This window comes from Streptomyces sp. NPDC059248 (assembly GCF_042753905.1).
Taxonomy (GTDB): Bacteria; Actinomycetota; Actinomycetes; order Streptomycetales; family Streptomycetaceae; genus Streptomyces.
The window spans coordinates 1-55,151 of the sequence record NZ_JBHYZV010000043.1 but is presented as its reverse complement, the minus strand read 5'-3'; the positions used below and the strand labels follow the sequence as shown (position 1 = coordinate 55,151).

53 protein-coding genes and 2 pseudogenes are annotated in these 55,151 nt (G+C 71.5%); 24 read left to right on the top strand and 31 right to left on the bottom strand.

What is annotated here, in order from left to right; translation table 11 throughout:
* Nucleotides 1-226: 226 nt before the first annotated feature.
* The gene (locus tag ACFXG1_RS19835; RefSeq protein ID WP_358823248.1) at nt 227-535 is read right to left on the bottom strand and encodes a hypothetical protein; all 309 of its coding nucleotides are present in this window, start codon (nt 533-535) and stop codon (nt 227-229) included.
* Between the two features lie 506 nt (nt 536-1,041).
* Between ACFXG1_RS19835 and ACFXG1_RS19830 the strand changes: the two genes are divergently transcribed.
* The 3 genes from ACFXG1_RS19830 (at nt 1,042) to ACFXG1_RS19820 (ending at nt 3,292) form a co-directional block, all read left to right on the top strand.
* Nucleotides 1,042-2,055, top strand: a complete 1,014-nt coding sequence (locus tag ACFXG1_RS19830) for an NlpC/P60 family protein (protein ID WP_384715832.1) — start codon at nt 1,042-1,044, stop codon at nt 2,053-2,055.
* A 227-nt stretch (nt 2,056-2,282) separates the two neighbouring features.
* Nucleotides 2,283-2,477, top strand: coding sequence for a hypothetical protein (locus ACFXG1_RS19825; RefSeq protein WP_384715829.1), 195 nt, complete (start codon nt 2,283-2,285; stop codon nt 2,475-2,477).
* Between the two features lie 41 nt (nt 2,478-2,518).
* Nucleotides 2,519-3,292 (top strand): phosphatase PAP2 family protein, encoded by a 774-nt coding sequence (locus ACFXG1_RS19820; RefSeq protein WP_384743819.1) that lies wholly within the window; start codon nt 2,519-2,521, stop codon nt 3,290-3,292.
* Between the two features lie 168 nt (nt 3,293-3,460).
* Here the strand turns inward: ACFXG1_RS19820 and ACFXG1_RS19815 are convergent, their stop codons facing one another.
* The 3 genes from ACFXG1_RS19815 to ACFXG1_RS19805 form a co-directional block, all read right to left on the bottom strand.
* Entirely contained in the window at nt 3,461-3,718 is a 258-nt protein-coding gene (locus ACFXG1_RS19815; RefSeq protein ID WP_384715823.1) for a hypothetical protein, read from the bottom strand.
* A gap of 211 nt (nt 3,719-3,929) precedes the next feature.
* The gene (locus ACFXG1_RS19810) at nt 3,930-5,537 is read right to left on the bottom strand and encodes an FAD-binding oxidoreductase (protein WP_384743817.1); all 1,608 of its coding nucleotides are present in this window, start codon (nt 5,535-5,537) and stop codon (nt 3,930-3,932) included.
* A 129-nt stretch (nt 5,538-5,666) separates the two neighbouring features.
* Nucleotides 5,667-5,921 carry a hypothetical protein gene (locus ACFXG1_RS19805; protein ID WP_384743815.1) on the bottom strand — a complete coding sequence of 85 codons (255 nt, stop codon included), beginning with the start codon at nt 5,919-5,921 and terminating at the stop codon, nt 5,667-5,669.
* 319 nt (nt 5,922-6,240) lie between these two features.
* Between ACFXG1_RS19805 and ACFXG1_RS19800 the strand changes: the two genes are divergently transcribed.
* Both ACFXG1_RS19800 and ACFXG1_RS19795 read left to right on the top strand, forming a co-directional pair.
* On the top strand, nt 6,241-7,089 hold the full coding sequence (locus tag ACFXG1_RS19800; protein ID WP_384723715.1) for a hypothetical protein: 849 nt from the start codon (nt 6,241-6,243) through the stop codon (nt 7,087-7,089).
* An 80-nt stretch (nt 7,090-7,169) separates the two neighbouring features.
* The gene (locus tag ACFXG1_RS19795) at nt 7,170-7,346 is read left to right on the top strand and encodes a hypothetical protein (RefSeq protein WP_358823217.1); all 177 of its coding nucleotides are present in this window, start codon (nt 7,170-7,172) and stop codon (nt 7,344-7,346) included.
* A 204-nt stretch (nt 7,347-7,550) separates the two neighbouring features.
* Here the strand turns inward: ACFXG1_RS19795 and ACFXG1_RS19790 are convergent, their stop codons facing one another.
* On the bottom strand, nt 7,551-7,913 hold the full coding sequence (locus tag ACFXG1_RS19790) for a metal-sensitive transcriptional regulator (RefSeq protein ID WP_384718232.1): 363 nt from the start codon (nt 7,911-7,913) through the stop codon (nt 7,551-7,553).
* 443 nt (nt 7,914-8,356) lie between these two features.
* Here ACFXG1_RS19790 and ACFXG1_RS19785 point away from each other — a divergent pair, with 443 nt between their 5' ends.
* The 3 genes from ACFXG1_RS19785 (at nt 8,357) to ACFXG1_RS19775 (ending at nt 10,483) form a co-directional block, all read left to right on the top strand.
* Nucleotides 8,357-8,977, top strand: coding sequence for a DUF47 domain-containing protein (locus ACFXG1_RS19785; protein ID WP_384718230.1), 621 nt, complete (start codon nt 8,357-8,359; stop codon nt 8,975-8,977).
* Nucleotides 8,978-8,983: 6 nt separating this feature from the next.
* Nucleotides 8,984-9,982, top strand: a complete 999-nt coding sequence (locus ACFXG1_RS19780) for an anion permease (RefSeq protein ID WP_384718228.1) — start codon at nt 8,984-8,986, stop codon at nt 9,980-9,982.
* 102 nt (nt 9,983-10,084) lie between these two features.
* Entirely contained in the window at nt 10,085-10,483 is a 399-nt protein-coding gene (locus ACFXG1_RS19775; RefSeq protein ID WP_384718226.1) for a hypothetical protein, read from the top strand.
* A 194-nt stretch (nt 10,484-10,677) separates the two neighbouring features.
* Here the strand turns inward: ACFXG1_RS19775 and pstB are convergent, their stop codons facing one another.
* From pstB to mshD, 8 genes are all read right to left on the bottom strand, one after another.
* Nucleotides 10,678-11,454 carry a phosphate ABC transporter ATP-binding protein PstB gene (gene pstB, locus ACFXG1_RS19770; RefSeq protein WP_384718224.1) on the bottom strand — a complete coding sequence of 259 codons (777 nt, stop codon included), beginning with the start codon at nt 11,452-11,454 and terminating at the stop codon, nt 10,678-10,680.
* Nucleotides 11,455-11,483: 29 nt separating this feature from the next.
* Nucleotides 11,484-12,563 (bottom strand): phosphate ABC transporter permease PstA, encoded by a 1,080-nt coding sequence (gene pstA, locus ACFXG1_RS19765; protein WP_384718222.1) that lies wholly within the window; start codon nt 12,561-12,563, stop codon nt 11,484-11,486.
* Nucleotides 12,560-13,570, bottom strand: coding sequence for a phosphate ABC transporter permease subunit PstC (pstC, locus tag ACFXG1_RS19760; RefSeq protein WP_384743811.1), 1,011 nt, complete (start codon nt 13,568-13,570; stop codon nt 12,560-12,562). Before pstC ends, pstA begins: the two co-directional genes overlap by 4 nt.
* Nucleotides 13,571-13,797: 227 nt before the next feature.
* Nucleotides 13,798-14,928 (bottom strand): phosphate ABC transporter substrate-binding protein PstS, encoded by a 1,131-nt coding sequence (gene pstS / locus ACFXG1_RS19755; RefSeq protein ID WP_384721386.1) that lies wholly within the window; start codon nt 14,926-14,928, stop codon nt 13,798-13,800.
* 511 nt (nt 14,929-15,439) lie between these two features.
* Nucleotides 15,440-15,883, bottom strand: coding sequence for an NUDIX hydrolase (locus ACFXG1_RS19750; protein ID WP_384721383.1), 444 nt, complete (start codon nt 15,881-15,883; stop codon nt 15,440-15,442).
* The gene (locus ACFXG1_RS19745) at nt 15,880-17,133 is read right to left on the bottom strand and encodes a CHAD domain-containing protein (protein WP_384743808.1); all 1,254 of its coding nucleotides are present in this window, start codon (nt 17,131-17,133) and stop codon (nt 15,880-15,882) included. The genes ACFXG1_RS19750 and ACFXG1_RS19745 overlap by 4 nt, the downstream gene beginning before the upstream one ends.
* 52 nt (nt 17,134-17,185) lie before the next feature.
* Entirely contained in the window at nt 17,186-19,414 is a 2,229-nt protein-coding gene (locus tag ACFXG1_RS19740) for an RNA degradosome polyphosphate kinase (RefSeq protein WP_384708715.1), read from the bottom strand.
* Nucleotides 19,415-19,682: 268 nt separating this feature from the next.
* Nucleotides 19,683-20,630: a mycothiol synthase gene (gene mshD, locus ACFXG1_RS19735; RefSeq protein ID WP_384708718.1), complete on the bottom strand. Its 948-nt coding sequence runs from the start codon at nt 20,628-20,630 to the stop codon at nt 19,683-19,685.
* Between the two features lie 161 nt (nt 20,631-20,791).
* Between mshD and ACFXG1_RS19730 the strand changes: the two genes are divergently transcribed.
* The gene (locus tag ACFXG1_RS19730; protein ID WP_384708721.1) at nt 20,792-23,107 is read left to right on the top strand and encodes a DPP IV N-terminal domain-containing protein; all 2,316 of its coding nucleotides are present in this window, start codon (nt 20,792-20,794) and stop codon (nt 23,105-23,107) included.
* A 63-nt stretch (nt 23,108-23,170) separates the two neighbouring features.
* On the opposite strand, the pseudogene ACFXG1_RS19725 reads toward ACFXG1_RS19730, so the two are convergent.
* A pseudogene (locus tag ACFXG1_RS19725) lies at nt 23,171-24,454 on the bottom strand (ElyC/SanA/YdcF family protein); the annotation flags it as partial.
* A gap of 154 nt (nt 24,455-24,608) precedes the next feature.
* On the opposite strand from ACFXG1_RS19725, the gene ACFXG1_RS19720 reads away from it, so the two are divergent.
* Nucleotides 24,609-24,986: a hypothetical protein gene (locus ACFXG1_RS19720; RefSeq protein ID WP_384708724.1), complete on the top strand. Its 378-nt coding sequence runs from the start codon at nt 24,609-24,611 to the stop codon at nt 24,984-24,986.
* Between the two features lie 123 nt (nt 24,987-25,109).
* Here the strand turns inward: ACFXG1_RS19720 and ACFXG1_RS19715 are convergent, their stop codons facing one another.
* Both ACFXG1_RS19715 and ACFXG1_RS19710 read right to left on the bottom strand, forming a co-directional pair.
* Nucleotides 25,110-26,450 (bottom strand): endonuclease/exonuclease/phosphatase family protein, encoded by a 1,341-nt coding sequence (locus ACFXG1_RS19715; protein ID WP_384708727.1) that lies wholly within the window; start codon nt 26,448-26,450, stop codon nt 25,110-25,112.
* Between the two features lie 15 nt (nt 26,451-26,465).
* Nucleotides 26,466-27,536 carry a LysR family transcriptional regulator gene (locus tag ACFXG1_RS19710; RefSeq protein ID WP_384708730.1) on the bottom strand — a complete coding sequence of 357 codons (1,071 nt, stop codon included), beginning with the start codon at nt 27,534-27,536 and terminating at the stop codon, nt 26,466-26,468.
* Between the two features lie 207 nt (nt 27,537-27,743).
* Between ACFXG1_RS19710 and ACFXG1_RS19705 the strand changes: the two genes are divergently transcribed.
* From ACFXG1_RS19705 to ACFXG1_RS19690, 4 genes are read left to right on the top strand one after another with little or no spacing between them, the layout of a single operon-like run.
* Nucleotides 27,744-28,301, top strand: coding sequence for a hypothetical protein (locus ACFXG1_RS19705; RefSeq protein ID WP_384708733.1), 558 nt, complete (start codon nt 27,744-27,746; stop codon nt 28,299-28,301).
* 5 nt (nt 28,302-28,306) lie between these two features.
* Nucleotides 28,307-28,927 carry a hypothetical protein gene (locus ACFXG1_RS19700; protein ID WP_384708737.1) on the top strand — a complete coding sequence of 207 codons (621 nt, stop codon included), beginning with the start codon at nt 28,307-28,309 and terminating at the stop codon, nt 28,925-28,927.
* A 25-nt stretch (nt 28,928-28,952) separates the two neighbouring features.
* Nucleotides 28,953-29,897 (top strand): hypothetical protein, encoded by a 945-nt coding sequence (locus ACFXG1_RS19695; RefSeq protein ID WP_384708740.1) that lies wholly within the window; start codon nt 28,953-28,955, stop codon nt 29,895-29,897.
* Nucleotides 29,894-31,057, top strand: a complete 1,164-nt coding sequence (locus ACFXG1_RS19690; protein ID WP_384708743.1) for a cysteine desulfurase family protein — start codon at nt 29,894-29,896, stop codon at nt 31,055-31,057. Before ACFXG1_RS19695 ends, ACFXG1_RS19690 begins: the two co-directional genes overlap by 4 nt.
* A gap of 986 nt (nt 31,058-32,043) precedes the next feature.
* On the opposite strand, the gene ACFXG1_RS19685 is transcribed toward ACFXG1_RS19690, so the two are convergent.
* The 4 genes from ACFXG1_RS19685 to ACFXG1_RS19670 form a co-directional block, all read right to left on the bottom strand.
* On the bottom strand, nt 32,044-32,739 hold the full coding sequence (locus tag ACFXG1_RS19685) for a YdcF family protein (RefSeq protein ID WP_384743803.1): 696 nt from the start codon (nt 32,737-32,739) through the stop codon (nt 32,044-32,046).
* A gap of 36 nt (nt 32,740-32,775) precedes the next feature.
* A complete protein-coding gene (locus ACFXG1_RS19680) occupies nt 32,776-33,528 on the bottom strand; it encodes a GntR family transcriptional regulator (RefSeq protein ID WP_384708749.1) in 753 nt (250 codons plus the stop codon).
* A 128-nt stretch (nt 33,529-33,656) separates the two neighbouring features.
* Nucleotides 33,657-33,893: a DUF397 domain-containing protein gene (locus ACFXG1_RS19675; protein ID WP_384708752.1), complete on the bottom strand. Its 237-nt coding sequence runs from the start codon at nt 33,891-33,893 to the stop codon at nt 33,657-33,659.
* Nucleotides 33,884-34,792 (bottom strand): helix-turn-helix domain-containing protein, encoded by a 909-nt coding sequence (locus tag ACFXG1_RS19670; RefSeq protein WP_384708755.1) that lies wholly within the window; start codon nt 34,790-34,792, stop codon nt 33,884-33,886. Before ACFXG1_RS19670 ends, ACFXG1_RS19675 begins: the two co-directional genes overlap by 10 nt.
* Before the next feature lie 268 nt (nt 34,793-35,060).
* Here ACFXG1_RS19670 and ACFXG1_RS19665 point away from each other — a divergent pair, with 268 nt between their 5' ends.
* The 4 genes from ACFXG1_RS19665 to ACFXG1_RS19650 all read left to right on the top strand — a co-directional run bounded on the left by ACFXG1_RS19665 (nt 35,061) and on the right by ACFXG1_RS19650 (nt 37,074).
* On the top strand, nt 35,061-35,516 hold the full coding sequence (locus ACFXG1_RS19665) for an ATP-binding protein (RefSeq protein ID WP_384708758.1): 456 nt from the start codon (nt 35,061-35,063) through the stop codon (nt 35,514-35,516).
* Nucleotides 35,513-35,692, top strand: a complete 180-nt coding sequence (locus ACFXG1_RS19660; RefSeq protein ID WP_384708761.1) for a hypothetical protein — start codon at nt 35,513-35,515, stop codon at nt 35,690-35,692. The genes ACFXG1_RS19665 and ACFXG1_RS19660 overlap by 4 nt, the downstream gene beginning before the upstream one ends.
* A complete protein-coding gene (locus ACFXG1_RS19655) occupies nt 35,689-36,318 on the top strand; it encodes a hypothetical protein (protein WP_384708765.1) in 630 nt (209 codons plus the stop codon). The genes ACFXG1_RS19660 and ACFXG1_RS19655 overlap by 4 nt, the downstream gene beginning before the upstream one ends.
* Before the next feature lie 93 nt (nt 36,319-36,411).
* Nucleotides 36,412-37,074, top strand: a complete 663-nt coding sequence (locus tag ACFXG1_RS19650) for a hypothetical protein (RefSeq protein WP_384708768.1) — start codon at nt 36,412-36,414, stop codon at nt 37,072-37,074.
* A gap of 36 nt (nt 37,075-37,110) precedes the next feature.
* Here the strand turns inward: ACFXG1_RS19650 and ACFXG1_RS19645 are convergent, their stop codons facing one another.
* Genes ACFXG1_RS19645 through ACFXG1_RS19635 form a run of 3 tightly spaced genes read right to left on the bottom strand, consistent with a single transcriptional unit; the run spans nt 37,111 to nt 40,897 of the window.
* A complete protein-coding gene (locus ACFXG1_RS19645; RefSeq protein ID WP_384708771.1) occupies nt 37,111-38,352 on the bottom strand; it encodes a serine hydrolase domain-containing protein in 1,242 nt (413 codons plus the stop codon).
* Nucleotides 38,349-39,611: a serine hydrolase domain-containing protein gene (locus ACFXG1_RS19640; RefSeq protein WP_384708774.1), complete on the bottom strand. Its 1,263-nt coding sequence runs from the start codon at nt 39,609-39,611 to the stop codon at nt 38,349-38,351. The genes ACFXG1_RS19645 and ACFXG1_RS19640 overlap by 4 nt, the downstream gene beginning before the upstream one ends.
* 5 nt (nt 39,612-39,616) lie before the next feature.
* On the bottom strand, nt 39,617-40,897 hold the full coding sequence (locus tag ACFXG1_RS19635) for a serine hydrolase domain-containing protein (protein WP_384743799.1): 1,281 nt from the start codon (nt 40,895-40,897) through the stop codon (nt 39,617-39,619).
* Nucleotides 40,898-41,095: 198 nt separating this feature from the next.
* Here ACFXG1_RS19635 and ACFXG1_RS19630 point away from each other — a divergent pair, with 198 nt between their 5' ends.
* On the top strand, nt 41,096-42,973 hold the full coding sequence (locus ACFXG1_RS19630) for a bifunctional metallophosphatase/5'-nucleotidase (protein ID WP_384743797.1): 1,878 nt from the start codon (nt 41,096-41,098) through the stop codon (nt 42,971-42,973).
* Nucleotides 42,974-43,043: 70 nt separating this feature from the next.
* Here the strand turns inward: ACFXG1_RS19630 and ACFXG1_RS19625 are convergent, their stop codons facing one another.
* The 5 genes from ACFXG1_RS19625 to ACFXG1_RS19605 form a co-directional block, all read right to left on the bottom strand.
* Nucleotides 43,044-43,772, bottom strand: a complete 729-nt coding sequence (locus ACFXG1_RS19625) for a hypothetical protein (protein WP_384743795.1) — start codon at nt 43,770-43,772, stop codon at nt 43,044-43,046.
* Between the two features lie 63 nt (nt 43,773-43,835).
* Nucleotides 43,836-45,245, bottom strand: a complete 1,410-nt coding sequence (locus ACFXG1_RS19620) for a sensor histidine kinase (protein WP_384743830.1) — start codon at nt 45,243-45,245, stop codon at nt 43,836-43,838.
* Nucleotides 45,246-45,361: 116 nt separating this feature from the next.
* A complete protein-coding gene (locus ACFXG1_RS19615; RefSeq protein ID WP_384710912.1) occupies nt 45,362-46,135 on the bottom strand; it encodes a response regulator transcription factor in 774 nt (257 codons plus the stop codon).
* Nucleotides 46,136-46,256: 121 nt separating this feature from the next.
* Complete coding sequence (locus tag ACFXG1_RS19610; RefSeq protein WP_384710917.1) at nt 46,257-47,216, bottom strand: S1C family serine protease; 960 nt, start codon at nt 47,214-47,216, stop codon at nt 46,257-46,259.
* 123 nt (nt 47,217-47,339) lie between these two features.
* Nucleotides 47,340-48,368 carry an AraC family transcriptional regulator gene (locus ACFXG1_RS19605; protein ID WP_384710920.1) on the bottom strand — a complete coding sequence of 343 codons (1,029 nt, stop codon included), beginning with the start codon at nt 48,366-48,368 and terminating at the stop codon, nt 47,340-47,342.
* 350 nt (nt 48,369-48,718) lie between these two features.
* Here ACFXG1_RS19605 and ACFXG1_RS19600 point away from each other — a divergent pair, with 350 nt between their 5' ends.
* Both ACFXG1_RS19600 and ACFXG1_RS19595 read left to right on the top strand, forming a co-directional pair.
* Nucleotides 48,719-49,378: an NmrA-like protein gene (locus tag ACFXG1_RS19600; RefSeq protein ID WP_384710923.1), complete on the top strand. Its 660-nt coding sequence runs from the start codon at nt 48,719-48,721 to the stop codon at nt 49,376-49,378.
* Nucleotides 49,379-49,462: 84 nt separating this feature from the next.
* Nucleotides 49,463-49,894, top strand: coding sequence for an SgcJ/EcaC family oxidoreductase (locus ACFXG1_RS19595; protein WP_384710926.1), 432 nt, complete (start codon nt 49,463-49,465; stop codon nt 49,892-49,894).
* Here the strand turns inward: ACFXG1_RS19595 and ACFXG1_RS19590 are convergent.
* From ACFXG1_RS19590 to ACFXG1_RS19580, 3 genes are all read right to left on the bottom strand, one after another.
* A complete protein-coding gene (locus ACFXG1_RS19590) occupies nt 49,821-50,414 on the bottom strand; it encodes a hypothetical protein (protein ID WP_384710929.1) in 594 nt (197 codons plus the stop codon). The genes ACFXG1_RS19595 and ACFXG1_RS19590 overlap by 74 nt on opposite strands.
* Before the next feature lie 250 nt (nt 50,415-50,664).
* The gene (locus ACFXG1_RS19585) at nt 50,665-51,687 is read right to left on the bottom strand and encodes a LacI family DNA-binding transcriptional regulator (protein WP_384710932.1); all 1,023 of its coding nucleotides are present in this window, start codon (nt 51,685-51,687) and stop codon (nt 50,665-50,667) included.
* A 214-nt stretch (nt 51,688-51,901) separates the two neighbouring features.
* Nucleotides 51,902-52,672, bottom strand: coding sequence for a winged-helix domain-containing protein (locus ACFXG1_RS19580; protein WP_384710935.1), 771 nt, complete (start codon nt 52,670-52,672; stop codon nt 51,902-51,904).
* A 215-nt stretch (nt 52,673-52,887) separates the two neighbouring features.
* Here ACFXG1_RS19580 and ACFXG1_RS19575 point away from each other — a divergent pair, with 215 nt between their 5' ends.
* The 3 genes and pseudogenes from ACFXG1_RS19575 to ACFXG1_RS19565 all read left to right on the top strand — a co-directional run.
* Nucleotides 52,888-53,805 (top strand): alpha/beta hydrolase, encoded by a 918-nt coding sequence (locus tag ACFXG1_RS19575; RefSeq protein ID WP_384710938.1) that lies wholly within the window; start codon nt 52,888-52,890, stop codon nt 53,803-53,805.
* A 65-nt stretch (nt 53,806-53,870) separates the two neighbouring features.
* On the top strand, nt 53,871-54,125 hold the full coding sequence (locus ACFXG1_RS19570) for a MoaD/ThiS family protein (RefSeq protein ID WP_384710941.1): 255 nt from the start codon (nt 53,871-53,873) through the stop codon (nt 54,123-54,125).
* Nucleotides 54,126-54,135: 10 nt separating this feature from the next.
* Nucleotides 54,136-55,151 (top strand): annotated as a pseudogene (locus tag ACFXG1_RS19565) (hypothetical protein); the annotation flags it as partial.

Genomic DNA, 55,151 nt, shown 5'->3' with positions numbered 1-55,151 from the left:
GGTGAGTGTCCGTCAGCGGGGTCAGAGTCGGGGACGCCGCGGAGGGCGAGGGCGACGGGGTCATCGGGGGCATCGGGGTCATCGGGGGGTCGCAACCTCTGAGGGTGGTCCGGACTCTCGGGTCGGGGGCAGGGCCGTGGACAAAGGGGACGGAGGGCTCAAAGGATAGGGAGAGGAGCGCTTCGGGGGAGGAAGCGGGGGTGGCCTCCGGTGCGGTGATGTCGGGTCAGACGGCCATCCCGTACACGATGGTGAACACGGTTCCCAGTGACCCGATGATGAAGACACCGGTCAGCCCGGCCACGATCAGGCCCTTGCCCTGTTCGGCGCTGAAGGTGTCCCGGAGCGCCGTCGCTCCGATACGCTGCTTGGCCGCGCCCCAGATCGCGATGCCCAGGCAGATGAGAATGGCGATCGCCATCACCACTTCGATCATCACCCGGGCCTCGTTCCCCAGGCTCCCGAACGGGCCCCAGTTCGGTGCGATGCCGCCGATGATGGTGTTGATGTCGCCCTTTTCGGCTGCCAGGATCATGTGTAACTCACCGCCCCTGTCGGGTTGTTCATTGCCCTTGCCCCTCGGCATGGGCCATCGCTCTATCTTCGCTGATGAAACCGCCCGCGGAAGCCGACTTGGCGGGTCTCTTTACCCGATCTCCGCACGTATGACCGATCATTGCCCCTCTGACCTGCGGCGGAGGGATTCGCGATCACCGAGTGGAGCCCGTATCGTCACTCTGTGTATCACGGTGCGTGACTCCGGGCAATGACTGTCGTTGGTCCACCTTTGGGGCGCTCCTCACGTTTCGGGGCCATGGTCGCCCCCGTACCGCCGCCGGGACAGGGCGCACGGGGAGCGCAGGGGAGGAGGGGGCCGGGCGGCGCGGGCCACCGGGGTGACGGGGGTACGGACCCCGGCCGGCGGGGCGCGGGGGCGCGAACCGTCGTGCGAAGGCGCGCGCCTTCGTCCACCTCCTGTACCGGGCGTCACCCGCCTACACTGGCGCCCGTGGACTCCGTTCGCGTGAAAGGTGGTTGACGGTGCGTAAGGCGTGGCTGGTCGCGGGCGTCTCCGTCGGGGGCTGCCTGGCCTTTCTCGCCCTGCTCGTCGTGGGTACGTACTCACTCGCCGCCGGAACGGCCGGAGCGGGTGGTTCCGGTGGAGCCGTCGCCCTCGCCAAGGGTGCCGTGCCCGCCCGCTACCAGTCGCTCGTCCAGCGCTGGGGCAACCTCTGCCCCTCGATCAACCCGGCCCTGCTCGCCGCCCAGCTCTACCAGGAGTCCGGCTGGAACCCGCGGGCCCAGAGCCACGCGGCGGCCCAGGGCATCGCCCAGTTCATCCCCGGCACCTGGGCCGCGCACGGCGTCGACGGCGACGGCGACGGCGACCGGGACGTCTGGGACCCGGCCGACGCGATCCCGTCCGCCGCGACCTACGACTGCAAGATCGCCGGATATGTGAAGAAGGTCCCCGGGGATCCGACGAACAACATGCTCGCCGCGTACAACGCGGGCGCCTACGCGGTCATCCGCTACGGCGGCGTTCCGCCGTACAAGGAGACCCAGAACTACGTACGGATCATCCGCACCCTGGAGAAGAGCTTCGCCCGGCCGGTCGGGCGGGTGGATCCGTCCCGGCAGGCCGCCGGCGCGATCAATTTCGCCCAGCAGCAGCTCGGGACGAAGTATCTGTGGGGCGGCAACGGCACACCCGAGCACGGCGGGCGGTTCGACTGCTCGGGGCTGAGCCAGGCCGCGTACCGGACCGTGGACATCGAGCTGCCACGAGTGGCGAACGACCAGTACAACGCCGGTCCGCACCCCCCGAGGGACGAGTTGCTCCCCGGTGATCTCGTCTTCTTCTCGGACGATCTCACCAACTCACGGGCCATCCGGCACGTGGGGATCTACGTCGGAGGCGGGTACATGATCAACGCCCCCAGACCGGGTGCCGTGATCCGGTTCGACAAGATCGACACCCCGGATTACTTCGGTGCGACCAGGGTCACCGAGGATGGCGCGAAATCGTTGCCGAAGCATCCACCGTCCGCTTGACGACCGGGCCGGATGCCATCGGCCCGCGCCGGGCCGGGCCCCGGCCGCCGCTGGCCGAAAGTCATGGGGCGGGCTCGCGACCGGGGTCCGCGGCACCCCACTGAGCTGCGATGACGAGTATCTCTTCGATAACGTCATGGTGATCGTTCGGTGGAGAGTGGAACGTACACCTTCGGTGGGCCGTTCCCTTGACGGAGCGGTCGTGATGATCGAGCGCTGATCGAACGGTGATCGAGGCGACGATCGAGCGGCGGCCGCCGGAACCGGCGACGGGCCGTTCGGCGTCGGTTGTCGAACGGGCACGGATCACGGAGATCATCGTGTTCCGGCCGGTCCCGGAAGCACACAGCACGGGGGTGCTGACGGTGGGCGCCGTGCGCGGGCGCGCCGCCGTCGACGACAGGGCAATCAAGGGCCGTTAACGCCGTTAACAGGGCCGATGGAAGGCAAGGGGCAGCAGCAGATGGCTGGACTCGCCACAGGGGTATCCCCGGCGGAGTCGGAGACGGGTTCGACGGGGACGTTCACCCTGGCGGAGTCGGGAGGGGCCGCGGGTCCCGATGTCGGCCTGCTCCACGACATCAACGGTCTGGCGAAGGCCGCGCCGCCGTGGTTCGACCGGATCATGGGCTTCATCGGCGAGTACGGCATCATGCTCGGGCTCGTCGTGGTGGGCCTGTGGGCCTGGTGGTCGGTCCGCGGCCGCCCCGGCACCATGGAGGACTCCGTCGCCGGATTCACGGCGCTGGTCTGGGCGCCGCTGTCGGCCGCCGTCGCCCTGGTGATCAACATCCCGATCCGCGGCTTCGTCGAACGCCCGCGGCCGTTCGTCAACGACAAGTCCCTTGAAGTCCTCGTCGCAGGAAAGACGGACTACTCGTTCGTCAGCGACCACTCCACGATGGCCATGGCGATCGCCGTCGGTATCTTCCTCGCCCACCGCAAGCTGGGCTGGGCGGCGCTCGGCCTCGCCTTCGCCGAGGGCTTCCTCCGGATCTACATGGGCGTGCACTACCCCACCGACGTGATCGGCGGCTTCGCCCTCGGCACGGCCGTGACCCTGCTGCTCGCGCCTCTCGCCCAGCTGCTGCTCACCCCGGTGACGCGGGCGATCGCCGGTTCGTCGAAGGGCGCGTGGATGGTGCGCTCCAAGAACGCGGGCACGGGCCGCGCCGCGCCCCTGGGCATTCCCGAGCCGCGCGGCGACGCCGCGGGCGAGAAGGGCCTGGCGGCCTGACCCCACGGGCAACGGCAACGACGGCAACGACAACGAAAACGATGACGACGGTACGGCTCCGGACCCGCGGTGGGTTCGGGGCCGTACGGCTTCCCGGGCCCGGCGCGGCGCGGCCCGGCGCGACACAGCACGGGTCGGTTCGGCACGGGTCGGTTCGGGCGTCCGGGGTCAGCGGCGGCCCCGCTGGCGGCGCTGGTGGCGGCGGACGATGAAGACCGTCCCGGCCGCCACGGCTATCCCCGTCGCGCCGACCGACAGACTGCTCTCGATCGGGCCGTCCGGCTTGGCGGCCAAGGTCGAGGCCGGTGATGTGGTGGGAGCGGCGGCGGCGGACACGGGCAGCGCCACGGCGAGCGCCGCGAAGGCGACCACCCCGGCTATTCGGGCGGCTGCGGCGTACTTCGGCTGAGCCGGTGTTCCGGGCATGGCGGAGTCCTTCGGTCGCGTCGGTCCGGACGGGGGCGGGTGTACGGCCCCGTACGCGATGGGGCCACCGGCGCCGGGGCCTCCACGAGGACGTTCCGTACGGCTTCCAGCTCACCCGCCCGGGCCGCGCCCTGCCATCGGGGTGCGTCCATTCGGGCGACCCGACCCCGAGCCCGCCCCCGTCCCCGCTCCCGCCCCTCTCACATCGAGTTCACAGCGCCTGTGGGAAGTCGAAGACGCGATCGGGGTCGTACCGCGCCTTCAGCCGGCTCAGACCGCCGGCCGCCGGACCGTAGTAGGCGCGCCGCCAGCCCGTCAGCTCCGCGTCCGCGTAGTTCTGGTACGCCGCCCCGGACGCCGGGCCCCGCAGCGCCTTGTGCGTCCGGCGCAGCCACGCCCGTTCGGCCCCGCCCGCCGTGCCCGCCGCCCAGGCCGCCGTGTACTGGGCCAGCACCCGGGACCGCCGGTGGACGAACGCGGTCGCGCGCGGGTCCACCCGGTTCACCGCCCCGCCCAGCGCCGTCAGCTGGATCGCGGCCTCGCCCCGGCCCGGCGGCAGCCGCGTGAATGCCTCGGCCGCGGCGGTCAGCGCCCGGATCCCGGCCCCGGGCAGCGCCCGGTCGAAGAAGTCGGACGCGGCGGCGTACGTCTCCCGGCGCAGCGCCCCCGACCGGCTGCGGCCCGGGGTCGCGCCGGGCAGGGCGCACCGCGCTTCGTCGAAGGTCGCGCAGCCCGCGTAGCCGAGCATGGCGTCGAGGTGGGTACGGGGCCGGAGGGAGACGGAGGTCGCCGAGGCGCCCGCCGCGTCGGCCAGCCGGTCGACGGCGTTCCGCAGATCGCCCTCCGTACCGAGGGAGAGGACGGCGACGGAGAGTGTCGGATCGGCGCCGCCGGGGCCCGCGCCCAGATGGCAGCCGGACCAGATCTCGTCCGGCTGGTCCGGCGCCCAGCGCTGCCAGGCCGCCAGGACGGCGGCCGCCCGCGCCCACGGCCAGGAGAGATAGCCGACGATCACCTCGGGCGCCGGATGCGTACGGAACCGCAGTTCGGTGACGACGCCGAAGTTGCCGTTGCCCGCGCCGCGCAGCGCCCGGAAGAGTTCGGGTTCCCGGCGCGCGTTCACCTCCAGGACCCGCCCATCGGCGGTGACGATCGTGGCGTCGGTGAGGTTGTCGCAGGTCAGCCCGTAGGCGCGGGAGGTGACTCCGTGTCCGCCGCCGAGGGTGAGCCCGGCGACCCCGACGGAGGCGCAGGATCCGGCGGGCACGGTCCTGCCCGACCGGTCGAGGGTGCGGTAGAGGGCGCCGAGCCGGGTGCCCGCGCCGACGACGGCGGCGTCCCGGCCGTCCGGGGCGACGGTGTCCATCGGGGAGACGTCGACGACGAGCCGGCCGTCGCCGGACGACCAGCCCGCGTAGGAGTGGCCGCCGCCCCGGACGGCGACGGGGAGGCCGTGGGCGCGGGCGAACCGCAGACACTCCCGGACGTCGTCGACGCCGTTCGCGTAGGCGACGGCGGCGGGCCGCAGCCCGTCGAAGCGGGTGTTGTACAGCTGGCGGGCGGTGGCGTAGTCGGCGTCGCCGGGGAGGACGAGCCGCCCGTCGAGCCCGGCGCCGAGTGCGCGCCACGCGGGCGCGCGGGTGGGCCGCCCGCCGTGGGCCGGTGCGGACCGGCCGGGGGACGCCGCCCCGCCCGTGCCACCGCGGGGCGGCGGTACGGAGGGGGGCGCGGATCCTTCGCCGCCGTCTGCCGGGGTGCACCCGGCGCTCGCGGCGATGGCGGTGGCCACCGCCGATACGAGGAGCGCGCGCCGGTCCATGGGGCCTCCCGCCCTCGGGTGCCGCCGGACGCGCGGGGGCGGCGCGCGGCGGATCGTCCGGGGATACGTACCCGGAGGCGGTACGTCTCACGACCGGCGACGCGCCGCGCCGCGAGGGCGTTGAGGGCGTTACCGGGGCGCGGCCTCCGGCGCGGGCGCGGCCGCGCCCGCGGCTGTGTGGTCGGTGGCGGCCGTGTGGTCGTCGGCGGCTGTGTGGTCGGTGGCGTCCGTACGGGCCCGGTCGCGTGATCGCCGGGCCGGTCCCGACCAGCCGCAGACGCAGCGGGCGACGGCGAACGAGCCGCGTTCGACCGTGGTGGTGTCGTGGTGGGGGTGGTGGTGCGCGGGCGCGGGACTCTCGTCCGTGGGGGCATGCGGGGGCACAACACCACGGTACTGGCCGCTTCCCGCGGCGGCACCGCCGCCCGGGGCGGGACCGGGAGCCGACCGGGGGCGTACGGGCGTACGGGCGTACGAACGCGCGAAGGGGGTCGTCGAGCGGCACCGCCACCCCGCGCGCGGGCCCGTGCGCCCGGCGCGTGAACGGCTTCCGCGCAGTGCGTATGTGCTCCCGGGGCGCCCCCGGACCCGGGCGCGGCGGGCGGCCGGGCGCGTGACGGAGGGTTCCCGCCGTCGTTATGCGGGACGGGTGGAGGTCTCTCGTGGCCGGACGGCGGGTCCGGTGTTGGGGGTTGAGCGGAGCATGGTGGCGCAGCGGCACGGACGCAGGGGCGGGGCGCTCGCCGTCTCCGCCGTCGTACTGGGGGCGATCACGGTCACCGGCTGTACGGGCGCCGGCGGCGCGGTCGGTCCCCAGGTGCAGCCCGTCGCGGACGAGCGGCCCGGGACCGGCGATCCGGTGCTCATGGCCGCCGCCGACGGTCTGGTCGAATCGGGCAGCGCCAGGGCCCGTACGGCGATGGAGACGGCCACGGGCGGGACCCGGGTGACCATCAGGGGCGAGGGCGGCTACGACTTCCGGCGCCGGATGGGGCGGCTGACGGTGGTCCTGCCCCGGGACCCCGCCGGTACGGAGGAACACCTTCCGGTGATCGAGCTGCTGACCCCGGGGGCGCTGTATATGAAGAACCGGGGTGCCGGGGTGCCCGCGGACAAGTGGGTGCGCGTCGACACCACGACCCTGGAGGACGGCAATCTGGTCACCGGCGGCGCGACGGACCCCCTGGCGGCCGCCGAGCTGCTGCGGGGGGCGCGCGAGGTCGTGTTCGTGGGGCGCGAGCGGTTCGACGGTGCTTCGGTACGCCACTTCCGGGGGACGGCCGACATCCGGTGGGCGGCCGGGCGCGCGCGTCCGCACGCCCGCGGGGCGCTGGCGGCGGCGGCGAAAGGGTTCACCACGGTGATCGTGCCGTTCGACGCGTATGTGGACGCGGCGGGGCGGCTGCGGAAGGTCCGGCACCGCTTCAACTTCAGCAACGGCACCACCACGGTGGCCGTGATCTCGACCACGACGCTCTTCGACTTCGGCGCGCCGGTGACGGTACGGCTGCCCGATCCGGGCGATATCTACACCGGAAGGATCAGGGGCTAAATGGTCCGGACGTGCCATGCGCGGTCCGTGGAGCACTCCCTACGCTAGGAAGCCGACACCGGAGGAAGAGGTGAACGCACGTGGCTCCGCCCAGTACGACGTTGGTCCAGGACCACGTGGCCCTCGCCGAGATCGAACTGTGTGGTGAGTTGATCATCGCGGCGTCCGCCGCGGACGGGGAGCGGCTGAGCCCGGCCCGGATCGACGAGGTGCTGAAGGTCGCGGCGGAGCGTTCGGCGCTCGCGCGGCAGGACTGACACCCGGCCGGCGGCGACGAGGCCGTCCGGCGGGGGCCCGGACCGAAGGACCGACGGAGACGACAGCGGCGCGCACGGCGATCGGTACGGCGATCGGTACGGTGCGCGGAACGCGGCGAACAGCGCGGGGATACGCCGGTGGGCAGGAGCGCGCGCTCCTGCCCACCGGCGTATCCGCTCATGACCACGGACGACGGACGACGATCAGGTACGCATCATCCGGGCGATGGCCTTGGTGGCCTCCTCGACCTTCGCGTCGATCTCCGAGCCGCCCTTGACGGCCGCGTCCGCGACACAGTGCCGCAGATGCTCCTCCAGCAGCTGGAGCGCGAAGGACTGGAGGGCCTTCGTCGACGCGGAGACCTGGGTGAGTATGTCGATGCAGTAGACGTCCTCGTCGACCATGCGCTGAAGGCCGCGGACCTGGCCCTCGATCCGGCGCAGTCGCTTGAGGTGCTCGTCCTTGTCCTTGTGGTAGCCGTGGATGCCGCGGTCGTGGTCGGTGACCGGCACATCGACGGCAGGGGGCGCGGTGACCGGGAGTCCGGCCGTGTCGGTGGTCGTCATCGGGACCTCCCGTTGTCGTGGATACGCGGAGTGATGCCGCGTGTACTGGCGTGTACTGGCGTGTGCGGATACGTCATTCAGTGCGGGGTTCGTATACCCCTGATGGGTATATGATACCGGCCGGGCCGTGATCACGGGGCGTATCGCGGGACCGCCGGCCCCGCACCCCGTCGTAGTGCCTGCCGAAGCACTTGTCGAGACGCCCGGTGGGACGTCCTTCGAGGCGCCTGGTGAGGCGCCTGGTGAGGCGTCCTTCGTGACGCCCGTCGTGACGTCCGTCGAACGTGCCGATGGGGCCCCCGCGGGCATCGTTGCGAAACCGGCGCCGGGCCCGTGCTCATCGAGGCGCCCCATCGGCGACACTGAGGAATGCCGGTTGGCCGTGGCCGGATGAATGCGCCTAGCATCAGCCTGTCCGAATCCAAGCACCCCAGGGACCTCACGTGCGATTTCGTCTGACCCCCAGGGAGACGAGCTTCTACGACATGTTCGCGGCCTCCGCGGACAATATCGTCACGGGCTCCAAGCTCCTGATGGAACTGCTCGGGGCCGACGCTTCCTCGCGGAGCGAGATCGCGGAGCGGATGCGGGCCGCGGAGCACGCCGGTGACGACGCCACCCATGCCATCTTCCACCAGCTCAACTCCTCGTTCATCACACCGTTCGACCGACAGGACATCTACTCCCTCGCGTCGTCCCTCGACGACATCATGGACTTCATGGAAGAGGCCGTCGACCTCGTCGTCCTCTATCAGATCGAGGAATTGCCGAAGGGTGTCGAGCAGCAGATCGAGGTGCTGGCCCGGGCGGCCGAGCTGACCGCGGAGGCGATGCCGCATCTGCGGACCCTGGACAATCTGACCGAGTACTGGATCGAGGTCAACCGGCTGGAGAACCAGGCCGACCAGATCCATCGCAAACTGCTGGCCACCCTCTTCAACGGCAAGTACGACGCCATCGAGGTGCTCAAGCTCAAGCAGATCGTGGATGTGCTGGAGGAGGCGGCCGACGCCTTCGAGCACGTCGCCAATACCGTGGAGACCATCGCGGTCAAGGAGTCCTGAGCCTCAGTGGACACCTTTGCCCTGGTCGTGACCATCGGGGTCGCGCTCGGCTTCACCTATACCAACGGCTTTCACGATTCCGCGAACGCGATCGCGACCTCCGTCTCCACCCGGGCCCTGACCCCGCGCGTCGCGCTGGTGATGGCGGCGCTGATGAATCTGGCCGGCGCGTTCCTCGGCCAGAGCGTCGCCAAAACGGTCAGTGAGGGGATCATCGAGACCCCGGCCGGCAACAGGGGCATGGGCATTCTCTTCGCGGCCCTGCTCGGCGCGATCGTCTGGAACCTGGTCACCTGGTATTTCGGGCTGCCGTCGTCGTCCTCGCACGCCCTGTTCGGCGGCATGGTCGGCGCGGCGCTGGCGGGCGGTACGGAGGTGATCTGGTCCGGGGTCCTGGAGAAGATCATCATTCCGATGTTCGTCTCCCCATTCGTCGGACTGATCGCGGGCTATCTGGTGATGGTCGCGATCCTGTGGATGTTCCGCCGCGCCAGCCCCAGCAAGGCGCGGCGCGGCTTCCGGATAGCGCAGACCGTCTCCGCCGCGGCGATGGCGCTCGGCCACGGCCTCCAGGACGCCCAGAAGACGATGGGCATCGTGGTGATGGCCCTGGTCATCGCGGACGTCCAGCAGTCCGGCGACGAGATCCCGGTCTGGGTGCGGATCGCCTGCGCCGTGATGCTGTCGCTGGGTACGTACGCGGGCGGCTGGCGCATCATGCGCACCCTCGGCCGCAAGATCATCGAACTGGACCCGCCGCAGGGCTTCGCCGCGGAGACCACCGGCGCGTCCATCATGTTCGGCTCGGCGTTCCTCTTCCACGCACCGATCTCCACGACCCATGTCATCACCTCCGCGATCATGGGTGTGGGCGCGACGAAGCGGGTGAACGCGGTCCGCTGGGGCGTCGCCAAGAACATCGTCCTCGGCTGGTTCATCACCATGCCGGCCGCGGCTGCGGTCGCGGCGGGCAGCTACGCGGTGATCTGGCTGGCCTTCGGCTGACCCTTTCGGGGGTGGTTTCCACAAGGCCGGTTGCGGGGGTGGCGGGGCCGCTATCGTTGAAGTGCGATGACCGCTTTATTCCATGATCGTGCAGGAGGGCGAATGCCCGAGAACTCTGTCTCCCCGGGTGAAGTCGAGGCGCTGACGCGCCGCGTCGAGGCCGTCGAGGACCGTGTCGAGACGCTTCAGATCCAGACCAGTGGCAACTTCGCGGCCGTGATCGAAGGCCAGTCGGCGCTCCGCCGCGAGATGCGCGAAGGCTTCGCCAAGGTCAACACCAGACTGGACGTGCTGGAGACCCGGTTCGACGAGTTCGGGAATCGCTTGGACGAGTTCGGGAACCGCTTGGACAGGGTCGACACCCGGCTCGACGAGTTCGGAAACCGCTTGGACGAGTTCGGGAACCGTCTGGGGGGCATCGAGCAGAAGCTCGACCGCAACCAGGCGCAGATCGTCGAGCTGCTGAGCCATCTCGTCGGCCGCGACCCCGACGGTCGCTGACCGCCCCGGGGCCATAACACCGCCCCACCCCGAAAGACGCCGAAGGCAAAGAAGTGGGCCCGCCCCCGGGAAGTAGGAGGGGCGGGCCCTTCGTCGTGCGGTGGCACCGCCATGCAGCACCGCAGGACGGCTGGTGGCGCCGAAGCCGGGTAAGGCAACCGGCCCTTCGCCGGCCGGTTCCGGAGCCGTACGGCTCAGCCGAAGCGGCCGGAGATGTAGTCCTCCGTCGCCTGCACGGACGGGTTGGAGAAGATCCGCTCGGTGTCGTCGATCTCCACCAGCTTCCCGGGCTGGCCCACGGCCGCCAGGTTGAAGAAGGCGGTACGGTCCGACACCCGGGCCGCCTGCTGCATGTTGTGGGTGACGATGACGATCGTGAACCGTTCCTTCAGTTCGCCGATCAGGTCCTCGATCGCGAGCGTCGAGATCGGGTCCAGTGCCGAGCAGGGCTCGTCCATCAGCAGGACGTCCGGTGCCACGGCGATCGCGCGGGCGATGCACAGCCGCTGCTGCTGACCGCCGGAGAGGCCCGAGCCGGGCTTGTTCAGCCGGTCCTTGACCTCGTTCCAGAGGTTGGCGCCGCGCAGCGACTTCTCCACCACGTCGGCCAGCTCGTTCTTCTTGTACGAGCCGTTGAGCCGCAGGCCCGCCGCGACATTGTCGAAGATCGACATCGTCGGGAAGGGGTTGGGGCGCTGGAAGACCATACCGACGGTACGGCGGACGGCGACGGGGTCGACGGAGGACCCGTACAGGTTCTCGTCGTCGAGCATCACCTTGCCCTCGACCCGGCCGCCGGGGGTGACCTCGTGCATCCGGTTGAGGGTGCGCAGGAAGGTGGACTTGCCGCAGCCGGAGGGGCCGATGAAGGCCGTCACCGAGCGGGGCTCCACGGTCATCGAGATGTCCTCGATCGCCTTGTGGGAGCCGTAGTAGGCGGTCAGACCGCTGACGTCGATTCGCTTGGCCATGAGTTCAGATCACTTCCCAGTCGCCGCGCTCAGCGGCCGGTTTTCGGGGCCTTCCAGCGGGCGATGCCGCGGGCCACCAGGTTGAGGAGCATGACGAAGACGATCAGGACCAGTGCGGCGGCCCAGGCGCGGTCGTACGACGCCTGACTGCCGACCCGGTACTGCTCCCAGATGTAGAAGGGGAGCGACGACTGGGCGCCTTCGAAGGGGTTGGTGTTGATCAGCTGGCTGCCGAAGACCAGCAGCATGATCGGGGCGGTCTCGCCGGCGATCCGGGCGACGGCCAGCATCACACCGGTGGTGATACCGCCGAGCGCCGTCGGGACGACCACCTTGATGATGGTGCGCCACTTCGGCACGCCGAGCGCCAGTGACGCCTCCCGCAGCTCGTTGGGGACGAGCTTCAGCATCTCCTCGGTGGACCGGACCACGACCGGGAGCATCAGGATCGCCAGCGCCAGCGCGCCCATCAGACCGGACGGGCTCAGCTCGAACATCAGCATGATGGAGAGCAGGAAGAGGCCCGCGACGATCGACGGGATGCCGGTCATGACGTCGACGAAGAACGTCACGGCCTTGGCGAGCGCGCCCTTGCCGTACTCGACCAGGTAGATCGCGGTGAGCAGCCCGATCGGCACCGAGACCAGGGCGGCGAGGCCGACCTGCTGGAGGGTGCCGACGATGGCGTGGTAGACGCCGCCACCGGCTTCGAAGCCGGGCACCCCGGCCATGGAGTGGGTGAGGAAGTAGCCGTCGAGCACCTTCGCGCCCCGGCTCACCGTCACCCAGATCAGGGAGAACAGCGGGACCATGGCGAGGATGAAGCAGACCCAGACGATGCTGGTGGCCAGCTTGTCGCGGGCCTGGCGCCGGTTCTCGACCGCCGAGGTGGCGGCGTACGAGATCGCCATGAAGAAGATCGCCGACAGCAGGCCCCACTGGACCTTGCTGTGCCAGCCGGCGACCGCGCCGAGGCCGCAGCCGAGTGCGGTGCCGGCGACGGCGAAGCCGGCGGGGGCCCAGCGGGGGAGGGAGCGGCCGGTGAGGCCGCTCGGTCCGGCCGCGCGGGCGGGCGCCGGGACGCTGTCCTTGATCGCTGTCTGGCTCATGCGTTGGCCCCCGAGTACTCCTTGCGGCGGGCGATGATCATTCGGGCGCCGCCGTTGACCAGCAGGGTGAGGATGAAGAGCACCAGGCCGGAGGCGATCAGCGCGTCCCGGCCCAGCTCGTTGGCCTCGTCGAACTTGGCGGCGATGTTCTGGGCGAAGGTGCCGCCGCCGGGGTTGAGCAGATGTCCGGAGATCAGGAAGCTCGGCGACAGTACGGTCGCCACGGCCATCGTCTCGCCCAGTGCCCGGCCCAGGCCCAGCATCGACGCGGAGATGACGCCGGAGCGGCCGAACGGCAGCACCGACATCCGGATGACCTCCCAGCGGGTGGCGCCCAGGGCCAGCGCGGCCTCCTCGTGCATCTTCGGGACCTGGAGGAAGACCTCCCGGCTGACGCTGGTCACGATCGGCAGGATCATGATCGCCAGCAGGATGCCCACGGTGAAGAGCGAGCGGGCGACGCCGATCTCGGTCTTCTCGAAGACGTACGTCCAGCCGAAGAACTGGTCCAGCCAGAGGTTGAGCCCCTCCAGGTAGGGGACCAGGAAGAGCGCGCCCCAGATGCCGTAGATGATCGACGGCACGGCGGCCAGCAGATCGACCACGTACGCGATCGGCGCGGCGAGCCTGCGCGGCGCGTAGTGGGAGATGAAGAGCGCGATGCCGACCGCGATCGGGACCGCGATCAGCATCGCGACGACGGAGCTGACGATCGTGCCGAAGAGCAGGACGGCGATGCCGAAGGCCGGCGGGTTGCCCGCCGGGTTCCAGTCGAAGGTGGTGAGGAAGTTCCCCTCGTTCTCCGAGAGGGCGATCGCCGCGCGGTAGGTGAGGAAGGCGGCGATCGACGCCATGATCACCAGCAGAAGGATGCCGGAGCCGCGCGACAGGGCGAGGAACACCTTGTCGCCCGCGCGGCCCGTCGACCCGCCGCGTGCGGCGAGGGTGCCGGTGGCCGCCCCGGGAGGCGGGGAGTCCAGTGGTTCTATGGGTGTCGTGGAAGCCATGGTCTTTCCGGTCTGTGTGGGGGAGGAAGGGCTCCCCTGGCGGCGGTGCACCGGATGGGCGGACGGGTGCGGGGGCGGGGCGGTCGGCCGGTGACCGCCCCGCCGTACGGGTGCCCGGGCGGAGGATTCCCTACCGTTTCGCATGGAATCGGATTCTCCACGCGATGTCGTACGGATCAGGCGTTCCGTGCGATGCCGTACGGAACAGCCGCCGGGCGGTCCCGGCCTCAGCTCAGTCCGGCGACCGTCTCGCGGACCTTCGCGTTGATCTCGGCCGGGATCGGGGCGAAGCCGGCGTCGGAGAGCACCTTCTGGCCCTCGTCGCTCGCCGTGTAGCCGAGGAACGACTTCACCGTGTCGAGGGTGTCGGACTTGTTGCCGGTGTCGCAGACGACCTCGTACGTGACCAGGACGATCGGGTAGGCGCCGTCGGCCTTGGTGGTGTAGTCGAGTTCGAGGGCGAGGTCCTTGCCGGTGCCCTTGACCTTGGCGGCGGCGATGGCCTTGGAGGCGTTCTCGGAGGTCGCCTTCACCGGGGCGGCGGCACCGGTGGCGATGTCGACCGTGGGGATGGACTGCGAGGTGGCGTACGACAGCTCGAAGTAGCCGATCGAGCCCTCGACCTGCTTGACCTGGGCCGCGACACCGGAGGAGCCGGAGGCCGCCTGGCCGCCGGGGGCGGGCCACTTCTTCTCGGCCTCGTACGGCCAGTCGGCCTCGGCGGTGGCGCCCAGGTACTTGCCCAGGTTCTGGGTGGTGCCCGAGTCCTCGGAGCGGTGGAAGGCCTGGATGGCCTTGTCCGGGAGGGACTTGCCCTTGTTCAGCTCGACGATCGCCGGGTCGTTCCACTTGCTGATCTTGTTGTTGAAGATCTTGGCGATGGTGGCGGCGTCCAGCGTCAGACCGTCCACGCCGGGGAGGTTGTAGCCGATCGCGACCGGGCCGCCGACCATGGGCAGGTTGATGCCCTGGCCGGTCTTGCAGACCTTCTTCGACTCGGCGACCTCGTCGGGCTTCAGTGCCGAGTCCGAGCCCGCGAAGCCGACCGTGCCCTGGGTGAAGGCGACGATGCCCTCACCGGAGGAGGAGGACTTGTAGTTGATCTCCACGCCCGAGCAGGCGGCCATGTAGTTCTTGACCCACAGGTCCATGGCGTTCTTCTGCGCGCTGGAACCGGACGCCAGCAGCTTGCCCTTGGCACCGTCGCACTTGATGTTCGACGCGGCGTTGGTCTTGCCGCCGGCGTTGCTCCCGCCGGTGTTGTCGTCCGAACCGCACGCCGTGAGGACCAGGGCCCCGGTGACGGCGAGGGCGCCGAGTGCGGTGGCGCGAAGCCCGTTCTTGCGCTGAAGCTTCACTTTCGGGTGTTCCTTCCAGAAGCCGCCGGGTTCCGGGTGGCCGGGACGGTGGGCGGCGTGGGTCGGGGGTGGGGTGAGCCGGTGCCGGTCACCTCGTAGGGCCGAAATTAGGCAGAACAGGTGAAGTGCCCCGAGGGGGTGGGTGAACGGCAGGTGAACCGTGTCGGGCGGCTGGGTGGCAGCGGTCGCGGGGGGACCGGTGGCCGGCGGAAGGGGGGGGCGAAAACGGGTCGAAAGGGCGGTGCGTGGGGGTGGGCGAGGCTTTCGCGGCGTGGCTGACGAAGGAGTCGGGGAACGGTTTTGCGAGCGGACGAACAGATGAACGGGCTGGTGGGCGCGGTGATACCGGGGGTACGGCCGGTTTCCGTGCCGTCGTCCGCAACCTAGCGCGCGGGAGCGGGTGCTGTGGGGGCCGTTACCCGTACGGGTGGCACGCGTTCGGGCCATCGGGGCGCGTTCTCGCCCCCGGCCGCGCCCCGGATCGGAGCGTTGTGGTGCCGGTCCGTCCGGCTCAGCGGCCCAGCGCCGTCAGCAGGGCCGTGACCAGTTCCCGGTCCCGTTCCTGGCTGAGCCGGGCCCGTGCGGCGGGGGGCGCCAGCCAGACCACCCGGTCCACCTCGTCACTTGGCGCGAACACGCCCCCGACGGCCTCGGCGGCCCAGTAGCGGACCTCTTTCGGGCGTCCCTCCACGGGATAGCGGACGGTCGGCAGCGGCGCCCCCAGCTCGCACTCCGCGCCGGTCTCCTCCAGGGTCTCCCGCAGCGCGCCCGCGTGCGCCGGTTCGCCCCGTTTCAGCTTGCCTTTGGGGTGTGACCAATCATCGTATTTCGGCCGGTGTACGAGGCAGATCTCCAGGCCGTCGGCGGTGCCGGGGGCCGCCCGCCACAGGACGCAGCCCGCGGCCAGGACCGGTTGTACGGTGCCGTCGGCCGCCTCGGGCGGGGGCGCGCTCATGAGAGGCGGGTCCCGACCGCGAGGGAGCCGGGCCAGACCTGCTGGAAGGCGAGCCGGACGGCCTCGACCTCATGGCGCTGGTCGGCGTGGAGGATCCCCAGGGCGTAGGCGGTGGCCGGGGCGATCCGGGGGGTTCCGGCGGCGTCGGCGGCGGCGTCCGCGGCCTCGGCGGCGTCGCGGTGGCGGTCGAGGAGGAGGCCCGCGCGGGCGAGGGCGGCCGGAGTGGTGCCGGGGCGGAGCGTCTCCAGCACCTCCAGGGCGTAGCGGTGCAGCCGGAGCAGTCTGCGGACCTGGTTCCAGGTCGCGTCCTGGGCCGCTTCGGCGGGCAGCCCGTTCATCAGGGCGTCGGCGGTGGTTTCGACGGAGTGCGGGTGTCCGGCCCGGCCCAGCGGCAGAACGGCGGCGGCCTCCACCAGGCGTCGCTCGGCGTCGGCGGCCACGGGCAGCAGGACGTCCCCGGCGCGGGTCGCGGCCGGCGGGCGCAGGGGGAGGTCGGAGACGAGGACGGCGACGGCGTCGGCGACGGCGTGGAAGCGGGCCGAGCCGAGGGCGTCGAGGGTCGCGGAGTGGGCCCGGGTCCTGGCGAGGGTGAGCCGCCGTTCCAGCAGGGCGGCGGCGCGGGTGGCACCCGTGGCGAGGGCGCCGGGGCCGCCCACCGGATGGCGCGGTACGGGCAGGGCGCCGGGCCCGGGCGCGGGGAGCGCGCCGGAGAGCCGGGTGAGGGCGTCGAGGAGGCGGCCGAGCCGGGACGAGCAGGCGTGCTCCCGGGTGAGGGTCTCGGCGAGCCAGGCGAGTTCGGTGCGGAGCCCGTCCGCCCAGACGGGGTCCAGCAGCGGCCGGAAGGTGTGGAGGGTGCCGCCGATCCGGCGCGACGCCATGCGCAGCGCGCGGGCGGCCAAGTCGGCGGAGGCGGCGTCGGCGCCGGTCGCGCCGCCCGCCCGGCTCTCCTCGTAGCGGCGCAGGCTGCGGAGGAAGTCCGCCGCCCGCGCGTTCAGATACGCGCCGAGTACGTCACCGGCGGGGGCGTCGGCAAGATCCCCGGGCCCGGGACCCTCGACGACGCCCGCGCCCGCCGCCTCGACGAGGCCCGCGCCCGGTCCCGCGACGCCACCCGCGCCCGCGCCCGGGGCCCGTACCTCCCGCACCTTCCGCACCTCCCGTACCGCGACCGTCGCCCGCCCCGGCGGTCCGCCCGCCGGAGGCAGGCCCGCCGGGGGCAGGTCCGGCGGCGGGCTCGGGGCCACGTCCACGGCCGTCCGCCCCCTCGCGGCGGCGGAGGAGGAGGGACCGGACGGGATCGGGTCAGGATTGTGCACGCCGGCGCCTCCGCGCGTCGATGAGCATCTCCTGCACATTCCGCAGCGGCGCCCCGTCGGCGTCCGTCGCGTGCCGGGTCCAGGAGCCGTCCGGGCCGAGGTGCCAGGACGAGATGGTGTCGGACATACCCGTCTCCAGGAGGCGGGTGAGGGCCGCGCGGTGGGCCGGGTCCGTGACCCGTACCAGCGCCTCGATCCGGCGGTCGAGGTTGCGGTGCATCATGTCGGCGCTGCCGAACCAGACTTCGGGCTCGCCGCCGTTGCCGAAGGCGAAGACCCGGGAGTGTTCGAGGAAGCGGCCGAGTACGGAGCGGACCCGGACGTTCTCGGAGAGCCCGGCGACGCCGGGGCGGATGGCGCAGATGCCCCGTACCCAGATGTCGACGGGGACCCCGGCCATCGCCGCCCGGTAGCAGGCGTCGATGATCGCCTCGTCGACCATGGAGTTGACCTTGATCCGGACGTAGGCGGGCCGCCCGGCGCGGTGGTGCGCGGCCTCCTTGTTGATCCGCGCCACCAGTCCGTCGCGGAGCGATTTGGGGGCGACGAGCAGCCTGCGGTAGGTCTCCCGGCGGGAGTAGCCGGAGAGCCGGTTGAACAGGTCGGAGAGGTCGGCGCCGACCTGCGGGTCGGCGGTGAGCAGCCCGAGGTCCTCGTAGAGCCGGGCCGTCTTGGGGTGGTAGTTGCCGGTGCCGACGTGCGAGTAGCGGCGCAGGGTCTCGCCCTCCTGCCGCACCACGAGGGACAGTTTGCAGTGGGTCTTGAGGCCGACGAGGCCGTAGACGACATGGCAGCCGGCCTCCTCCAGCTTCCGGGCCCATTTGATGTTGGCCTGTTCGTCGAAACGGGCCTTGATCTCGACCAGGACGAGGACCTGCTTGCCGGATTCGGCCGCGTCGATCAGCGCGTCCACTATCGGCGAGTCGCCGGAGGTGCGGTACAGCGTCTGCTTGATGGCGAGTACGTCGGGGTCGCCCGCGGCCTGCTCCAGGAACGCCTGGACGGAGGTGGAGAAGCTGTCGTACGGGTGGTGGAGGAGGACGTCGCGTTCCCGCAGCGCCATGAAGATGTCGGGCGCGGACGCCGACTCGACCTCGGACAGGTCGCGGTGGGTGCCCGCGATGAACTTGGGGTACTTCAGCTCGGGCCGGTCCAGTGCCGCTATCCCGAACAGACCGGTGAGGTCGAGCGGGCCGGGCAGCGGGTAGACCTCGGCGTCGGTGATCTTCAGCTCGCGGACCAGGAGATCGAGGACGTACGGGTCGATGGACTCCTCGACCTCCAGCCGTACGGGCGGCCCGAAGCGCCGCCGCATCAGCTCCTTCTCCAGCGCCTTGAGGAGGTTCTCGGCGTCGTCCTCCTCGACCTCCAGGTCCTCGTTGCGGGTGACCCGGAACATGTGGTGCGCCAGCACCTCCATGCCGGGGAACAGCTCCTCCAGATGGGCCGCTATCACGTCCTCCAGGGGCACGTACCGCTGCGGCGACGCCTCCAGGAAGCGGTTGAGCAGCGGCGGCACCTTGACCCGGGCGAAGTGGCGGTGGCCGCTGACCGGGTTGCGGACGACGACGGCCAGGTTGAGGGAGAGACCGGAGATGTACGGGAAGGGGTGCGCCGGATCGACGGCGAGCGGGGTCAGTACGGGGAAGATCCGCTGCCGGAACAGGGTGAAGAGCCCGGCCTGCTCCTTCTCGGTCAGATCCGGCCAGCGGATCAGATGGACGCTCTCCTCGGCGAGCGCCGGGGAGACGTCCTGCTGGAAGCAGGCGGCGTGCCGGGCCATCAGCTCGCGCGACCTGGTCCAGATCAGATCGAGCACCTCGCGCGGCTGGAGGCCGGAGGCGGAGCGGGTGGCGACGCCGGTCGCGATCCGGCGCTTGAGTCCGGCGACCCGGACCATGAAGAACTCGTCCAGGTTGGAGGCGAAGATGGCGAGGAAGTTCGCCCGTTCGAGGAGCGGGGTCGCCGGGTCCTCGGCCAGCTCCAGGACGCGCTCGTTGAAGGCGAGCCAGCTGCGCTCCCGGTCGAGGAAGCGGCCCGCGGGCAGCTCGGCGCCGTTGCCGTGGTGCTCTTCCTCGTAGGTGTCGAGGTCCGCGTCGAGATCGGGTTCCAGATCGGAGACCGTGGCGGCCACGGTGTGGGGCCGGTGCGCGGCGATGGAGCCGACGGACGGCTGGGGGTGCTGGACCGATGCCTCGGCAGGCTGCTGACTCATGAACCCATTCTTCCGCGTCAGGTGCGTGATGGGCGCGTCGGACCGGGGTGCGGGCATTCGTACGGCTTCCGGGTCGGGACCGGTGGCGGGGCCGCGTACGGATGACTGCATGGGGTGAGGGTGCCAGGGCCGTCTGAATGGCCGGTGAAGACCACATGACGTCCGGGAATCGGGCCGGACGTGCGCGGGGGGCGGTGGCTGGGCCGTTCGGGTGTACGGGACGGGACCCCCGGCCCCGTCCCGTACACCCGAACGCTGGTTGACGGTTCTACGACTCCGTGCGGTACATCAGGTCGACCTCGTGGGTGCGGAACCCGAGGCGCTCGTACACCCGCACCGCGGCGGTGTTGTCGGCGTCCACGTACAGCATCGCGGTCGGCAGCCCCTCGGCGGCGAGGTGGCGCAGCCCGACCGCGGTGAGGATCCTGCCGAGTCCGAGGCCCTGGGCGTCGGGCCGGACGCCGACCACATAGACCTCGCCGAGCTGCTCGGCCGCGTGCACCTTCGTCCAGTGGAAGCCGACGATCTCGCCGTCGCGTTCGGCGAGGAAGAAGCCCCGGGGGTCGAACCACGGCTCGTTCTTGCGGTCGTCGAGGTCGCGCTGGGTGAGCGAGCCCTGCTCGGGGTGGTGGGCGAACGCGGCGGCGTTGACCGCGAGCCAGGCCGTGTCGTCGGCGCCGGGCACGAAGGTCCGGATGGTGATCCCGCCGGGCAGGACCGGCTCGGACAGGTCGGCGGGGATCTCGGTGGGCCGCTCGGGCGAGGCCAGCGGGCGGCGCATCTGCCGCAGTTCGCGGAAGAGGGTGAGCCCGAGGACCTGCGCCAGATGCCGGGCCGCGGACTTGCCGCCGTGCGCCCAGACCCGCAGCCGCTTGCCCGAAGCGGCGAGCAGCGCGCTCCCGAGCGCCCGCCCGTGCCCGCGCCCGCGGTGCGAGGGGTGGACGACCAGCTCGGCGGCGGGAGCCTCGACCGGGTCGACGTCTTCGAGCTGGGCGTATCCGACGAGTTCCCCGCCGGCGCTGAGCAGCAGATGCCGTACGCCCGCGCGCTTCCCCCCGCGCAGCTGGAGCCGCCCCTGTTCGGAGACGGCCTGCGTCCCGTCCGCCGCCGCGGCCGCGTCCAGCAGGGCGAGTACGGCTCCGGCCTGGTCGGACGTGAGGACGTCGAGGTTCTCGATCCGCCGTCCCGGCTCCGGGATTCCTGCGTCAGTCGTCATGGGGGAAGCCTACGGCGGGGAGTTGCGGAGACCTATCACCCGAACCGAACGGCGTGCGGTCTTGCGAACGGTGTGCGGAGGGGCGTACGGTCATCTCAACGCACCGAACAGTGTGCGGAGTTACGTACAGCGTTCGAATCGTTTCTTCGAGGAGACCCGCGATGACCGTCAGCCCCACCGCCGCCGCCCGTGCCCGTACCGCCGTCCCGGCCGCCGCCTACGCCACCGCCGAGGCGCTGCTCCGCCACAACCGGGGAAAGCTGGTCGTCGGCGGCCGGATACGCCCCGTCTGGACTCCCGAGGGCGACCGGTTCTGGTACACCGTCGGCGACGGTGAGGGCGGCCGGAGGTTCGTGGTGGCCGACCCGGGCGCGGGCACCCGTACCCCCGCCTTCGACCACGACCGGCTCGCCGCCGCGCTGACCGCGGCCTCCGGGGTGCCCGCCGACGCCCGCGCCCTCCCCTTCGAGGCGATCGAACTCGCCCCCGGCGCGGTCGTGTTCGACACCCCGTCGGGCCGCTGGCGCTGCGATCTGGCGACGTACGACTGCGAGCCCGCGCCCGCCGGGACCTCCCGCGGCTTCCTGGAGGTCGCCGCCCCCGACGGCGCGCACACCGTCTTCCTGCGCGACCACGACCTGTGGCTCAGGTCGACCGCCGACGGCCGGGAGCGGGCGCTCACCACCGACGGCGGCCCCGACCACGAGTACGGCCTCAGCCCCTTCACGCCGCTCGTGCTGTTGAAGAAGCTGGGCATGGACCATCTGCCGCCCGCGGTCGCCTGGTCGCCCGACGGGCGCCGGATCCTCACCCACCGCACCGACCAGCGCGAGGTCCGCGAGACCCATGTCGTCGCCCCGGTCGCCGAGGACGGCGGCGGCCCCGAACTGATCACCCAGCGATACGCCTACCCGGGCGACGAAACCCTCCCCACCGGGGAACTCGTCGTCATCGACACCACCACCGGCGAGATCGTCCGGGCCCAGGACGAACCCCTCCTGATGCCGCTGATGTCCCCCGTCACCACCCGCTGGGCCTGGTGGTCCGACGACGGCACCGCGGTCTACTTCCTGCGCCGGTCGCGCGATGTCCGCACCCTCGACCTGTGCCGGCTGGACCCGGTCACCGGCGCGGTGCGCACCCTGGTCACCGAGTCCGGGCCGACCCGCGTCGACCCCGCCCAGCAGCAGCCCCAGGCCCCCATGGTCCGGGTGCTCGGCGGCGGAACGGAGGCGGTCTGGTACTCGCAGCGCGACGGCTGGGGACACCTCTATCTGTACGACACCGGCAGCGGCGCCGTACGCGGCCGGATCACCTCCGGGGAGTGGGCCGTCCAGGAGATCCTCCGGATCGACGAGGCCACCCGTACCGTCTACTTCGTGGCGTCCGGCCTGGTCGCCGGGCATCCGTACCGCAGGACCGTCTGCCGTGCCGGACTCGACGGCGGCGGCTTCGCCCGGATCACCGACGACGGTCTCGACCATGTCGTCACCGTCGCGCCCAACGCCGACTGCTTCATCGACTCGGCGTCCACCACGGGCATCCCGCCGGTCATCACGGTCCGCGGCTGGGACGGCCGGGTCCGCGCCGAACTGGAGCGCGCCGACATCACCCGCCTCACCGCCACCGGCTGGAGCCCGCCGGAGCCCTTCGTCACCAAGGCCGCCGACGGGGTCACCGACGTCCACGGAGTCCTCTACAAGCCGCACGGCTTCGACCCCGCGCGCCGCTACCCCGTCATCGACCACCCGTATCCCGGCCCGCACTTCAACCGGGTGTCCCCGGCCTTCGACCCGGGCATCCTCGGCCATGACGCGGAGGCCGTCGCCGCCCTCGGCTTCGTCGTCATCGCGATGGACGGCCGCGGGACCCCCGGCCGGGACAAGGCGTTCCACGACGTGTCGTACGGGCGGTACGAGATCGCGGGCTCGATGGACGACCACGTCGCCGGCATCCGCCAACTGGCGGCCGACCGCCCCTGGATGGACCTCGACCGGGTCGGCGTCTTCGGCCTCTCCGGCGGCGGCTACGCCACGGTCCGCGCCATGGCCGACTTCCCCGAGTTCTACAAGGTCGGCGTATCGGAGGCCGGCAACCACGAGGACCGGATCTACCACGCCTGGTGGTCCGAGACCTACGACGGCCCGGCCGCCGAGAACGACTACGCCCGCTCCTCCAACGTCGAGGACGCCGACCGCATCACGGGCAAACTGCTGCTGGTCCACGGCGGCATGGACGACAACGTCCACCCCCACCACACCCTCCGCCTCGCCGACGCCCTAATCGCCGCCGACAAGGACTTCGACCTCCTGATCGTCCCCCGCGCCGAACACGCCTTCTTCGGCTACGAGCACTACGTCAGCCGCCGCCGCTGGGACTACCTGCTGCGCCACCTGATGGGCGCGGAGCCCCCGAAGGGCTACCGCCTGACGCCGGTCCCGCTCGACGGCGAACTGATCGCGGACATCTTCGGCTGACGGCCCCTGGGGCGGGGGGCCGGGCGGGGCACTGGGCGGGGAGCCCGGTGCCCCGCCCCGGCTTCACCGGTTCCAGCGTGGCCCGGTTTCGGGGTCCCCGGCCCAGGCGTACTGGTGGTCCGGGGTGACGGTGAGCCCGTAGTCGTACCGCGAGGGCGACCCCGCCGCGATCCACTCCTCCCAGGCGGCCGCCAGCTCGTCGGCGGGCCTGCGGGGCCCGGCCTGCCGGACGACGGCACCTTCCCCGTGTGCCGTGATCGACGCCCACGACCGGGCGTCGGTGGTGTGGAGCCAGGCGTTGAGCCCGTCGTCGTCGGCGGCCACGGTGAACCGGAGGTCCGGCACCGCGACGCGCAGGGCGAACCGGAGGTCCCAGTCGTCCCGCAGCGGCGCGAGATCCCGCAGCCAGGGCCGCGCGTCCTCCGGGTCGCCGGTGCCGCGTACGGCCGCGTAGTCCGGCTCGCGCGCGGTGTCGCGGGCGGGCATGAACCGGGCCAGCCCCTGGACCCAACCGATGGCCGTACGCCCGTCGTCGCCCACATCGAGCGCGATATGCCCGAGCGGCCCCCACGGCAGGACGATCCGCCCACCGGGCCGGGTCTGCTCGACCCACGCCCAGGGCACCCGCTCGACGGCATAGGTCGCGATCACCCGGTCGTACGGCCCACCATGGGCGACGCCCCCGTCCCCGACGACCCCTCTCACCCCGGGCGCGTGATCGAGCAGCCTTGGGCCCGCCGCCTCGGCGAGCCCGGGATCCACCTCGACCGTGGTGACCCGCCCGCCCCCGGCCCGCCCGGCCACGAGCGCCGCGTTCCACCCGGTCCCGGTGCCCAGTTCGAGCACTTGGTGCCCCGGCGCCAACAGGAGGGAGTCGAGCATGTCGACGACGATCGCCTGACACGACAGGCTCGACGTCGCCAGCCCGTCGGTGACCTGGGTGACGCCGTCAGGAACGTCCTGCTCGATCGCGTATCCGAGACGCGGGTACTCGATGATCCGCTGGAGGTCGCCGACGAGCATGTCCACCACGAGCTTTTGATCGCCGATGCCGGTCGCGTACTCCTCGAAGGCCAGCTCCTCCGACGCGCACCGGATGTCCACCTCGGGCCAGACCCGGCGGGTGGTCGCGTAGGCGCGGCGTTCCATATACGGCTTGGTCACCAGGAGCACCGAGGCGGGCTCGATGCCCGTCCGGGCGAGGAGTTCACGGCTGAGGGCGATGTTGGCGCCGGTGTTGGTGGCGTCCGGCTCGACCAGGACCGCGTCATTGGGGACGCCGAGGGCGAGAGCGTGCTCGCGGTAATGGACCGCTTCGCCCCGGGGAAACCGGCGCCGTGTAGTGGGGTGTTAGCGGTCGGCCTCCGCAGGTCGGACGCATCGCCCGCTGCCTCCGCGCGGAAGGCGCTGACCCTAGGCCCTTCTGGACCGAACGGGTGGGAATGGCGGTTCGCCTGGCGAGTGGTGAGGCGTTTTGCCTAGGCTGCCTCGGCATGAAGGGGTGGCCATCAGGGGCCGCTTCGCGGTGATGGGTGCGGGAGAACAACCGGTGGACCGCTACGGCAACAAGTCCGGCAAGCTGGTGCGGGACCGGATTCCGCAGATCATCCGCGAGGACGGGGCCGAGCCGGTCACCTACACCGCGAGTCCGCAGGAGTACCGCGACCGGCTGCGGGACAAGCTCTGCGAGGAGGCCGCCGAGGTATTGGAGGCCGACGATGAGAAGGCGCCGGAGGAACTCGCGGACGTCCTGGAGGTCGTGCACGCACTCGCCGCAGACCTGGGGATCGACACGGACCAACTGGAGAAGATCCGCGAGGCCAAGGCGAGGGAACGCGGCGGCTTCGCGGAGCGGATCGTCTGGACCGGCAACCGCTGACCGTTGCGACGAGAAGTCGGTACACGACTTCGTGCACCAGGCCGTACTCGACTGGGGACGTTGGTGGGTACGCGGATACGTGCACCACGGCGCGGACGACTGGGGACGTTCGTCCGTACGCCTTTACGCCGCCGGTTTGGTCAGGACCACATGGCAGACCCCGGGCAGCGGCAGCACCGGGGCTGCTTCGGCGGGCAGGAGCCCGGCCTGGCGGGCCAGCGCGGTGATCTCGCCGGGCGCGATGCCGCGCTGGAAGGTTCCCTTGGACTGGCTGGACCAGAATCCGTCGTGATGGACGCTCCAGCCGCCGTCCGCGGCGGCCTTGGTGATCTCCTCCGGTGAGCGGGTGACGACCACGAGATGCCCGCCGGGGCGGGCGAAGGACGCCGCGTCCTTGAGGGCCTGGATCCGCTGCCATGGGTCGGGCAGCACGTTGAGGACGAACATCGAGGTGACCAGGTCGAACCCGCTGTGTTCGGGGCGGGGCCAGCCGAAGTCGCCGTGCGGGTCGAAGCCCTCGGCGGCCAGGTTCACCGCCCGGTAGTGGGCGACGTCGGCGCCCCGGCCGCAGCCGTGGTCCAGGACGCTCTTGATGCCGAGCGGGCCGGTCAGGTGCTCGGTCACCGCCCGGGAGGCTGGGGAGGGCGTCTGGCGGCTCATCGCGGTCTTATGGGGCTGATACTCCCGCCGGGCCGGATCGGCGGCGGGCCCGTCGCCGGTCAGCTCGCTCAGCGCGAAGAGCACATCGTCCGGCTCGGCTGCCTGCAGGGCCAGCGGCAGGTCGATCAGCAACGCGGAGTGGTCGGTGAACGCGGAGGGGCCGCTTCGCACCGAGGAGTCCACGGTGACGGTGGTCGTCTCCGTCAGATGGCCACTGAGCAGGGCGAGATCGCAGCGGAAGCGGCTGGGCTGGCTGTTGAAGACCCGCTCGAAGGTGAAGACGGGCACCTCGTCGGCGGTGGTGTCGTCCAGGTTCGCGGCCTGCGTCAGCTGTTGCAGAGCGCGTCGTTCGACCTCGGTGGTGAAGGTGCTGGTGTCCTCCCCGAACAGGCCGTCCTTGGGACGGGGGGCGAGATTGAAGTCTCCGCAGACCAGCAGTGGGCGCCCGTTCTCGGCCGTTGCCATCGCGGTGAGTTCGGCCAGCTGGGCGGCCCGTGAGGCACTGGCATAGGCGTCGAGATGCACCTGCAGGACGACAAGCCACTCCAGCTCGACCCGCTGAACCCACGGGGCCGGAGCGGACACGGTCGGCGGAGCCAGGTCCTCGCTGATCCAGGCGGCCAGATGCCCGTCCCCGCCGGCGAAGGCGAAGCCGCCCAGCGTCGGCGGCGTCCGCTCGGTGGGCTTGAACGGCTCCTGGGCGAGCACGATCTTCACACCGTGCTCGCGAAGCCAGGCGGCGAGGTTCGCGCGGGCGCCGGAGGCGCCGAGCCGTTTGTTGAGGTTGACCGAGGCCAGCAGCACGAGGGTCCTCCAGGGTTACAGGGGCAGGGGCCTGCCGGAGGCGGCCTCCTCGCGGAAGGCCTCCCACAGGATGTTCAGCGGGTGAGAGGCGTCATACGTCTCGCGTTCCCCCTTGCGGGCGAAGACGCCGGAGACCAGCTGGAGCATGGGGTCGAAGTCGTCGGCGAAGTCGATGAGCCGGAAGTCCTCGCTGGTGGGCAGGCGCCCATCGACGGCGGCCTCACCGAGGGAGCGGGCACACAGCATGCACCCATAGGTCATGCGGGACCGCAGCAGGGCGAGTCCGTAATAGATGTCGTCGATCTCGGCGGCGATCTGCAGCTGCGAGCGGAAGTCCGGGCCATACCAGCGCTCGACGAAGTCGGTGATCACCCCGCGGGAGGGGATGACCAGCGGCAGGCTCCGCAGCCGGTCGATCCCGACGGTCTTGGCCGCGAGCTCACGCACCGGCAGGTTCGTCAACAGGGCCAGGCCCTCGCGATGCCACTCAAGGAAGTCGTACTCGGGGGCGACCCGCTCGGCGGCGGCATCCGCCGCGAGCCCGCCGCACAGCAGGTCGACCTGGTTGGAGTCCAGGCGTTTCCAGAAGTCGCGGGTCCGCACATGCACGACCTTCAGCTCGATCTCCCGCTCCAGCAGCTGCGGGGCCACCCGCTCCCACACCCGCCCCAGGAAGCCGAGGGTGAACTCGGTGGTCCCCACCGTCAGCGTCGAGCCGAGCCGGCGGCGGGAGTCGGCGACGCCCTGCAGCCAGTCGGCGAAGGTCGCCCGTCCTCGCTCGACGACCTCCAGGCCGGTCGGGGTGAACAGGAAATCCCGGCCCCGCCCCTGTTTGACCACCAGTAACTCGCCGGTCAGGGCCTGAAAGTTGCGGTTGAGGATGTCCAGCTGCTTCTGCACGCTGGACTGTTCTCGCCCGAGGATCTTCGCCGCGGCCAGTGCAGTCCCCGCCTCCCGCACGACGATCAGCGTCCTCAACTGGTCCCAGGTCAGGTCCAGAAGGTCGGGGGAACACGAGATCAGATCGGCGCGGAACCCCTCCGGGCCCGGCACCTTCAACGGTCCGGACGGCAATGACGGCACCATGACGTCCCCTCCCTGACGCGGCTTCACCCAGCTTGCACTGTCCGCACGGCCAGCAGAACTGAACTTCTCCGCATTTCACCCCGAGAAAACCTTTAAATGTCCAACCGGACATATGGATATCGCGGAGTATCCCGGGGAACATTTCAGCTGCCGCCTTCGATCCGAAAGGCGAGGACCACAGTGCTGCCTGAACCCCTGGGGTGAGCCATGCTCTCAGCCGAGTCGATCAACTGGCTGATCAAACAGAACGCTCTGGAATGGCCCGGCCAACTCCGAGGCGACGGATTGCTGTTGACAATCGGAACGCCGCTGCAGCCGCTGACCGCACCGAGCACGCAGGTGATCGACCTGGCCGACCAGGCGAGCATCGACGACCTCTACGGCGAGCCGGTCACCGACTGGACGAGCTACGAGATGATGCCCGGCGAGATGCTGCTGGGCGCGGTCGAACAGCCCCTGCGGCTCGGCGCCGGACTGATGGGCATGATCGGCGGGCTGAGCCACCTGGCCCGCGTCGGCCTGGCCGTCCACGTCACCAGCCCGTTCGTGCTGCCCGGCTGGAACGGGCACCTGACGCTGGAGCTGGTCAACACCGGCCCCGCGGTCCTGCGGCTGCACCACGGCATGGCGCTGGGGCGCCTGCTCGTCTTCGCCCTGGACGGCCCCCGCTCCGACGACAGTGCATCCCACCCCTTCTACGGCCGCGGGGCCGACCTGAAGAGCCGATACGCCGATGAGTTCCCCACCGACCCGACTTCGAGGTGACCGTGATGGACTGCCAGTTCTGCACCGAGTTCGCCGCACGCGAGAGCACGACCCGGATCATCACCGAGACCGACGGCGGCTGGGTGCTGCTGCCGACCATCGGCGCCCTCACCCCGGGCTACTGCCTGTTCATGCCGCTTGAGCACCTGGACGCCGCTGCCGACGTCACCCCCGCCGGCCTCCAGCGCGTCGCCGAGGAGACCGAGGGCATGCGCGCACTGATCCAGGCCCGCTACGGGCCGGTGATCCTGGCCGAACACGGACCGCGAGACTGCGAGTTGGGGGCCTCCTGCTGCAGCCACTGCCACCTGCACCTGATCCCCGTCCCCGACCCGGACGAGATCACCGCCGCCTACGAGGAGATCGGCGGGCCGGGCCTGCGGCTCACCTCCATGACCGGCCTCCCCGCGGCCGCGGACGGCTCCTACCTCTACCTCTCCCCGCATCCCGGCGAGCACTACTACTGGCCCTCGGCGGGCTTCACCCGGCAATTCGTACGCCGCGTCTGCGCGGACCAGCTCGGCATCGGCGACTCCTACGACTGGCGCGATCACCCCTTCACCGAGAACCGTCAGCGCACCTTCGCCGAGCTGAGTGCCGACCTGCACCTCGCGGCCGCCGCATGAGCAAAGAGAGGAAGGAGACGGAGCGATGGCGATACCCCTGCCCCGCCCGTTACACGCACTTGACCCCGCCGAGCTGGCGGCGGCGGCCAAGGACCGGCGCTGGCCGAAGTGGCAGACCATGGCCCTGCTGCACTCGCTGAAACTGCCCGTGCTCAACGCCTGCCTCATCCCGCCCGGCCACAGCGCGGCCGCCGTCCGCACCGCAGCCCACGTCCTGGCCGCCGCCACCGGCACCCGGACGCTGATGATCCGCTCGGACGGCGGGGTGGAGACCAAGCAGTACTACCGAGGCGGCAACACCTTCGCCATCGAGGAGATCGGGCCGAGGACCGCCGCCCTGCTGGCGGACGGACGGGCGGTGATCCTCGCCGAGCCCACCAACCGCTTCACCAACCGCCTCACCGTCCTGATCCGCGTGGACCGGCCCGGCCCCGGCCGCCCCGGCTCGCTGACCCTGGAGGCTCTCGGGCCCGGCTACGACGTCGCGGACCTGACCCGCGGACAGATCCCGCCGCAGGTCACCGCCCACCTCGATGACGTCGACTTCACCCACTACCAGCCGCCCCGCTGGCACGAGTGGAAGATCACCGGGGACCAGTGCCCCGGCGGCGAGGACGCCCGCCGCACCCGCCGCCTTGAGCGGCTCGCCGCCCAGACCCTCACCGACGGCGGCCACCTCGACGGCGAGGTCGGCGCCGAGCACGCCGAGACCTGGCTGCGGCAGCGCGGCTACCTGCACCTGTTCGCCCCGCAGCCGACCCACGAGGCCCTGGCCAAGCGCGCCCGCCGGCTCTTCGACGACGCCTTCTTCCTCGCGATGTCCCAGCCGAACCGGAACTGGCACTGCCTGGCCACCGCGTTCTCCGTCTTCGCCGAGCCCCGCACCATCTACTGGGACCTGGTCGACGGCGAACGCAAGTACGCCGCGACGGCACCGGCCGCCGCCCGACAGCAGGAGCGGGCCGCATGAACACCGAGCCGATCTACCTCGACCACCAGGCCACCACCCCACTGGACGGGCGCGTCCTGGAGGCGATGCTGCCGTTCCTCACCCATGAGTACGGCAACCCCTCCAGCCCGCACGCCTTCGGACGCACCGCTGCCGAGGCCGTTCGCACCGCCCGCCGCCAGGTCACCGACCTGGTCGGCGCGAAGAACGAGCTGGAGATCGTCTTCACCTCCGGCGCTACCGAGGCCAACCACCTCGCGATCGTCGGCGCCGCCCTGGCCGCCTGCCCGCGCGGCGGGCACATCGTCACCACCGCGATCGAGCACAAGGCTGTCCTCGCTGCCTGTCAGCGGCTGGTCGACCACCACGACTTCACCCTCACCCGCGTCGGCGTCGACAAGCACGGCCGCGTCCACCCCGCCGACATCGCCGCAGTCCTGACCCCGAACACCGTGCTCGTTTCGGTGATGCACGCCAACAACGAGATCGGCACCCTGCAACGGCTCGCAGCCATCGCCGAGATCACCGCCCCGCGCGGCATCATCCTGCACACCGACGCCGCCCAGAGCGCGGGCTGCGGACTCCTCGACGTCGCCGAACTCGGCGTCGACCTCGCGTCCTTGTCCGCCCACAAACTCCACGGACCCAAAGGCATCGGCGCCCTCTACATACGCGGCGGCACCCGGATCACCGCCCTGCAGAGCGGCGGCGGACAAGAACGCGGACTGCGGGCCGGCAGCCCCAACGTTCCCGCCATCGTCGGCTTCGGCGCCGCTGCCCGCCTCATTACTACCGACGCCGTCCCACCCACGACCTGCACCCGGGCCCTGCGCGACCGGCTCCAGGACCGCCTCCTGGCCGCGGTCCCCGGCGCCACCGTCAACGGGCACCCGCACCGGCGGCTGCCCGGGAACCTCAGCCTCACCCTCCCCGGCATCGAGGCCACCGACCTCCTCGACCGCCTCCCTGGCATCGCCGCCTCCACCGGCTCGGCCTGCAACACCGGAAGCGGGGAGCCCTCTCACGTCCTCACCGCGATCGGCCTCACCCGTGACCAGGCCCGCGCGACCCTCCGGCTCAGCATCGGCCGAACCACCACCGACACCGACATCGACCAGGCCGCCGACCTCATCGCCCGCACCGCGCACACCCTGGCACCGGTGACCGCCACCGCGGCCTGACCCGCCGCCCGGACCAGGGCGCCCCTGCGGAAGATCCCTCAAGGCCCGCCGGGGCGGCCTTCGAGCATCTGCCCCCGTCTCGGCAGCGGCACGAGGGCGACCCCGCTTTCCTGAAACGAACCGGTCGGAGCGTTAAAGGAAAATCCCCGGCACCGGGATCCTCGCCCCGAGCGCAGGCCGGTTGTCAGTGACAGCCGTGACGATGCCGCCACGGGCACGACAGCCGGAGAAGACAAGGGGCAACACCGGTGGGGGAAACCGCACAACGCCCACGAGCTGGTCAACCAAGGCGCCAGCGCAGGCGCCCCATCTCCCTGACGTTCTGCGACGTCGACTACGAGCGCGGGTCCCAGGCACACGGACGCGGCGTCGCAGCCGCCCCTCCCGAGGGATGGGCTCATCGGCCGAGCCTGGCCTGGTCCACGCCGACTTCGACGGCGAACGCCTACGGATCACCGGCGACGAGATCATCAGGGGTCCCCATCCCGCAAGCGCTCTGATCAACGCACTCCACGGCAAACAGCTGATCGTGGGACAAGGCATCCTCACCGCCGATCTGCGGGCCGCCGCCATGGTCATCCCGATCCCCAGCCAACTCCTGAACCGCACGATCGACACGCTCGCCTTCGCCCACCGCATCCGCGGCGGCACATTCCCGACCGGCTGCAACCTCGACGCCCTCGTGAAGGAGAACCTCGGCGACGGCGCAAGCTCCGCTTCCCCACCTCCGCCCCCGGACTGGGACCCGGCGGCATCAGCGGAATGTCGCCCGAGAGACACGACGCCGACCCACGCGAGGACGCAACGCTGGTCGCCCGGACCTGGGAGGCGATGGTCACCACCCGCACCTTCGCCTCGGGGGCGAACAGATCCCGGGGAAGACGGGTTACGGTCTCCCGGATCCACGGGGACCGGTCGGGCCAGTCCCCGCGTTCCGCCATGGCGTGGGTGAGGGCGGCACGGCGCTCGCCGATGGTGCCCACGCCTTACGCCTTCATGAGGCGGCTGGTGAAGCCCGCGCCGACCAGGCCGTCGTACGCGGCCCGGACTTCTGCGGGGACGTTCTGCTTGATCGCGTATCCGAGGCGCGGGTACTCGATGATCCGCTGGAGGTCGCCGACGAGCATGTCCAGTACGAGCTTCGGATCGCCGATACCGGTCGCGTACTCCTCGAAGGCCAGCTCCTCCGACGCGCACCGGACGTCCACCTCGGGCCAGACCCGGCGGGTGGTCGCATAGGCGCGGCGCTCCATGTACGGCTTGGTGACCAGGAGAACCGAGGCGGGTTCGATGCCCGTCCGGGTGAGGAGTTCACGGCTGAGGGTGATGTTGGCGCCTGTGTTGGTGGCATCCGGTTCGACGAGGATCGCGTCGCCAGGGACGCCGAGGGCGAGGGCGTGCTCGCGGTAGTGGACCGCCTCGCCCCGGGGGAACCGGTGGCGTGTGGTGGGGCTGTTGGCCCCGGTGAAGACCAGGGTCTTGGTCACACCCCGGTGATAGAGGTCGGCGGCGGTGGTCGCCACGCCGAGATCATGGCTGCCCAGCCCGATCACCACATCCGCAGGGCGGAGGTCGTGCCCCAGCTGGTGGTAGTCCCAGATGAGCCGGGCCGCCGCCAGTTGGGTGTCGGTGATTGTCCCGGTGTTCCTCACAGGTGCCCTCCGGTCGCGTTCTGAGGCCATCGACCCTATGGGCACGGAACGGCAGTCAGCCGCTGGTCAGCCGGTGATCCCGAGGGTGACGCGGTGATGGAGCTGAGCCGTGGTCACGGTGATGTAGAGGGTGTGGCCCTCGGGGGCGCGGGTGATGCCGACGATACGGAAGCCCGGCGATCCGGCCGCAGTGCCGAGTGCCTCGCACGCCATGTCGTCCATCGGCTCCACGGTGATGGCGCACTCGGTGTGGGCCACGTCCCAGCCGAGCCAGTCGGCCATGCGCGTCCCGGCGGGTGGTGACGCGGCTTCCGATCCGGCCGGTGCCAGCATCGGGGGTGCGCCCTCGTAGCCGTCCGGGACGTGCGCGGCCACGGGGTAGGGCAGCAGTGTCAGCTTGTGCTGCACGGCGATGTCGTCGATGTATCGCACCCGGGTCCGCTCGACGAGGGTCTGTCCCTCCTGGAAGCCCCACTCGGACATGGTGGCGGACGCGGTGATCTCCCGGACGAGGGTCGTGTCCTCCCGTGCCCGTCCGTCTCCGGTGGGCCGCCAGGTCTGAGCGGCCGTGAGATCCGGTGGCGTGAACGTCCCCAGATGGGCGTCGGACCGCTTGGTCGCCGTGACACGGGTGCCGTCGGCCCGGCCGGAACGGACGAGACCGAGGGCGGCCAGCGCGGCGTACGCGGCGGAAACCGTCTGCCGGTTCGCGCCGTAGCGCTCCACTTGGTCGCGGACGGATGGGAGGAGGCTCCCGTGCGGGTATTCGCCGTTGATGATGCGTCGGCGGAGGTCCGCCGCGATCGAATGAGCGTCCACGCCTGCCCCCTGGTGGATTGTCGGGACGGCTATCAGTCTGGCCTGGCAGACCGTCTTCGGGACAGGGCGTGCGGGCGCATTCCCCGGTCACATGGGCCGGGGGATGCGCCACACCTTGGAGCAGGCCGTCAGCGCCGGTCGACCGGCGTCAGTTTGGTGGTGTTGATGAAGCTGCTGAACGCTTTCGGGGTGAGGAGGAGTACGGGTCCGGTTGGGTCTTTCGAGTCGCGGATGCCGATCTGGTCGGGCAGGTCCGCGATCTCGACGCAGTTGCCACCGGAGTCGTTGCTGTAGGAGGACTTGAACCAGGCGGACTCGGCTATCGCGACGCGGTTTGTGATCTCGGTATTGATGGCTATGCCCACTCTCGTGTGAGTCGTTGCAGGAAGTCGGCCGTGCGGGCCGGAGGCAGGGCGCTGTCGCGCATGGCGTCGAAGCGCCGGATGTTCCGCTGAACTTCGCGCCGCTCATCGGTCACGCTGACCGTGTTCCACATGTCCATCTGCACAACAGGGACGAGCGTCTCGGAGAAGTCGAGCAGGGTGAAGTTGCTCTCGGTTCGGTAGGTCACGACGTCGTGGGGGAGGATCTGGACGGTCACGTTGTCCAGTCCGGCCAGCTCCACGATCTCCCGGTACTGGGCACGCATCACCTCATAGCCGCCGACGATGCGGCGTACGGCGGACTCGTCCATGACGACGCGCAGCTCCAGCGGGTCCTCGGAACGGGTGATCAGCTCTTTCCGTTCCATGCGCAGCCGGACGTTCTGTTCGATGTACTCGGTCGTCGTCTCGTCGACCGGTTTGGCGATCTGGTAGAGCGCCGTCGCGTAGTCGGGCGTCTGGAACAGGCCGTACACAAAGCACGGCTGCCAGGCCCGCATCACCGTCGCGTCCTGTTCCAGCCCTCGGAACGTCGGCATCTTCGACGGCATATACGCCTTGTACGGCGTCCACGGCTCCTTGCTCAGAGACTCCCGGTGTAACTGGAGCAGGGTCTCCTGGTCGTCCTCGCTCATATCGGGGTCGAGATGGGCGATCAGCCGCTGCAAGTCGGCGACGCGTGGCAGGTCGTTCTCGCCCACCTCCACCCGCGCCAGCTTCGAATGGGAGAAGCCCAGGGCGTCGGACACCGCTTGCAGCGTCATCCCCTTCTCCTCCCGGAGTTTTCGAAGCTCCTTGCCCAGCTCTCTGCGACGGAACGTCGCTCCACGTTTTGCTGCCACTGTCCTCACCCTTTCCCCGGTCCTGTCGGTGCTCAACATGACCTGTGTCCGGTGTCGCGGCGGACTCTGTCTCCGCTCGGCGCAGCTTCTGTCCCTCCTCGGCGAGACCCGTGTCCGGTGTCCTGGCATGTGCCAATTTAAGTACCACCGAGAGGCTGCTTGCACAGTAAATCGCACATGACGCACGGTTGTTGGGCGGATCGGCAGGGATGCCCCCGTGCGGTGACACCCCCTGCCCGGTGGCCGCGAAGAACGACGCGAGGACCCGCGCCGCGCGCGGGCCCGTCACCCCTGACGGAGGTAGACGATGCGACCCACCAGGCCGAACGGCTTACGGACATCGCCCGGCAGAACGACCGGTATCGCGCCGACCACCCCGTCGGTTCCGGCCGAGGTGCGGGTCTTCGAGGCCGGGATCGAGGCCGCCGAATCCGAGGTCGGGCGGATGCGGCGGGTCACCCGGGCCCGGGTCACCGGGTGGGGGCTCGCCTCCGTCGTCGACGATGTCGAGCTGGTCGTCTCGGAGCTGGTGACCAACGCCGTACGGCACGGGCACGGGCCGGTGCGTCTCCGCGTCCGGGACACCGGGCGTGACCTCCTCATCGAGGTCACCGACGGCAACCCGGTCGCTCCGGCGCCGCGTGCGGCCGGGCCCGAGGACGAGAGTGGACGGGGGCTCGACATCGTCGCGGCGCTGTCGCGGCGGTGGGGCGTCAGCCCCGATGGGCGGACCGTCTGGAGTCTGATGGGGCCGGTGCGATGAAGCTGGAGAGTCTGCTCGCCGAACTCCCGGCCCCGCGCGCCGCCGTGTGCCGCGTCTGCGGGCGGGAGACCACCGCCGCCGTCGAAGTGCGACCCGGGGTCGTGGCCTGTCCCGAGCACATCATCGACGCGTACAGCGGGGAAGCCGGCACCCGGCGGATCGAGGTCGTGCGATGACGGAGCTGCCGCGCTTCCAGGGGCGCGTCGTCCCGTGGATCACGCCCTGGTCCGGCGCGCCCGCTCTCGGGGAGCCCGTGGTCGTGGCGGCCGGGGGGTGGGGGATCGGGTACGCGGACGAGAGCGTGTACGACCGGACGTACGACGGGGTGCTCCTCGCGCGCGGGCGGGGGCGGCGGGCCTCCGACGTCGGTGGGCGGCCCCTGTACGAGGAGGTCGATCCACGGCGCCAGCACCGCGCGGCCGGGGAGCTGCTGTGCCAGGTCTGCGGGCGGAAGCCGCCGGCGGATCTGCGCGGGCTCCTCTGGGTGCTGCCCGGAGGGGAGGAGAAGGAGCTGGAGGACGCCCTGATCCTCACGCCGCCCGTCTGCCCGGAGCCGTGCGCCGTACTCGCCGTGGAGCAATGCCCCTTCCTCGCCCGGGGATTCACCGCCGTACGGGTGCGCTACCCCAGGCCCTGGGGGTACCGGGGGACCTTGTACGGCGTTGATTCGAGCGGGCGGGGGGTCGTGCGACGGTGCGAGGAGTCCGTACAACTGCCGCATGAGGATCCCCGGCTGTCCTGGCTGCTGGCCGATCTCGCCGTCACCCGGTTCATGGGGTGCTCCGTCGTCGGCCTGGGATGAAATCCCGACTTACCGCCATGGAACCTTTCGGCGGCCCCGCCTGAATCGCTTAACCACGGACACCACACGCTCCCCTCTGGTAGGAACGGGGGCGTGACCGCACAGGACGAGGACGCTCCGCCGGTCGAGGATCTCGTGTGCCGTGTCGAACTCGCCCCCGGATGGGTCGATCTGACACTGGCCACGGGTACGCGCGCCGAGGCGGAGGCGCTGGCCCGGCGGACCGTGGAACTCTACGGGCCGCGCGGGCTGAGGATCGAGGAGAAGGCACTCTTCGACGACGTGGCCGACCGGGCCGTCGCGCTGAACGCCGAGGGGCCGGTGATGGCCGCCGCCTTCTACTCCGCGAGCGGCGAGGCCGTCGTGGACTTCGTGGTCGACACCTATCTCGACGGGCAGCCCGAGGAGAGCGCCCCGGCGGCCGGTCTGGACGAGGCCGAGTCCCTGCTGCTGGACTGGGCGGGCGGCGGCGGTACGGCCGTCGCGCCCGAGGTGACGTATCCCGATCTGCCCTCGGGGTCCGCCGTCCGGGTCCGGTCGCAGGTGCGGACGAAGCAGTTCCTCGGGCTGTGGCGCCAGGACAGCGGGTCGCTCACCTACGCCGTCCTTCCGCCCGGGGTGCGGAGCCTGGTGCTGGCTTCCTTCACCTGGCGCAATATGGCGCAGTCGGAGAAGGTCACGGAGCTGGCCGACGAGCTGATGGCGACGATGCGGGTCGAGCCCGCAGGCAGGGCCGAGCCCGCCGGCTCCCCCTGAGAGCCGGGGAACCGGCGGGCCGTGCGGGACCCGGCGCTACGGGGTCGTCGCCCGCGACGGTGTCAGTTTCGCGAGCGCTCCCGTCCCGGCCGGGGCCGTCTTGAGGGCCGTCTTCGCGGTGGTGCCGCAGAACTCGGCCTCCACCGGCGCGTACAGCTCGTCGCCCCGCCAGTCGCCGTTGGCGTTGTACGCGAGGGAGTGGCGGCCGTCCTCGGTGGTGACCGCCAACGACAGCGACCCGATCCAGCCGCCGCTGTGGCCCCACACGGTCTTTCCACAGCTCGTCCCGAAGGCCGCCAGGCCCAGGCCGTAGCCGGTACCCGGGGCGTTGTCGGGGTCGGGGGCGAACGTCTTCATCGCCTTGAGCTGCTTCGGCGGCAGCAGCTTGCCCTGGAGCAGGGCGCTGTAGAAGCGGTTGAGGTCGGCGCCGTCGGAGATCATCTCGCCGTCGCCCCAGGACTGGGAGGCGTTCTGGAGGGTGGCGTCGATGGTCTTCGCGGTCGGTCCCGGGGAGAGCTTCGAGTACGCCTTGCTACTCGGCTTCGGCATCAGACTGCTGTCGCCGGGGCTGCTGGTGGCCCGCAGCTTCAGCGGCTTGAAGATCCGGTCCCGCAGCTCCTTCTCGTACGTCCTCCCGCCCGCCTTCTCGATGATCAGGCCCGCGAGGACGTAGTTGGTGTTGGAGTACCGGTGCCGGTCGCCCGGCTTGTCGGTCGGGGCGTTGCGCATCGCGTACCGTACGGCCGTCATCGGACTGCGGTAGTCGTAGCGGTGCTTGAGGAAACCGGCCTCGGACATGTACTTGTCGTAGTACGTCGCGTCGCCCAGGTAGTCGAAGATCCCGCTGGTGTGGTTGAGGAGCTGGCGGACGGTGATGTTCCGGCCGTCGTGTCCGTTGCCCCGGACCACGCCCGGGAGCCACTTCTCCACGGTGTCATCGAGGTCGAGCTTGCCCTCGGCCTCCATCTGGAGGAGCACGGTCGCCACGAACGTCTTGGTGATGGAGGCGATCCGGAAGCGGTCGTTCTCGCCCCGCTTCTTGCCGGTCTTGAGATCGCCCAGGCCCGCCGCCGCCTTCCAGACGCCGTCGGCGTCGGTCGCGGTGGCGGTGATGCCGGGCAGTCCGCCCGCGACCACCAGGTCGAGTGCCGCCTTGGTCGCCGTGTGGTCGTCGTTCACAGCCCGGGCCGGCGAGGTGAAGGCGGTGGCCGCCAGCGCGCCGCTGACCAGGGCGATCGTGGCCGTACGGCGGCGTCTGCGGCGGGAGGTCGTCGTCATCGTGGATCCGTTCCGTTCGGTGAGGGGAGGGTGGGCAAGGAGGGGAGGGCGTCGGGCTCCGCGTCCTTCGCGGTGGCCTTCGAAGGCGCCCCCGGGTCGATGCCGCAGAACTCGGCGTCGGCGACCCGCCCGAAGGTCTGCCGCGTCAGGGACCAGTCACCGTTGAGGTTCAGCGCCACCCGGTGGCGGCCGTCCTCTGTGGTCATCGCGTACGAGAGGGTGCCGGGGCCGATGCCGCCATGGCCCCACACGGCGGCCCCGCAGCGCGTCGGGACCCGCTGGATGCCGAGCCCGTAACCCCCGGGTGTGGTCGTCCGCATCGCCGCGAGCTGCTCCGGCGGCAGCAGTTCGCCCCGCATCAGCGCGCCCATGAACCGGTCGAGATCGGCCGCCGTGGAGACGATGTCCCCCATTGCCCGGCCCTGGGACGGATTCAGCTCCGTGACGTCGTGGATCTCCGTGGCGTTCGGGTGCGGCGAGAGTTTGGAGTACGCCCTGCCGCTCGGTTTCGGCAGCCGGACGCGGTCGCCGGGAGCGGTGGTGCCCCGCAGACCCAGTGGCTCGATGATCCGGTCGCGTACCTCGTCCTCGTACGAAGTACCGCTCACCCGATCGATGATCATGCCGGCCAGGACATAGCCGGTGTTGGAGTAGCGGAACGCGGTGCCCGGCTCGAAGTTCGGCGGATGCGCCATGGCGATCCGGACGATTTCAGTGGGGCGGAGGGTGTCGTAACGGTGCTTCTGGAAGCCCTCGTGGACATACGTCCGCCGGAAACCGGGGTCGTCGGTGTAGTCGTAGATACCGGCGGTGTGGTTGAGGAGCCGGCGGATGGTGATCTTCCGGCCGTCGTGGCCATGTCCGCGTACGAGATCCGGGAGCCATCGCTCCACGGTGTCGTCGAGGTCGAGTTTTCCTTCGGCCTCCATCTGGAGCAGCACGGTCGCCACGAACGTCTTGGTGACGGACGCGGCCCGGAAGCGGTCGTTCTCGCCCCGCTTCTTGCCGGTCCTCAGATCGCCGACGCCGATCGCGGTCTTCCACACGCCGTTCGTGTCGGTCGCGTGTACGGTCACCCCGGGCGCACCCTCCGCCACCAGCAGCTCGACCGCCCGCAGGGTCGGCCGGTCCCGGTCCCGCGCCCCGTCCCGGTCCTGGGCGGCGGCGGCCGGACCCGTCGCCGCCACCGCCCCGGTGACCAGGGCGACGACCGCCGTACCCCACCTGATGGCGGGGGCACGGGCCGTGGTCGTCGTCATCGGGCTCAGCCCCGGCCGGTACGCAGGACGTGGGCGTCGGCCCCGGCATCGGTGGTGGCCTTGGGGGGAGTACCCGGCTCGGTGCCGCAGAACTCGGCTTCCACCACCCGCTGGAAGGACGCCGGCGTCACGTCGTAGTCCCCGTTGGCGTTGAACGCGAGCTGGCGGCTGCCGTCCTCCGTGGTCAGCGCGTCGGAGAGGCTGCCCGCTGCCCCGCCGCTATGGCCCCAGAGGGTGGTCCCGCATGTCGTCTCGGTTTTGAAGAGCCCGAGCCCGTACCCCTCCGGGCCCGTTGTCTTCATTGCCGTGAGCTGCTTCGGCGACAGCAATTCGCCCCGTATCAGCGCCTTGTAGAAGCGGTTGAGGTCGGCGGCGCTGGAGATGATGTCGCCGTCCGCCCAGCCCTGGGAGCCGTTCATCACCGTGACGTCGTGGACCTTCGTCGCGGTCGGGTCCGGCGTCAGTTTGGAGTAGGCCCGGCTGCTCGGCTGGGGCATGTGGTGTGTGTTGCCCGGGTTGTGTGTGGCGCGCAGCTTCAGCGGATTGATGATCCGCTCGCGAACCTGCTGCTCGTACGACGTACCGCTCGCCTTCTCGATGATCAGGCCCGCGAGGACGTAACCCGTGTTCGAGTAGCGGAACGACTTGCCCGGCTCGAAGTTCGGCGGATGCGCCATGGCGACCTTGATGTGGTACGCCGGGGGCACCGTGTCATAGCGGTGCTTCAGAAAGCCCTCGTGCAGATACTTCCGCGCGAACGCCGGGTCGTCGGTGTAGTTGTAGATACCGCTGGTGTGGTTGAGGAGCTGGCGGACGGTGATCTTCCGGCCGTCGTGGCCGTTGCCCCGGACGACACCCGGCAGCCACTTCTCCACCGTGTCGTCCAGGCTGAGCTTCCCCTCGTCCTCCAGCTGGAGGAGCACGGTCGCCACGAACGTCTTGGTGATGGAGGCGACCCGGAAGCGGTCGTTCGCGCCCCGCTTCTTCCCGGTTCGCAGATCGCCCGTGCCGGCCGCGCTCTTCCACACCCCGTCGGCGTCCGAAGCGGTGACGGTCACCCCGGGCACCCCGCCGGCCACCATGGCCTCGACCGCCCGCTGGGTGACCGCGTGGCCGCCGCCCCGCGCGTCGCGGTCCCGGTCGCTCGCCTGTGCCGGGGCGGCGGCCAGCGCCCCCGACGCCACCGCCCCCGCGATCAGTGCCGCCGTTCCCGTCCGTACCGCCCGGCGGCGCCGTCCGGTCGTCGTCCTGGTCGCCGTATCCGTCGCCCTCTTCGTCGCCGTCATCCGCGCACTCCCTGTTGGTGTTGCAGCCGACTGGTCATCGGGGGAAATGACCACACAAGGGGCGGTGATGGTTGATAGGCGGATCACGATGGCCGAGTTGTGACCCGTCGACCTCTGGTTAGCTACGCGCGTTGACCCTAGGCTGCCGGGGCGGCCCAGCCGCCTTGTCGCGCCGTTCGAGGGGAATCCGAGGGAAAGATGTCAGCCACTCCACAGGAGCCGGGCCGCCAGAGCCCCGCCAGACCGAACCGGGACCGCAGCGGCCGCCGAAGCCGCCGGATCCTGGGCACCGTCGCCGGACTCGCCACCGTGGGCGCGCTGCTCGCCGCGATGCCCGCGGGCACGGCGGGCGCCCATGAGCGGGACCGGGACGAGAAGGACGGAAAGGGCGGCAAGGGCCACGGCCACAGCCGTACGGTCGACGTCCAGTTGCTGTCGTTCAACGACATCCACGGCAACCTCCAGCCCCCCTCGGGCTCCGGCGGCCGGGTGACCCACACCAACCCCGACGGCACCACCCGCACCATCGACGCGGGCGGTGTGGAGTATCTGGCCACCCATCTGCGGGAGGCCCGCAAGGGGGAGAAGTACTCGGTCACCGCCGCGGCCGGTGACCTGATCGGTGCCACCCCGATGCTCTCCGGGCTCTTCCACGACGAGCCCACCATCGAGGCGCTCAACGAGCTGGACCTCGACGTCTCCTCCGTCGGCAACCACGAGTTCGACGAGGGCGCCAAGGAGCTGGCCCGGATCCAGAACGGCGGCTGCCACCCCACGGCCGGCTGCTTCCAGCCCGGCAAGAAGTTCGAGGGCGCCGACTTCCCCTATCTGACCTCCAACGTGACCCATGAGAAGTCGGGCCGGCCGTTGCTGGACCCGTACTACATCTGGGAACACAAGGGTGTGAAGATCGGCTTCATCGGGGTCACCCTCGAAGGCACCCCCGACATCGTCAACGCCGAGGGCATCAAGGGCCTGAAGTTCGGCGACGAGATCGAGGCCATCAACAAGTACGCCAAGGTGCTGGAGCGCAAGGGCGTCAAGTCGATCGTCGCCCTGCTGCACGAGGGCGGCTTCCCGGCCTCCTCCTCGTACAACTACAACTGCGACAGCCCCGGCGCGGGCGACGGCATCTCCGGACCGATCGCCGACATCGCGAAGAAGGTCAGCCCGCAGGTCGACGCGCTGGTCACCGGGCACACCCACCAGGCGTACGCCTGCACCATCCCGGACCCGGCGGGCAAGCCCCGCACGGTGACGTCGGCGGCGTCCGCGGGGCGGCTCTACACCGAGACGACCCTCACCTACGACCGGCGGACCAAGGACATCGTCCGTACCTCGGTCGGCGCCACCAACCACGTCGTCACCCGGGACGTGCCCAAGGCCCCGGACATGACCCGCCTCATCGACCGCTGGAACGCGCTGGCCGCCCCGATCGCCAACCGGCCGGTCGCGCATATCGCGGCGGACATCGACAACCCGATGAACGCCGAAGAGCGCCCCCTGGGCAATCTGATCGCGGACGCCCAGCTCGCGGCCCTCTCCCCGGCCGACAAGGGCGGCGCCCAGCTCGCCCTGATGAACCCCGGCGGCATTCGCGCACCCCTGGTCCACCAGGCGTCCGGTGCCGAGGGCAACGGGGTGGTGACCTACGGCGAGGCGTTCACCGTCCAGCCGTTCACCAACATGATGAACGTGGTCGACCTGACCGGCGCCCAGCTGCTGACGGCCCTCCGCCAGCAGGTCAGCGGCTCCAACCAGGCCGCCCCGAAGATCCTCCAGGTGTCGAAGGGCTTCACCTACACCCTCGATCTGACGAAGGCGGGCGCGGACCGTATCGTCACCGACTCGGTCCGGCTGAACGGCGAGCCGATCGACCCGGCGAAGACCTACCGGGTCGCGATCAACGAGTTCCTGACCGGCGGCGGCGACGGCTTCGCGGTCTTCAAGGAGCACACCAACAAGCTGGTCGGCGCGTCCGACCTGGATGTCTTCATCGGCTATCTGGCGGCCAACTCCAGCCCGTCGGCGCCGCTGGCGCCCCCGGCGACGGGACGGATCACCGTCGTACGGTGACACATCGGCGACATCTGTGAACGTACGGCCCCGGGCACTCGCCCGGGGCCGTACGCACGCCGCCCCTCCATCACTTCTCCGGCGGGGTGTACACCACATGGATGTCCTGGTGGTCGGGGCGCCCCGCCAGCTCCGGCCAGTAGTAGAGCCCCCGGCACAGATGGTGCCCGCAACACCCCGGGTAGTCGTACGCGCCGCCGGTCACGGCCGCCGAAGGGCCGTCGCCCGCGACGGCGAAGAGCTGCGCTGCGGCCTGCCTGAACCCCGCCGTGGTGCCCGTCAGGAAGAGCGTCCCGGCGTGCAGCCGCTGATGGGGCGGGGTGTGCCGGGCCGTGGGCGACGGCACCCCGTAGGCGACCTCCGGGGTCCCGGAGGGCAGATCACCGAGCGGGAGCCGGGCGGTGCGCCGCTCGCGCGGGGCGTTCCCGGCGGCCTTCCGCGCCCTGATCTCCTTCCACCGCGACGGCCGGAACTGTACGGCCCGGTGCGCGAGGACGAGATCCAGCGGCTCCCCGTCCCCGTACTCGTTCCCGAACCCCGATGCCGCCGCCGCGGCGCGCAACGGCAGATGGACCAGGGACCGCGGGGACCGTGCGGCGAGCAGCCACAGGGCGCCGATCCGGCGGCCGGTCTCCCGGTCGAGACGGAGGTCGTAGGTGAACGGGGACCGGTACAGCGCGCCGTTGCGCAGTGGCGCGGCGGGGCTGATCACCCGGTACCGCTCGGCGCCCAGCCGCACCTGGTGGACCAGGATCTTCACACTCAGGTCGGCATGGGCCACGGTCCTGGACATGGCCATGTTCGGTACCTCTCCTCCCGGGTCGGCGGGTGCCCGTGATTGTGCCCGACCCGGGGGATCGGGTCACGGCGTCGGCGGCGGCGGCTCAGCGGCGCCCGGGAGGCGGACGACCGCGATCGTGCCGCCGCCGGACGCGGGCTCCAGCCGGATGTCGCCGCCCGCGGCCGTGACCGTACGGGCCACGATCGACAGACCGAGCCCGGAGCCGGGCAGCGCCCGCGCCGACGGGGAGCGCCAGAAACGTTCGAAGACGTACGGCAGTTCGTCCGCCGGGATACCCGGGCCGTGGTCGCGTACGGTCAGTGTCCCGTTCCGCAGCCCGACCTCGACCCCGGCGCCCGGCGGCGAGAACTTCACCGCGTTGTCCATGACATTGACCAGGGCGCGCTCCAGGGCCGCCGGATCCGCCCGGACGTACCAGGGCGAGAGGTCGGCGGTGAAGGCGAGTTCGGGGCCGCGCAGCCGGGCCCGGTCCAGGGCGGTGGCGGCGATCTCGTGGAGGGCGACGACCCGGAGCGGCCCGTCGTCGCCGTGCGACACATCGGGACGCGACAGCTCCTGGAGGTCGCCGATGAGCGCGGCCAGCTCCGTCATCTGCGCCTGCACGCTGGCGATCAGCGCCCGGCGGTCCTCGGGCGGGATCGCCCGCCCGGTCCGGTCGCTCCGCGCCAGCAGATCGATATTGGTCCGCAGCGATGTGAGCGGGGTGCGCAGCTCGTGCCCCGCGTCGGCGATCAGCCGCGCCTGCCGGTCCCGGGAGGAGGCGAGGGCCTCGGTCATCGCGTTGAAGGAGCGGGAGAGCCGGGCGATCTCGTCGTCGCCGTCGGCGGGGATGCGTACCGTCAGATCCTCGGTACGGGCCACATGCTCGACCGCGGCCGTCAGCCGGTCCACGGGCTGGAGCCCGGCCCGCGCGACCCAGAGCCCGGCCGCGCCCGCGCCCAGCACCCCGAGGCCCGCGAGCCCGGTGAGCAGCAGTGCCAGCCGGTTCAGGGACGCGTCGATCTCGTCGAGGGGGCGAGAGACGGAGACCGCGAAGTCGCCGGTGGGCAGCTTCATCGCGGTGGTGTGCGTCCGTACCTTCTGGCCGCTGTCCGTGACCCCGCTGTGCAGCGCGCTCTCCAGCCGCCCGTCGGCGACCCCGATGTCCAGCTTGGTGACCTTCACCGGCTGGCTGTAGTCGGTGACGCAGCGGGAGCCGTCCGGGGCGACGATCTGGGTGTATGCGAAGGACTCCTGGTCCTTGTCGACGGGGGCGGGCTCGTCGGTGAGCGCACAGGTCTTGAGGGCCTCGACCACGAGTTTCTGGGGGGCCCTGGTGTTCTCGAGGGACCGGTCGAGCTCGGCGTTGAGCTGGGCGCGGGTCAGCACCCAGGAGACGACGGCGACGGCCGCGACGGCGACCGCGACGGCGACGGCGACGAGGAGCGCGAGCCGGGAGCGCAGGGGGAGCCGGCGGAAGCGGTGGACCAGGCCGCCGGTGCCGTCGCGGCCTTCGCGGCCTTCGCGGCCGTTGCCGCGGTTGCCGCCGTTGCCGCCGGGGGGTGTGGCGGGTGGCGCGGTCGGCCTGGAGGGGACGACGGGGCCGGTCACCCCTCGCCCCCGGCGGACCGCAGGACGTATCCCACCCCGCGCACGGTGTGCACGATCCGGGGCTCGCCGCCCGCCTCCGTCTTGCGCCGCAGATACATCACATACACGTCGAGGGAGTTGGAGCTGGGCTCGAAGTCGAAGCCCCAGACCGACTTGAGGATCTGCTCCCGGGTCAGTACCTGGCGCGGATGCGTCAGCAGCAGCTCCAGCAGGGTGAACTCGGTACGCGTCAGTTCCACCGGGCGGTCCGCGCGGAGCACCTCGCGGGTGGCGGGGTTCATCGTCAGATCGCCGAACCGGAGGACGTCACCCGGCTCCCCGGGCGCGTCGGCGGCGGGCGGCGGCGCGGCGTAACCGCTGCGGCGCAGCAGGGCGCGGATCCGGGCGAACAGCTCGTCCAGCTCGAACGGCTTCACCAGATAGTCGTCGGCGCCCGCGTCGAGCCCGGTGACCCGGTCGCCCACGGTGTCCCGGGCGGTGAGCATCAGAATGGGCACGGTCGAGCCGCCCGCGCGGATCCGGCGGGCCGCGGTCAGCCCGTCCATCCGGGGCATCTGGATGTCGAGCACGATGAGATCCGGCCGGTACGCCTCCGTCTTCGCGAGCGCGTCGAGGCCGTCCGCGGCGACCTCGGTCCCGTAGCCCTCGAAGGCGAGGCTCCGCCGGAGGGCCTCGCGTACGGCGGGCTCGTCGTCGACGATCAGCACGCGGTCGGTGGCAGTGGCGGGGTCGGCGTCGGTGGCGCGGTCGCGGTCGCGGCTCTCGGTCATGCCGTCAGCCTCGCACGCGGCGCCGTACCACCCGGCTCCGGGCACGCCAGCGCCCCCGGGGGCCGCCGTTGTCGCGTCCGCCGCCGTACTTCCGGGCGCCGCCGTTGTCGGGGGCGGCCCCTCAGGCACCGGCGCGCAGCTCGGTGAGGGTGCTCTTCACCGTGTCGACGGGGATCGCGAACCCGAGCCCGACGCTGCCGGCGGCCGACCCGTTCGCGCCGCTCGGCGCGTACATCGCGGAGTTGATGCCGATGATCCGCCCGCTCATGTCGATGAGCGCGCCACCGGAGTTGCCGGGGTTCAGGGACGCGTCCGTCTGGAGCGCCTTGTACGTGGTCGTGGAGTCGCCGGTGTCGCCGTTGAACTGCTGCCCGCCGAACTCGAAGGGCCAGCCGCGGTCCGGCTGCCGGGGCTGCTCGGACTCCTTGGCGACGGTCACGTCCCGGTCGAGCGCCGAGACGATACCGCTGGTCACCGTGCCGGTCAGCCCCGAGGGCGAGCCGATGGCGACGACCTGGTCCCCGACCCGTACCGCGTCGGACTCGCCCAGCTGGGCCGCCTTGAGGCCGCTCGCGCCGCGCGCCTTCAGCAGCGCGAGGTCCTTGTCGGGCGCGGTGCCGACGACATCGGCGGTGTACGTCTTCCCGTCGTCGAGCCTGACCCTGACGGTGTCGGCGCCGCCGAGTACGTGGTTGTTGGTGACGATCTCCCCGTCGGCCGTGACGATCACGCCCGAGCCGGTCGACCGTCCGCCGCCGCCGTTCGCGGTGATCTCCACGATGCTGGGCTTCACGGCCTCGGCGACCCCGGAGACGCTTCCGGCGGACACGGAGGAGATCCCGGTCCCGGCGACCCCGCCGCCCCGCCCGCCCGCGGCCCGGTCGTCGGTCGCCCGGTCCAGGAGCGTCGCCGCGCCGCCGCCGACGGCCGCCGCGCCGATGGCCACGGCCACCATGAGCGCGACGGGCCGCCGGGCCCGGGGCCGCTGGTGCGACCGAGGGGGCTCGGGGGGCGCGGGGGGCCCGGACGGCGGCGGGGGCCAGGCGGCCGGGGGAACGTCGCTGCGGTAGTGGTCGGTCATGGCATCGACTGTGCCCACCGAGTCTGAGAAGGATCTGAGGGCGCGGTGAGAACGGGGGCAGAGTTCCGTAGGCCCGGTATAAAACCGCCGCCCGCCGCCGCCCCGGCCCAGTAGCCGCTGCCGTCAGACCGTGGCGCCGACCGGGGCCCCTTGTCCCGCTTGATGCGCTTGTTCCGCTTCTCCCGCTTGTTCCGCTTGTTCCGCCGCGCGGGCCAGTGCCCGGTGCTCGGTCGGACGGACCCCCATCGTCCGTTTGAAGGCGACGCTCAGCGCGTACGCGTTGGCGTAGCCGACCTGATGGGACACCGCGTCCACCGTCGCGTCGGTCGTGGCCAGCAGATCGGCCGCCCAGCAGATCCGCCAGTCGGTCAGATACGCCATCGGCGGCTGTCCGACGAGATCGGTGAACCGCCGGGCGAACCTGGCCCGGGACGCGCCGGCCTCCGCCGCCAGCGACGCCACGGTCCACGGCCGGGCCGGATCGCCGTGGATGAGCTTGAGCGCCCGCCCCACGACGGGATCGCCGTGCGCGCTGTACCAGGCCGGGGCATGCCCGCCGGGAAGGTCGAACCACTCGCGCAGCGTCGCGACGAGGAGCAGTTCCAGCAGCCGGTCGAGTACGGCCTGCTGGCCAGGGACGTCCCGCCCGATCTCGTGCTCGATCATGTCCAGGGCGGGACAGGTGGCCGCCGCCGCGGGCACCCGGGCGATCCGCGGCAGCGCGTCCAGCACGCGCCGCGAGACGCTGCCGCCGACGTGGTAGGCGCCCTTCAGCAGGACCGTCCACGGCCCTTCGGCGGGCGGCCCGTCGTCCCGGCGCGGTCCGCACATCGGCAGCTCGTCGTGGATCGGCACACCCTCCGGGCTCGTCCACCGCCGTGCGTCGCCGATCAGTGCCAGCGGGGCCGTATCGGGGGAGTCGGCGACGGTGTACGGCTCGGGGCCCACCACGATCGCCAGGTCGCCGTGGCGCAGGGGGACGGGCTCGCCGTCGTCGGGGACGATCCACGCGTCACCGCTGAGCATGGTGAGCAGGGTGACCGGGGCGCGCTCGACGAAGCGCAGCGACCACGGCGGGTTGAACACGGACTGGTCGAAGACGGCGCCCTGGGGGCGTACACCGTTCAGCAGGCTCGACAGCGCGTCATCCATGGCCGTCGATGGTACGGCTGTCGCGTCGTCTCGGCGCGGCCGGAAACGAGACGATCTGACATCGGAACGAGATGATCAGCCATCGCGCGTGCCGTCACGGGGCGGTGTACTTCCCGTATGACGACATCACATGACACCCCCGAGTCCCCTGAAGGCATCGAAGGCACGGGCACGGTCCTCGTCCTCGGCGGTACCGGCAAGACCGGCAGGCGGGTCGCCGACGTGCTCCGCCGGGGCGGCCGTACCGTCGCCGTCGCGTCCCGTTCGGCCTCCCCCGACCGTCCCGGCACGTCCGCTTCGACTGGTCCGACCGCTCGACGTGGGAGCCGGGTCTGGACGGCGCCGAAGCGGTGTACGTCGTGGACTCGCAGGGCCCCGAAGCCCCCGCGGAGGTCCGCGACTTCGCCGAGCTGGCGGCCCGCGGCGGCGTACGGCGACTGGTCCTGCTGTCGGCCCGGGTCTGGGGCGAACTGGACGTCCCCGGCGGTCTCGCCACCGAGGACGCGGTACGGGAGGTGGGCGCGGCGACCGGGCTCGGCTGGACGATCCTGCGGCCCACCTGGTTCTCGCAGAACTTCACCGAGCTGGACTTCTTCGTGGCGCCGCTGCGGGACGGCGAACTGCGGCTGCCCACGGGCGAAGGGCGGGAGGCCTTCGTCGACCTCGACGACCTCGCGGAGGTGGCCGCCGCCGCGCTCACGGAGGACGGCCACGAAGGGCGTACGTACGTCCTGTCCGGGCCGCGGTCCCTCAGCTTCGGCGACGCCGTCGCCGAACTCGCCGCGGCCTCGGGCCGGTCCCTGCGCTTCGTCCCCGTCACGGAGGACGAGTTCCGGACCGAGGCGACCGCCGCCGGCGGCGGGGAGCCGTCGGAGGGCGTCGAGTTCCTGATCGCCCTGTACCGCCATATCCGCGAGGAGGGCGGCGCGACCCCCGCGGACGGTGTCCGCGAGGCCCTGGGCCGGGAGCCGCGCGACTTCTCCGTCTACACGGCGTCCCAGACCCCTTGACCTGAACCTTTCTTGAGGTTGTCGAATGGTTTCCGGCGGCGACGATCACCGCCCGGAGACGATCCGGAACCGAAGGGAACGGTCATGAGCAACGAGGTCCTCGTCGTGGGAGCGCTGTCGCCGCGGATCCAGGAGGCGGTGTCCGCGGTCGTGAAGGCTCTGGAAGAGGCGTTCAACACCAAGGATCCGATCGCGCTGGGCGAGCAGTTCGCCACGGACGCGTCCTGGTCCAACGCCATGGGCACCCGGCTGGACGGCCGTGCGGCGATCACCGAGTTCAGCGCCCCGGCGCTGAAGGGCTTCCTCGCCGACTCCTTCGCCCGGTACGACATCACCAAGCTGCTGGAGGTCGCTCCCGGGGTCGTCGCCGTCAATGTGGTCCAGACCCCCACCGACGCCTCGGGCAACCCCGTCGAAGGCCCGTGGGGATCGACGCTCTACGTCATCGCCGAGCGCCCGGACGGCTGGAAGATCGTGGCAGGCCAGAACACGGCCGTGACGACTTCGGCGGCCTGACGGCTCCCGGCAGTCGCCGGTGGCGGCGGTAGTAGGACCAGGTCACCGCCGCCAGCAGGGGGCTCCAGAGGACCAGCGGCGCGTAGCAGGCGAGCATCACGGTGAGGGCCGTACCCGTCAGATGCCCGTCCGTCCTGGTGCCGATGGCCAGTTGGACGACGATCACCAGGGAGACCGCGGTGACCAGCGCGGTCGCCGAGACCGCCGCGAGCAGGATCGTACGGGGGCGGACCCTGCCGCCTCCCGGGCGCGGGATCCGGGCGCCCCAGGGCCTGACCAGGCCGGTCGTCAGCAGGGCCAGACACTCGGCGGCGAGGGAGAGACCGATGACGTACGCCACTCCCCAGCCGGGGATCCGGAACTCCTCCCGCAGGACCGCGTCCGAGTAGCCCACGGGGATCCCCACGGCGAGGGCGATCCGCCACAGCCCGGACGGCAGGGCCGCCAGGGGTACGACGTGGGCGGCGACGACCGCCCAGCGGGGCGGCGGGGGCGCGGTGGGAAGTCCGGAAGGCGTCATACGGCTCATCCTCCCGAGCGCCCCGGCCCCCGCCGTCGCCCCGCAGAACGGTCCGACTCCCCCACCCGGCGGACCCCCCGATCGTCTCCAAGGCCGAGGGCCCCGGTCCGCCGTTCGCAGGTGTGGGCAGGTCAAGGTTTTCAGGGGCGCGAGGAACTGCGCGAGCAACCACCCACCGGCCCGCGGGCCGAAGGACACCGGTGGACGCCGGACGGTCCGGCTCTTGGGCCCGGGCCGCACGGGCCCGGGGTCAGCCGCAGCCGCAGGAGCGGCGGATGACCAACCCGGAGGGGAACTGGCGGACCCGGTCGCGCCGGGACCCCGGCACGCGCAGGCCGTCGTCGAGCACCAGATCCACGGCGGCCCGGGCCATCGCCGGGCGGTCCGACGAGACCGTCGTCAGCGGCGGATCCGTCAGATGGGCTTCCTTGACGTCGTCGAAACCGGCGACCGCCAGCTCCCCGGGGACGTCGATACGGAGTTCGCGGGCGGCCCGCAGAACCCCGATCGCCTGGTCGTCCGTGGAGCAGAAGATCGCCGGCGGCCGGTCGGGGCCCGACAGCAGCTTCAGGGCGACCTGGTAGGCGTCGTACCGGTTGAACGGGGCCTGGAAGAGCCGGCCCTCCACCTCGCGGCCGGACTCCAGCATCGCCCGGCGCCAGCCCTCGACATGGTCCGTGACCGGGTCGCCGACGGGCGGCGTGGTGTCCGGGCCGCCGAGACAGGCGACATAGGGGTAGCCGTGCTCCAGCAGATGACGGGTGGCGAGCTGGGCGCCGCCGATGTCGTCGGTGACCACCGCGACGTCGTCGATCGCCTCGGGGCGCTCGTGCAGCAGGACGACCCGCGCCTCCCACGCCTCGATCTCCGCCGCCGCGCTCTCCGTGAGCCCCTGGCTGACCAGGATCAGACCGGAGACCCGCATCCCGAGGAACGCCCGCAGATAGTGGATCTCGCGTTCGCGGCGGTAGTCCGAGTTGCCGACCAGGACCATCTTCCCGCGCTCCGCCGCGGCCTGTTCGACCGCGTGCGCCATCTCCGCGAAGAACGGCTGCCGGGCGTCGGGGACCACCATTCCTATGAGGTCCGTACGACGGGAGGCCATCGCCTGGGCGACCCGGTCGGGCCGGTACCCCAGCTCCTTGATCGCGGCGAGAACCCGCTCGCGCGTGGCCGGTGCGACCGGCCTGGGTCCGTTGTTGATGACGTAGCTGACGACGGCGGTCGAAGTCCCCGCCAGTCGCGCAACGTCGTCCCGCGTCACCTTGGCCACGCGCCGCAGTCTACGCGTGGTGACCCCCTTCCAGGCAGGTCGTTCGCGTTATCTCACAGGGTGGAAGAAGTGGGGAAAGGAGGCGGAAGGGAGGCTTCCGAATGCCGCCGCGGTTACTCTCCGGTACCGGGCGGGGGTGCGGGGAGGAGCCCGCGCGCCGTCCGGATCGCCGTACGGGCGCTCATAAGCTCCTCCGCGCCCCCGGGCGCCGGTGCTACTCCGCCGTCGCGCTCGCGCGCACCGTCGCCGACGGCATCGGGCCCGGCGCGCGCTCCGGCTTCTTCGGCGCGCCCTCCGACGCCTTCTCGGGCGACTTCTCCGGGGTGACGAACCGGTATCCCACGTTCCGTACGGTCCCGATCAGCGACTCGTGCTCCGGGCCCAGCTTGGCCCGCAGCCGCCGTACGTGGACGTCGACCGTCCGCGTACCGCCGAAGTAGTCGTAGCCCCACACCTCCTGGAGGAGCTGGGCCCGGGTGAAGACCCGGCCCGGGTGCTGGGCCAGATACTTCAGCAGCTCGAACTCCTTGAAGGTCAGATCGAGGACCCGTCCCTTGAGCTTCGCGCTGTACGTCGCCTCGTCCACCGACAGATCACCGTTGCGGATCTCCATGGGGGAGTCGTCGATCCCGATCTGACGGCGGCCGGTCGCCAGCCGCAGCCGGGCCTCGACCTCCGCCGGACCCGCCGTGTCGAGGAGGACGTCGTCCACCCCCCAGTCCGCCGTGACCGCCGCCAGGCCGCCCTCGGTGACCACCAGGATCAGCGGGCTGCCGAGACCGGTGGAGCGCAGAAGCTGGCAGAGCGACCGCACCTGCGGCAGATCGCGCCGTCCGTCGACGAGGATCACATCCGCGCCCGGGGTGTCCACCAGCGCCGGTCCCTCGGCCGGGGCCACCCGCACGTTGTGCAGCAGCAGCCCGAGTGCGGGCAGGACCTCCGCGGACGGCTGGAGGGCGTTCGTGAGCAGCAGCAAGGAACTCATCGCCGCTCACCCGCTTCCTCGTCCGTCCCGTTCTTACAGCTGTCGTGCACGGTTCGCTCGCCCATGTCGTCGGTTCCTCCTCGGTCCCTGCGAGGACGTGGTTCGTGCTGCTCCGGCGGCCCCGCCGGTTCACCTGCCTGTAACAACAGGCCGGAAACGCAAAAGGACCCGGGGGCTGCGTCGCCCGGATCCTCATTCCCAGGAGAATAGCCCACATGCGTCCCGAGCCAGAGGGCCGATCTCACCCGTCGGATGTCGGCCCCGTCACGTCCGGGGTCCGGCGCGCCCTGCTCCGAACCTCCGATGGTGTCCGCATTGAGGCGATTTATCAACCGCGTCGCCGGCCGGATCCGGAGCGTGAGGGTCCGGGCGGTGGTCGGCGCGATGGGCCGATCGGGCGAGGGGAGGGGCCCGGCGGCGAACCGTCCCGTACGCCCGCGATCGTCGTCGCCCACGGCTTCACCGGCTCCGCCGACCGGCCCGCCGTCCGCCGGGTGGCCAGCGCGTTTGCCGCCCACGCGGCCGTTGTGACCTTCTCCTTCCGGGGGCACGGCCGGTCCGGCGGCCGGTCCACGGTCGGCGACCGGGAGGTGCTCGATGTCGCCGCCGCCGTCGAGTGGGCCCGCGCCCTGGGCCACTCCCGGGTCGCCACCGCCGGCTTCTCGATGGGCGGCTCGGTCGTGCTCCGGCACGCGGCCCTCTACTCCGCCGTGCGCGGGGGGCGCATGGAGGCACGAACGGACGCGGTGGCCGCCGTGAGTGCTCCCGCGCGCTGGCACTATCGGGGTACGCCTCCTATGCGCCGCGTGCACTGGGTGATCTCGCGCCCCCTCGGCCGGTCCTTCGGCCGGTACGGACTGCGGACCCGTATCCACGACCGGGAGTGGGATCCCGTCCCCCTCTCCCCGGTCGAGGCGGTCCCGCTGATCGCCCCCACCCCGCTGCTGATCGTGCACGGCGACCGCGACCCGTACTTCCCCGTCGACCACCCCCGGATGCTCGCCGCCGCCGGCCCGTCCGAGCTGTGGCTGGAGCCGGGCATGGGCCATGCCGAGAACGCCGCGCCCGACGCCCTGCTGGAGCGCCTCGGGGTCTGGCTGGCCGACCGTGCGGCCCCCGCCGATGGCTCATGATGGAGGACCGCGCAACGCGGGACACGAGACGCAGGACGGAACGGGACGGACGAGGGGAGCGCCACATGCCCGCGGGGACCATCCGCTACTGGGCGGCGGCCAGGGCCGCGGCCGGGGTCGCGGAGGAGCCGTACGCGGCCGGGACGCTGGCCGGCGCGCTGGACGCGGTGCGCGAACGCCACCCCGGTGAGCTGACCCGGGTACTGAAGGGCTGCTCGTTCCTCGTCGACGGCGACCCCGTCGGCACACGTGACCATGAGACCGTACGGCTTGCGGAGGGCGGCACGGTCGAGGTGCTGCCGCCGTTCGCAGGAGGGTGATCCGGACAGCATGAGCAGCGATCAGCACTATCCGTACGACCCGTACCGGCGACGCGAGGAGCGGCCCGAACCGGAGGAGGGCCTCCCCGGCACGTACCCGCACGGCGGGCACGGCGGACCGCCGCCCCCGTCGTACGGCTATCCGCAGCCGGCGCAGCCGCAGCAGGCCGCACAGACCTGGCAGGGCGACACCTGGGACACCCAGTACCAGCCGAGCCTGCCCCCGTCCCCCGGTCCGTCCCCCGGTCCGACCCCTGGTCCGGCCGTCGCGTCCGCCGAGGAGACGGCGTACCTTCCGCCGGTCCCGGGCGGCGGACCCACGGGCCCGGGATACGGCGGATACGGCCCCGGCCCCGGTGCCGTCTCCGGCCATCCCGGCCACCCAGGCCATCCCGGTCACGATGCCGCGGAGACGGCCTATCTGCCGCCCGTACCGCCCGCCGCGTCGCCGCCGTCGTACGGCTATCCGCCGCAGGTGTCGTCGGCGGCTGAGGAGACGGCCTATCTCCCGCCCGTGCCGGGCGGCCCGGGGAACGGACCCGGCTTCGGCGCGCCGGTGTCGGCGGCGGAGGAGACCGCGTATCTGCCGCCGGTCCCGGGCGGCGGCTTCGGCGCGCCCGCCGCGCCCGTGTCGGCAGCCGAGGAGACGGCCTACCTGCCGCCCGTGCCGGGCGGTCCGGGGAATGCTCCGGGCTTTGGTGGTCCCGCCGCTCCCGTGTCGGCGGCTGAGGAGACGGCCTACCTTCCGCCCGTGACCGGTGGCGGCGGTCCGGGGCCGTACGGCCCTGGGAACCCGCCCGGCCCGCTGCCCGGCGGCCTGCCCGGCGGCGGGCCCGAGAGCCGGGCCCCGTACCAGCAGCCCGGGAACCAGCCCCGTACCGCCGCGCCCTACGCGGCTCCGGCGGCTCCGGCGGCCGAGCAGACGGCGCTGCTGCGACCCGTCTCCGCCGGCCGGCCGGGACGGGGGGCGCACCGGCTGCCGCCCGACGCGCCCGCCGGGCCCCTCCCGCCCGCGGCACCGCCCGG

Excerpts from the sequence above, each read along its gene's own strand:
- ACFXG1_RS19820 (WP_384743819.1), top strand. The coding sequence starts at position 2,519 with ATGGCTGGACTCGCCACAGGGGTATCCCCGGCGGAGTCGGAGACGGGT.
- ACFXG1_RS19695 (WP_384708740.1), top strand. The coding sequence starts at position 28,953 with ATGGCGATACCCCTGCCCCGCCCGTTACACGCACTTGACCCCGCCGAG.
- ACFXG1_RS19750 (WP_384721383.1), bottom strand. The coding sequence starts at position 15,883 with ATGAGCGCGCCCCCGCCCGAGGCGGCCGACGGCACCGTACAACCGGTC.
- ACFXG1_RS19740 (WP_384708715.1), bottom strand. The coding sequence starts at position 19,414 with ATGAGTCAGCAGCCTGCCGAGGCATCGGTCCAGCACCCCCAGCCGTCC.
- ACFXG1_RS19640 (WP_384708774.1), bottom strand. The coding sequence starts at position 39,611 with ATGACGACGACCACGGCCCGTGCCCCCGCCATCAGGTGGGGTACGGCG.
- ACFXG1_RS19570 (WP_384710941.1), top strand. The coding sequence starts at position 53,871 with ATGCCCGCGGGGACCATCCGCTACTGGGCGGCGGCCAGGGCCGCGGCC.
- ACFXG1_RS19655 (WP_384708765.1), top strand. The coding sequence starts at position 35,689 with ATGACGGAGCTGCCGCGCTTCCAGGGGCGCGTCGTCCCGTGGATCACG.
- ACFXG1_RS19810 (WP_384743817.1), bottom strand. The coding sequence starts at position 5,537 with ATGGACCGGCGCGCGCTCCTCGTATCGGCGGTGGCCACCGCCATCGCC.
- ACFXG1_RS19710 (WP_384708730.1), bottom strand. The coding sequence starts at position 27,536 with ATGGTGCCGTCATTGCCGTCCGGACCGTTGAAGGTGCCGGGCCCGGAG.
- ACFXG1_RS19610 (WP_384710917.1), bottom strand. The coding sequence starts at position 47,216 with ATGACCGACCACTACCGCAGCGACGTTCCCCCGGCCGCCTGGCCCCCG.
- ACFXG1_RS19815 (WP_384715823.1), bottom strand. The coding sequence starts at position 3,718 with ATGCCCGGAACACCGGCTCAGCCGAAGTACGCCGCAGCCGCCCGAATA.
- ACFXG1_RS19670 (WP_384708755.1), bottom strand. The coding sequence starts at position 34,792 with ATGTTGAGCACCGACAGGACCGGGGAAAGGGTGAGGACAGTGGCAGCA.
- mshD (WP_384708718.1), bottom strand. The coding sequence starts at position 20,630 with ATGACGACTGACGCAGGAATCCCGGAGCCGGGACGGCGGATCGAGAAC.
- ACFXG1_RS19635 (WP_384743799.1), bottom strand. The coding sequence starts at position 40,897 with ATGACGGCGACGAAGAGGGCGACGGATACGGCGACCAGGACGACGACC.
- ACFXG1_RS19730 (WP_384708721.1), top strand. The coding sequence starts at position 20,792 with ATGACCGTCAGCCCCACCGCCGCCGCCCGTGCCCGTACCGCCGTCCCG.
- ACFXG1_RS19630 (WP_384743797.1), top strand. The coding sequence starts at position 41,096 with ATGTCAGCCACTCCACAGGAGCCGGGCCGCCAGAGCCCCGCCAGACCG.
- ACFXG1_RS19685 (WP_384743803.1), bottom strand. The coding sequence starts at position 32,739 with ATGGCCTCAGAACGCGACCGGAGGGCACCTGTGAGGAACACCGGGACA.
- ACFXG1_RS19800 (WP_384723715.1), top strand. The coding sequence starts at position 6,241 with ATGGTGGCGCAGCGGCACGGACGCAGGGGCGGGGCGCTCGCCGTCTCC.
- ACFXG1_RS19595 (WP_384710926.1), top strand. The coding sequence starts at position 49,463 with ATGAGCAACGAGGTCCTCGTCGTGGGAGCGCTGTCGCCGCGGATCCAG.
- ACFXG1_RS19775 (WP_384718226.1), top strand. The coding sequence starts at position 10,085 with ATGCCCGAGAACTCTGTCTCCCCGGGTGAAGTCGAGGCGCTGACGCGC.
- ACFXG1_RS19835 (WP_358823248.1), bottom strand. The coding sequence starts at position 535 with ATGATCCTGGCAGCCGAAAAGGGCGACATCAACACCATCATCGGCGGC.
- ACFXG1_RS19615 (WP_384710912.1), bottom strand. The coding sequence starts at position 46,135 with ATGACCGAGAGCCGCGACCGCGACCGCGCCACCGACGCCGACCCCGCC.
- ACFXG1_RS19705 (WP_384708733.1), top strand. The coding sequence starts at position 27,744 with ATGCTCTCAGCCGAGTCGATCAACTGGCTGATCAAACAGAACGCTCTG.
- ACFXG1_RS19625 (WP_384743795.1), bottom strand. The coding sequence starts at position 43,772 with ATGGCCATGTCCAGGACCGTGGCCCATGCCGACCTGAGTGTGAAGATC.
- ACFXG1_RS19590 (WP_384710929.1), bottom strand. The coding sequence starts at position 50,414 with ATGACGCCTTCCGGACTTCCCACCGCGCCCCCGCCGCCCCGCTGGGCG.
- pstC (WP_384743811.1), bottom strand. The coding sequence starts at position 13,570 with ATGGCTTCCACGACACCCATAGAACCACTGGACTCCCCGCCTCCCGGG.
- ACFXG1_RS19690 (WP_384708743.1), top strand. The coding sequence starts at position 29,894 with ATGAACACCGAGCCGATCTACCTCGACCACCAGGCCACCACCCCACTG.
- ACFXG1_RS19665 (WP_384708758.1), top strand. The coding sequence starts at position 35,061 with ATGCGACCCACCAGGCCGAACGGCTTACGGACATCGCCCGGCAGAACG.
- ACFXG1_RS19645 (WP_384708771.1), bottom strand. The coding sequence starts at position 38,352 with ATGACGACGACCTCCCGCCGCAGACGCCGCCGTACGGCCACGATCGCC.
- ACFXG1_RS19580 (WP_384710935.1), bottom strand. The coding sequence starts at position 52,672 with ATGAGTTCCTTGCTGCTGCTCACGAACGCCCTCCAGCCGTCCGCGGAG.
- pstB (WP_384718224.1), bottom strand. The coding sequence starts at position 11,454 with ATGGCCAAGCGAATCGACGTCAGCGGTCTGACCGCCTACTACGGCTCC.
- ACFXG1_RS19660 (WP_384708761.1), top strand. The coding sequence starts at position 35,513 with ATGAAGCTGGAGAGTCTGCTCGCCGAACTCCCGGCCCCGCGCGCCGCC.
- ACFXG1_RS19790 (WP_384718232.1), bottom strand. The coding sequence starts at position 7,913 with ATGACGACCACCGACACGGCCGGACTCCCGGTCACCGCGCCCCCTGCC.
- ACFXG1_RS19575 (WP_384710938.1), top strand. The coding sequence starts at position 52,888 with ATGCGTCCCGAGCCAGAGGGCCGATCTCACCCGTCGGATGTCGGCCCC.
- pstA (WP_384718222.1), bottom strand. The coding sequence starts at position 12,563 with ATGAGCCAGACAGCGATCAAGGACAGCGTCCCGGCGCCCGCCCGCGCG.
- ACFXG1_RS19605 (WP_384710920.1), bottom strand. The coding sequence starts at position 48,368 with ATGGATGACGCGCTGTCGAGCCTGCTGAACGGTGTACGCCCCCAGGGC.
- ACFXG1_RS19700 (WP_384708737.1), top strand. The coding sequence starts at position 28,307 with ATGGACTGCCAGTTCTGCACCGAGTTCGCCGCACGCGAGAGCACGACC.